General features: G+C 65.5%; 53 protein-coding genes and 1 pseudogene (1 of these 54 cut by a window edge). 25 read left to right on the plus strand and 29 right to left on the minus strand.

What is annotated here, in order from left to right:
* The first annotated feature begins 270 nt into the window (after window positions 1-270).
* The gene (locus RMP10_RS19400) at window positions 271-723 is read left to right on the plus strand and encodes a nuclear transport factor 2 family protein (RefSeq protein WP_310571748.1); all 453 of its coding nucleotides are present in this window, start codon (window positions 271-273) and stop codon (window positions 721-723) included.
* A gap of 153 nt (window positions 724-876) precedes the next feature.
* Window positions 877-1,317, plus strand: a complete 441-nt coding sequence (locus RMP10_RS19405) for a hypothetical protein (RefSeq protein WP_310571749.1) — start codon at window positions 877-879, stop codon at window positions 1,315-1,317.
* A 721-nt stretch (window positions 1,318-2,038) separates the two neighbouring features.
* Here RMP10_RS19405 and RMP10_RS19410 read toward each other — a convergent pair.
* A complete protein-coding gene (locus RMP10_RS19410) occupies window positions 2,039-3,268 on the minus strand; it encodes a porin (protein ID WP_310571750.1) in 1,230 nt (409 codons plus the stop codon).
* A 17-nt stretch (window positions 3,269-3,285) separates the two neighbouring features.
* The gene (locus RMP10_RS19415) at window positions 3,286-4,068 is read right to left on the minus strand and encodes a hypothetical protein (RefSeq protein WP_310571751.1); all 783 of its coding nucleotides are present in this window, start codon (window positions 4,066-4,068) and stop codon (window positions 3,286-3,288) included.
* A gap of 742 nt (window positions 4,069-4,810) precedes the next feature.
* On the opposite strand from RMP10_RS19415, the gene RMP10_RS19420 reads away from it, so the two are divergent.
* From RMP10_RS19420 to RMP10_RS19430, 4 genes and pseudogenes are all read left to right on the plus strand, one after another.
* Window positions 4,811-4,951: a hypothetical protein gene (locus RMP10_RS19420; protein WP_310571752.1), complete on the plus strand. Its 141-nt coding sequence runs from the start codon at window positions 4,811-4,813 to the stop codon at window positions 4,949-4,951.
* A gap of 12 nt (window positions 4,952-4,963) precedes the next feature.
* Window positions 4,964-5,128: pseudogene (locus RMP10_RS23470) on the plus strand (helix-turn-helix domain-containing protein); the annotation flags it as partial.
* A gap of 619 nt (window positions 5,129-5,747) precedes the next feature.
* On the plus strand, window positions 5,748-6,023 hold the full coding sequence (locus tag RMP10_RS19425) for an Ada metal-binding domain-containing protein (protein ID WP_310571753.1): 276 nt from the start codon (window positions 5,748-5,750) through the stop codon (window positions 6,021-6,023).
* A 643-nt stretch (window positions 6,024-6,666) separates the two neighbouring features.
* Window positions 6,667-7,158: a hypothetical protein gene (locus tag RMP10_RS19430; RefSeq protein ID WP_310571754.1), complete on the plus strand. Its 492-nt coding sequence runs from the start codon at window positions 6,667-6,669 to the stop codon at window positions 7,156-7,158.
* A gap of 47 nt (window positions 7,159-7,205) precedes the next feature.
* Here RMP10_RS19430 and RMP10_RS19435 read toward each other — a convergent pair whose 3' ends face one another.
* From RMP10_RS19435 to RMP10_RS19510, 16 genes are all read right to left on the minus strand, one after another.
* Window positions 7,206-8,285, minus strand: a complete 1,080-nt coding sequence (locus tag RMP10_RS19435; RefSeq protein ID WP_310571755.1) for a hypothetical protein — start codon at window positions 8,283-8,285, stop codon at window positions 7,206-7,208.
* Window positions 8,286-8,379: 94 nt separating this feature from the next.
* Entirely contained in the window at window positions 8,380-9,990 is a 1,611-nt protein-coding gene (locus RMP10_RS19440; RefSeq protein ID WP_309669872.1) for a S41 family peptidase, read from the minus strand.
* Between the two features lie 83 nt (window positions 9,991-10,073).
* Entirely contained in the window at window positions 10,074-10,931 is an 858-nt protein-coding gene (locus tag RMP10_RS19445; RefSeq protein WP_309669873.1) for a replication initiator protein A, read from the minus strand.
* 40 nt (window positions 10,932-10,971) lie between these two features.
* Window positions 10,972-11,706 (minus strand): SDR family oxidoreductase, encoded by a 735-nt coding sequence (locus RMP10_RS19450; protein WP_310571756.1) that lies wholly within the window; start codon window positions 11,704-11,706, stop codon window positions 10,972-10,974.
* A 195-nt stretch (window positions 11,707-11,901) separates the two neighbouring features.
* Window positions 11,902-13,002: an alanine--glyoxylate aminotransferase family protein gene (locus RMP10_RS19455; RefSeq protein WP_310571757.1), complete on the minus strand. Its 1,101-nt coding sequence runs from the start codon at window positions 13,000-13,002 to the stop codon at window positions 11,902-11,904.
* A 6-nt stretch (window positions 13,003-13,008) separates the two neighbouring features.
* Window positions 13,009-13,707 (minus strand): HAD-IB family phosphatase, encoded by a 699-nt coding sequence (locus RMP10_RS19460; protein ID WP_310571758.1) that lies wholly within the window; start codon window positions 13,705-13,707, stop codon window positions 13,009-13,011.
* Entirely contained in the window at window positions 13,704-15,095 is a 1,392-nt protein-coding gene (locus tag RMP10_RS19465; RefSeq protein ID WP_310571759.1) for an FAD-binding oxidoreductase, read from the minus strand. The genes RMP10_RS19460 and RMP10_RS19465 overlap by 4 nt, the downstream gene beginning before the upstream one ends.
* A gap of 12 nt (window positions 15,096-15,107) precedes the next feature.
* Entirely contained in the window at window positions 15,108-16,715 is a 1,608-nt protein-coding gene (serA, locus tag RMP10_RS19470) for a phosphoglycerate dehydrogenase (protein ID WP_309669879.1), read from the minus strand.
* Between the two features lie 116 nt (window positions 16,716-16,831).
* Window positions 16,832-17,377, minus strand: coding sequence for a MerR family transcriptional regulator (locus RMP10_RS19475; RefSeq protein WP_310571760.1), 546 nt, complete (start codon window positions 17,375-17,377; stop codon window positions 16,832-16,834).
* Window positions 17,378-17,582: 205 nt separating this feature from the next.
* Window positions 17,583-17,996 carry a response regulator gene (locus RMP10_RS19480; protein ID WP_310571761.1) on the minus strand — a complete coding sequence of 138 codons (414 nt, stop codon included), beginning with the start codon at window positions 17,994-17,996 and terminating at the stop codon, window positions 17,583-17,585.
* Window positions 17,997-18,148: 152 nt separating this feature from the next.
* Window positions 18,149-19,465 carry a sigma-54 dependent transcriptional regulator gene (locus RMP10_RS19485; RefSeq protein WP_310571762.1) on the minus strand — a complete coding sequence of 439 codons (1,317 nt, stop codon included), beginning with the start codon at window positions 19,463-19,465 and terminating at the stop codon, window positions 18,149-18,151.
* Complete coding sequence (locus RMP10_RS19490) at window positions 19,462-20,976, minus strand: ATP-binding protein (RefSeq protein ID WP_309669915.1); 1,515 nt, start codon at window positions 20,974-20,976, stop codon at window positions 19,462-19,464. The genes RMP10_RS19485 and RMP10_RS19490 overlap by 4 nt, the downstream gene beginning before the upstream one ends.
* Window positions 20,976-21,905 carry a hypothetical protein gene (locus tag RMP10_RS19495; protein WP_310571763.1) on the minus strand — a complete coding sequence of 310 codons (930 nt, stop codon included), beginning with the start codon at window positions 21,903-21,905 and terminating at the stop codon, window positions 20,976-20,978. Before RMP10_RS19495 ends, RMP10_RS19490 begins: the two co-directional genes overlap by 1 nt.
* Window positions 21,906-22,060: 155 nt before the next feature.
* Entirely contained in the window at window positions 22,061-23,173 is a 1,113-nt protein-coding gene (locus RMP10_RS19500) for an HD domain-containing phosphohydrolase (RefSeq protein WP_310571764.1), read from the minus strand.
* Window positions 23,170-26,253: a GAF domain-containing protein gene (locus RMP10_RS19505; protein WP_310571765.1), complete on the minus strand. Its 3,084-nt coding sequence runs from the start codon at window positions 26,251-26,253 to the stop codon at window positions 23,170-23,172. The genes RMP10_RS19500 and RMP10_RS19505 overlap by 4 nt, the downstream gene beginning before the upstream one ends.
* A 164-nt stretch (window positions 26,254-26,417) precedes the next feature.
* A complete protein-coding gene (locus RMP10_RS19510; RefSeq protein ID WP_310571766.1) occupies window positions 26,418-27,203 on the minus strand; it encodes a zinc-ribbon domain-containing protein in 786 nt (261 codons plus the stop codon).
* Between the two features lie 57 nt (window positions 27,204-27,260).
* Here RMP10_RS19510 and glnA point away from each other — a divergent pair, with 57 nt between their 5' ends.
* Together glnA and RMP10_RS19520 are read left to right on the plus strand one after the other, a co-directional pair.
* Entirely contained in the window at window positions 27,261-28,628 is a 1,368-nt protein-coding gene (gene glnA / locus RMP10_RS19515) for a type I glutamate--ammonia ligase (RefSeq protein WP_309669887.1), read from the plus strand.
* Window positions 28,629-28,662: 34 nt separating this feature from the next.
* Entirely contained in the window at window positions 28,663-29,325 is a 663-nt protein-coding gene (locus RMP10_RS19520) for a superoxide dismutase (protein ID WP_310571767.1), read from the plus strand.
* An 87-nt stretch (window positions 29,326-29,412) separates the two neighbouring features.
* Here RMP10_RS19520 and RMP10_RS19525 read toward each other — a convergent pair whose 3' ends face one another.
* Window positions 29,413-30,801 (minus strand): hypothetical protein, encoded by a 1,389-nt coding sequence (locus tag RMP10_RS19525; protein ID WP_310571768.1) that lies wholly within the window; start codon window positions 30,799-30,801, stop codon window positions 29,413-29,415.
* Between the two features lie 172 nt (window positions 30,802-30,973).
* On the opposite strand from RMP10_RS19525, the gene RMP10_RS19530 reads away from it, so the two are divergent.
* Together RMP10_RS19530 and RMP10_RS19535 are read left to right on the plus strand one after the other, a co-directional pair.
* A complete protein-coding gene (locus RMP10_RS19530) occupies window positions 30,974-31,609 on the plus strand; it encodes a GNAT family protein (RefSeq protein WP_310571769.1) in 636 nt (211 codons plus the stop codon).
* A 222-nt stretch (window positions 31,610-31,831) separates the two neighbouring features.
* Complete coding sequence (locus RMP10_RS19535) at window positions 31,832-33,259, plus strand: M24 family metallopeptidase (RefSeq protein WP_310571770.1); 1,428 nt, start codon at window positions 31,832-31,834, stop codon at window positions 33,257-33,259.
* Here RMP10_RS19535 and RMP10_RS19540 read toward each other — a convergent pair.
* Entirely contained in the window at window positions 33,237-34,589 is a 1,353-nt protein-coding gene (locus tag RMP10_RS19540) for a hypothetical protein (protein ID WP_310571771.1), read from the minus strand. The genes RMP10_RS19535 and RMP10_RS19540 overlap by 23 nt on opposite strands.
* Before the next feature lie 152 nt (window positions 34,590-34,741).
* Between RMP10_RS19540 and RMP10_RS19545 the strand changes: the two genes are divergently transcribed.
* A complete protein-coding gene (locus tag RMP10_RS19545; RefSeq protein WP_310571772.1) occupies window positions 34,742-35,704 on the plus strand; it encodes an MBL fold metallo-hydrolase in 963 nt (320 codons plus the stop codon).
* A gap of 102 nt (window positions 35,705-35,806) precedes the next feature.
* A complete protein-coding gene (locus RMP10_RS19550) occupies window positions 35,807-37,333 on the plus strand; it encodes a L,D-transpeptidase family protein (RefSeq protein WP_310571773.1) in 1,527 nt (508 codons plus the stop codon).
* A gap of 4 nt (window positions 37,334-37,337) precedes the next feature.
* On the opposite strand, the gene RMP10_RS19555 is transcribed toward RMP10_RS19550, so the two are convergent.
* Window positions 37,338-38,807, minus strand: coding sequence for an aminopeptidase P N-terminal domain-containing protein (locus tag RMP10_RS19555; RefSeq protein ID WP_310571774.1), 1,470 nt, complete (start codon window positions 38,805-38,807; stop codon window positions 37,338-37,340).
* A 108-nt stretch (window positions 38,808-38,915) separates the two neighbouring features.
* Between RMP10_RS19555 and RMP10_RS19560 the strand changes: the two genes are divergently transcribed.
* A complete protein-coding gene (locus tag RMP10_RS19560) occupies window positions 38,916-39,143 on the plus strand; it encodes a hypothetical protein (protein ID WP_171226054.1) in 228 nt (75 codons plus the stop codon).
* An 18-nt stretch (window positions 39,144-39,161) separates the two neighbouring features.
* Window positions 39,162-39,725, plus strand: a complete 564-nt coding sequence (locus tag RMP10_RS19565) for a histidine phosphatase family protein (RefSeq protein WP_310571775.1) — start codon at window positions 39,162-39,164, stop codon at window positions 39,723-39,725.
* A gap of 63 nt (window positions 39,726-39,788) precedes the next feature.
* On the opposite strand, the gene RMP10_RS19570 is transcribed toward RMP10_RS19565, so the two are convergent.
* From RMP10_RS19570 to RMP10_RS19580, 3 genes are read right to left on the minus strand one after another with little or no spacing between them, the layout of a single operon-like run.
* Window positions 39,789-40,487, minus strand: a complete 699-nt coding sequence (locus tag RMP10_RS19570; protein ID WP_310571776.1) for a LytTR family DNA-binding domain-containing protein — start codon at window positions 40,485-40,487, stop codon at window positions 39,789-39,791.
* On the minus strand, window positions 40,484-41,590 hold the full coding sequence (locus RMP10_RS19575; RefSeq protein WP_310571777.1) for a histidine kinase: 1,107 nt from the start codon (window positions 41,588-41,590) through the stop codon (window positions 40,484-40,486). The genes RMP10_RS19570 and RMP10_RS19575 overlap by 4 nt, the downstream gene beginning before the upstream one ends.
* A 33-nt stretch (window positions 41,591-41,623) precedes the next feature.
* On the minus strand, window positions 41,624-42,376 hold the full coding sequence (locus RMP10_RS19580) for a hypothetical protein (RefSeq protein ID WP_310571778.1): 753 nt from the start codon (window positions 42,374-42,376) through the stop codon (window positions 41,624-41,626).
* Window positions 42,377-42,623: 247 nt separating this feature from the next.
* Here RMP10_RS19580 and RMP10_RS19585 point away from each other — a divergent pair, with 247 nt between their 5' ends.
* The 9 genes from RMP10_RS19585 to RMP10_RS19625 all read left to right on the plus strand — a co-directional run bounded on the left by RMP10_RS19585 (window position 42,624) and on the right by RMP10_RS19625 (window position 48,978).
* On the plus strand, window positions 42,624-42,980 hold the full coding sequence (locus tag RMP10_RS19585; RefSeq protein WP_310571779.1) for a GxxExxY protein: 357 nt from the start codon (window positions 42,624-42,626) through the stop codon (window positions 42,978-42,980).
* A gap of 80 nt (window positions 42,981-43,060) precedes the next feature.
* On the plus strand, window positions 43,061-43,594 hold the full coding sequence (gene mog / locus RMP10_RS19590) for a molybdopterin adenylyltransferase (RefSeq protein ID WP_310571847.1): 534 nt from the start codon (window positions 43,061-43,063) through the stop codon (window positions 43,592-43,594).
* Window positions 43,595-43,609: 15 nt separating this feature from the next.
* On the plus strand, window positions 43,610-43,807 hold the full coding sequence (locus tag RMP10_RS19595) for a Trm112 family protein (RefSeq protein ID WP_309669902.1): 198 nt from the start codon (window positions 43,610-43,612) through the stop codon (window positions 43,805-43,807).
* Window positions 43,804-44,946 carry a cystathionine gamma-lyase gene (locus RMP10_RS19600; RefSeq protein WP_310571780.1) on the plus strand — a complete coding sequence of 381 codons (1,143 nt, stop codon included), beginning with the start codon at window positions 43,804-43,806 and terminating at the stop codon, window positions 44,944-44,946. The genes RMP10_RS19595 and RMP10_RS19600 overlap by 4 nt, the downstream gene beginning before the upstream one ends.
* Window positions 44,947-44,956: 10 nt before the next feature.
* The gene (locus RMP10_RS19605) at window positions 44,957-46,624 is read left to right on the plus strand and encodes an amidase (RefSeq protein WP_310571781.1); all 1,668 of its coding nucleotides are present in this window, start codon (window positions 44,957-44,959) and stop codon (window positions 46,622-46,624) included.
* A 29-nt stretch (window positions 46,625-46,653) separates the two neighbouring features.
* Entirely contained in the window at window positions 46,654-46,983 is a 330-nt protein-coding gene (locus RMP10_RS19610) for a hypothetical protein (protein WP_310571782.1), read from the plus strand.
* 10 nt (window positions 46,984-46,993) lie between these two features.
* Window positions 46,994-48,184 (plus strand): dipeptidase, encoded by a 1,191-nt coding sequence (locus tag RMP10_RS19615; RefSeq protein WP_310571783.1) that lies wholly within the window; start codon window positions 46,994-46,996, stop codon window positions 48,182-48,184.
* 30 nt (window positions 48,185-48,214) lie between these two features.
* A complete protein-coding gene (gene sugE, locus RMP10_RS19620; protein WP_345785830.1) occupies window positions 48,215-48,523 on the plus strand; it encodes a quaternary ammonium compound efflux SMR transporter SugE in 309 nt (102 codons plus the stop codon).
* A 47-nt stretch (window positions 48,524-48,570) separates the two neighbouring features.
* The gene (locus RMP10_RS19625) at window positions 48,571-48,978 is read left to right on the plus strand and encodes a VOC family protein (RefSeq protein WP_309669908.1); all 408 of its coding nucleotides are present in this window, start codon (window positions 48,571-48,573) and stop codon (window positions 48,976-48,978) included.
* On the opposite strand, the gene RMP10_RS19630 is transcribed toward RMP10_RS19625, so the two are convergent.
* From RMP10_RS19630 to RMP10_RS19640, 3 genes are read right to left on the minus strand one after another with little or no spacing between them, the layout of a single operon-like run.
* Entirely contained in the window at window positions 48,975-50,435 is a 1,461-nt protein-coding gene (locus RMP10_RS19630; RefSeq protein WP_310571784.1) for a sodium:solute symporter family protein, read from the minus strand. The two genes, RMP10_RS19625 and RMP10_RS19630, sit on opposite strands and share 4 nt — an antisense overlap.
* A complete protein-coding gene (locus RMP10_RS19635; protein ID WP_310571785.1) occupies window positions 50,432-50,620 on the minus strand; it encodes a DUF3311 domain-containing protein in 189 nt (62 codons plus the stop codon). Before RMP10_RS19635 ends, RMP10_RS19630 begins: the two co-directional genes overlap by 4 nt.
* Complete coding sequence (locus RMP10_RS19640; RefSeq protein WP_310571786.1) at window positions 50,617-51,825, minus strand: amidohydrolase; 1,209 nt, start codon at window positions 51,823-51,825, stop codon at window positions 50,617-50,619. Before RMP10_RS19640 ends, RMP10_RS19635 begins: the two co-directional genes overlap by 4 nt.
* Before the next feature lie 80 nt (window positions 51,826-51,905).
* Between RMP10_RS19640 and RMP10_RS19645 the strand changes: the two genes are divergently transcribed.
* Complete coding sequence (locus RMP10_RS19645) at window positions 51,906-52,571, plus strand: hypothetical protein (RefSeq protein WP_310571787.1); 666 nt, start codon at window positions 51,906-51,908, stop codon at window positions 52,569-52,571.
* A 29-nt stretch (window positions 52,572-52,600) separates the two neighbouring features.
* Here RMP10_RS19645 and RMP10_RS19650 read toward each other — a convergent pair whose 3' ends face one another.
* On the minus strand, window positions 52,601-52,996 hold the full coding sequence (locus tag RMP10_RS19650) for a luciferase family protein (protein WP_310571788.1): 396 nt from the start codon (window positions 52,994-52,996) through the stop codon (window positions 52,601-52,603).
* A gap of 154 nt (window positions 52,997-53,150) precedes the next feature.
* Here RMP10_RS19650 and ada point away from each other — a divergent pair, with 154 nt between their 5' ends.
* Complete coding sequence (ada, locus tag RMP10_RS19655) at window positions 53,151-54,218, plus strand: bifunctional DNA-binding transcriptional regulator/O6-methylguanine-DNA methyltransferase Ada (protein WP_310571789.1); 1,068 nt, start codon at window positions 53,151-53,153, stop codon at window positions 54,216-54,218.
* A 119-nt stretch (window positions 54,219-54,337) separates the two neighbouring features.
* Here ada and RMP10_RS19660 read toward each other — a convergent pair whose 3' ends face one another.
* Window positions 54,338-56,527, minus strand: partial view of a glutamine synthetase III gene (locus RMP10_RS19660; RefSeq protein ID WP_310571791.1) — the 3' portion only. Its footprint extends 33 nt past the window's final position; the window shows 2,190 of its 2,223 coding nt (coding positions 34-2,223); its start codon lies off the right edge, out of view; it ends in the stop codon at window positions 54,338-54,340.

The raw sequence follows: 56,527 nt of genomic DNA on the forward strand, positions 1-56,527 counted from the left end.
TCAGAAACTGCGGATTCGTATCGACCACTTTGTAGCGGGCCATGGCAGGATCTCGACAGCGAGGCGAACCGACACCACATTCGATGCAGGACCAACCCGTTGCGTGCTAGCAAGTTCCGTTTCCACATTGGCATGCTTCGGGACTTTTCCTACAGCTTCGTTATGTAGGATTCCGGCATGTGCAGTCACACATTCAGCGGGAAGAGCAGACCTATGAACAGAGCGAGCGCCACGCGTAGCACGTGGTTCCCTGGTTGTGTAGCCGCCGTCATGGTTGCGACGCTCATTGCCTGCAGTAAGGAGGAGAAGCCGGTGGTGTCTGAGAATCGCACGAGCTTTGCCACTCGCTACGCGGCCGCTTGGAGCGGAAAGGATCCGGTCGCTTTCGGTACGTTCTATGATGAGGCGGGGTCGCTCATCGTGAACGGATCGGCGTCCGCTGGGCGGGCCGCCATCGTCGAGACGGCTCGCTCCTACATGGCCGCCTTCCCGGATATGGTCGTTCGGATGGACTCACTTCGCGAGGAGTCGGGAGCGACCGTGTTCCACTGGACGTGGACCGGGACCAATACGGGACCGGGTGGTACCGGGAAGGCGGTGAACCTCACCGGATACGAGCGGTGGACGTTCAGTGCCGATGGGCTGATCCTCAAGTCTGATGGTCACTTTGACAATGACGAGTATCAGCGACAACTCAAGGGTGAGTCGCCCACTAGCCACTAGTTTCGATTGCCGTCGTGGTACTGACGGCCGTGCGATGCCGCGCATAACGATGCTTGCTGCAGACGGGCGTATTCGGAAGCTCGCTGCGCTCGCATTTTGTTGGATCGCCCGCTGCAGAAGCCGGCGTTATGCAGATCACTACCGGAATAGCGCATGAGAATCTTCAAGCATCCAGTGAGCACGCGGCGTCTTCTCCAGCTCGGCCTGGTTGTCACGGGTGCGGTTGCCGGTGCTGTATTCGGCGTGGTCCTCACGCGGCTCGGCAAGCTGGCCACCGGTGCGCCGCCGGCGACGATCGCAAACTATGTGTGGAACGCCGCGGTCTTTGGCGCGTTGGCAGCGGTCGTGAGTCCGCTCGTCACGTGGTCTGAGCTGCGTCGAGCATCGCTCTGGCGCACCGTCACTGAGCCGCTCGTCACCGCAGTCGCCGGCGGCTGTGTCGCCGTCGTCCTCGGCGTTCCGGTGCTGATCCTCGTGTTGCCGCCGCTTGGCCTCGGGCTCGGTTTTGCGAATCTCCGACGACGGTATCCTGAAACGTTCGAGGCGGGCAGGTTGGCGCCTATTCCAGACATGTCTCGCGTGACGGAGTCGTAGGACTGCCATCCTGAGCATCGCTCAGCCCTGCATAACGTTTCGCTGCTGCCGACAGCGACGGTGCGGCCGACTACACGGTAGTGCCGGTGCCGATGATGCTCGACGCCCTGATTGGCGGTATTCGTGAGGCTCGCCGACAGCGCCAGCGTGTCGCCGGCGCCGACGCTGGTGGGCGGTTGACGTGACGGATCCGCCGTACTGGTCGCCGAAACGGTGTAGCTGCCGCCCGCGACCGGTGCCGTCCAGGTCGCCGTGCTGCCGCCGCCGGCGATGCTTCCGCCCGACGCCGTCCACGTCACGGCGGTCGTCGTGGCGTTGGTGACGCTCGCGGAGTACTCGACCGTGTTACCAGGATTCGCGGTAGTGGTCGAGGGTGACCAGCAGGATGAATCGCGACATGTGTGCGCTCCGGGTAGGTGAGACCGTGTGACAGATGCTCGGCCCTATCCGGGAGTGCGCAGGAACGAGGGAACAGGGCTCACCCGCGACGGGCCGCGCCTATGGAATGGCATGCCGTCTCTGCGCGGCAGGCGGGCGTCGACTACTGATCAGCGCGGTGCGATTCCGCCGGAGTGAATTCGCGGGATCGAGGGGTATGCATTGCCGGAAACGGTTCCGCTCCAGGTCGATCGCTCGTCATCGGACGGTTGCGGATCGATCGTGATCTGGACGTGTTACGGCGTTGGACGCCCGACCGATGATCGTCGGGCCTTGACGCCGATCAAAAGCTCTGTTGAACGCGCAGGAGCAGGAAGTGCTCGCGAACCGCTCGATCCGGCCGAGTCAGCGTGATGTCGTACGCGAGAGACAGGCGGGTGAGCGCCGTCGGCACCCACCCAACGGCGACGCCGCCACTGAAGGCGTGTGTCACGGAACGACGCGTGATGCGCGTGGAGAGGGCGTCACCCCACGCACTCAGACTTCCTGCCCGAACGCCAATATCCGTCGCCCCCCGCGGACCCGTGGGAACGATCTCTTGTGTCGGGCGGCGCGTCCCCCCGAGCACGTAGGCCGCCCGCCACGCCAGTGCCGCCGCCGTCATCGGGCGCGGTGCGCTACGGGGGTCGCCGAGTCTCGCCTCTTGCGTGAGCACGGCACCTTCAACCGACGTGACCACGCGACGATCCCCGATTAACGCTCCGATCAGCGCACGTCGTCGCATCCCATCGGCGACGGCGGTTCCGTCCGCGGTTCCATCAGCGCGGAACGAGAGGAGCGGCTGTTGGCCCACGGTGAGCAGACGGGCGAGTCCCGTCGCGTCCACTTCGCCTTCCTCATGGCCGGCGAGCAGGGCGATCTGGGCCTGCCGGTACTGATGCCCATGGCGCGAATCCCAGGCCAGACGCAGGAGTCCGTCGTATCCGGCACCGTCCACGGCGTCGAGATCGCCGTCGGTGTCGATCGTTGGCGCGCCGGTGTTGATGGCGGTGTGGAAGCCGCCCAGCGTCATCGTGAGCGCCCCCCGTTGCACACTGGCCTGTGCCCCAAAGCTGCGGCTCGGCATCAACGAATTGGCGAGTGAGCGCTCGCCGTGCAACAGCGTGGCCGACGACTGTGAGCGCTCCACGCCGAAGGCCGGTCGAAAGCGACCGATGCGCAGCGATGCGTTCGACCGGTCATAGCCGATGAACGCATCCTGAACGACGACACGTCCCTGCCCGAAGTCCGGCTGGAGGCGCATGTGCACGCCGTTGGCCATTCGCGCGTCAAAAATCAGCCGGGCACGGCGGAGGATCAGGCCGTCGGAGGATGAGGCAACCGCTCCCGATAGCAACCGCCCGTCAACTTGCAGATACCCACCCAGCGTGAGCGTCACGTCGCTGTTGCTGGCCAGGCGCAACGTGCTGCGCTCATCGCCGACAGGCAGAGTCGGCGGCGGCGGTGCGGCGGACTGCGCGGTCAGCACCGTGCTGCACGCGCATGTCCCGGCGACGGCCAGCCATCGACTCACGTGCCGCACGTTGCCGTTCACCGCGGCGTCGCCGGCGTGCGCGACGGCTTCGCCTCTTCGACGATCAGCTCGTCGATGTAGCCCGCGCCGAGGTCCCGGTTCGTGCGTACGGTGCCGGTGATGGTCACCGTGTCGCCGACGGCTGCTTCATCGAGCGTGGTGACCGCGAGATCCTGCGTCCCGCGCGCGGCGTCGCCGCTGCCGTCTTGCAGGTGAATCCAGTTCTTCACCATCACACCGGGGTTGTACTTCACCACGACCCCGCGGATCGACACCGAGTTGCCGGCAAGATGACGCTTCCGTGTCCACAGCTCACCGATCGTGCGCGCGTCGCGGTTGCTCGCCCGCGCGATCCGGCTAACCTTGGCGTCTTCGGCGGGCGGGGGCCCTGCCGAGGGGGCGGGCGCGTCGGTTGCGGTGCCAGAGACCGGCTCCCGCCCTGGTACCAGTGTCAACGAGCCGAAGTAGATCTGCGCGAACGTCCGGTTGCGGGTTTGGGATGCGAACTGCTCCATCAGCAGCGGGTTGTACACCGTGACCGGCGATCCGACGGTGAGCGGTGCCTGAAGCACGGCCGCCCAGATCTCGCCCTGGTCGGTCTCGAGGCGCACGTAGGCATACGGGTCGACGGGGATCTGCTCGCGCACGGTGCCTGTGATCGTACCGCCCGGCGCGACCGATGGCGTCGCGGTGGCTGTGGCACTCGGCGGCTGCCCGGCCTGCCGACTGTCGGCCTGCCGATTTTCCGAACAATCAGCGGTAAGCAGCACAGCACAACCCAATGCGACAGCGCAACGCATGATGAACTCGAGAGTTGAAGGCAAGCCAGGGGCCTGTGACAGGATAGCTTCCCAGTTGCCATTCGCACACCTCCGGCAACGTGCCGTTCGTGTCTGGCCATCCGGAGATCTCGTGGAACACCTCGACGTTCGGGATAGGAATTTCAATCGGGGTCGGTCGACTATTCGTCGAGCATTGCCGCGCGAGCGCTGACCTCGCCAGCGCCGCGTGCCGGGCGGCGGGGTGCTCTCCGTCTCGCTCGTGCGCCTTGCGTGCGGTGAGGACGGCGGGCACCGTGGGGGGCGATGCCGACCACGACGACGGTGTATCTGAGTGATGCCCGTTCCGCGACCGCGGAGGTCGTCAACGGATGGAAATTCATACGACAACTATTTTGACACTCACCGCGGTGGCTGGCGCCGACTACGCCAATGGCTCGTAGTTCCGCATGCGCTTCATTGAGTCGCCAGTCTTCACCACCAGTCTCCGACGGCACCTTGATGATGAGCAGTATCGCGCGATGCAGGCCGCGTTGAGTCTGCGCCCAGAGTAGGGGGCGCTCATACCAGGCGGTGCCGGCTTGCGGAAGTTGCGCTGGGGCGCTGAGGGGCGCGGGAAGCGCGGCGGCGTTCGTACGATCTATTATCGCGCCATCGATGACGACCTGTGCTAGCTGGCGTAGATGTACGCGAAGAATGAGCAAGGCGATTTGTCGCCGACACAGATCCGCGCGTTGGCTCGCGTGGTACGCGAGGAGTTCACGTGAAAGCAGAAGCCTTCGAAGCGTTGTTGACGAGCGTTCGCCAGCTCGGTGAAATCCGCCGTGGCGAGTGCAAGCCGTCACGTGCACGCTCGTTCAAGTCGACCGATGTGAAAGCGGTGCGCGCCGATCTCGGCCAGTAGCAATCGGAATTCGCGCTCATGATCGGCGTCAGCGTGGCGACGCTCAGAAATTGGGAGCAGGGGCGTCGGATGCCCGACGGTCCCGCGCTCGCGCTTTTGCAGGTGGGCGCCCACAATCCGGCGGTTGTCGTCGAAAGGTTGCATCGTCCTTGTCCGCGTCGGCGCGGCGCCGCATAACGATGCTTGCTGCTGGCGAGGGCTCTTGCACCAGTTTCGTATACACTTCCACCTAACGAGGATGGGAGTCACGCGTGCCACGATCGGGACCACGCAAGCTGTACACGTACACCGACGAGTTTTAGCCGGCGACTGTTCGTCTCACTCATTAGCCCCGCATGCAGGTCAAGACGGTCGCCGCCGCGTGAGAGATTCATCTCGTCATGCTGTCGAAGTGGCGAAAGGACGTCTGCGACGGAGTCATTCGCGGGCGGGCGGTGAAGGCGCCGCCACCTGGCCCAGCGCGTGAGATCGCGCAGCTGCAGGCGCTCGAGCAGCGGTATGCTGAGCTGCAAGAGGAGCACGAGCTCCTAAAAAACCATTCGCTTCTGTTTCATCGACGCGCACTGCACGCAGTTCCGCGTGATCCGCTACTGCAACGCACGCGATTGAATTCTCAGCCTCAACTACACGTCGCGTATCGCCGTCGAGCGTTGCGCAGCATAATCCACAAGTGTCCACGAAAGTGGTGCAAGATGCCAAACGAGTTACGAAAGCTCGCTCCGCTCGCATCTTCCGTCGCTAGCGCGGCGTCGGTGAAGCGATAGACACCGAGCGAACACCGTTTCATCTTTAGGCCATGACCGAAAAACAATTCACGCTGATCGGCGCAGACGGACAGGAAATGCTGAGTGCGGTACCCGGCACACTTGGCGGAAACCGCCGGCGGAAGATCTATGGGCGCCTCGACTGCCGGAGCGCGGTCGGCTCGCTACCCACGGGATATGCGAAGCATCGGGTCTTCTTTGCAGATGAGGCGACCGCGATCGCGGCCGGCTACCGACCGTGTGGCACATGCATGCAGGCGGAGTACGGCACCTGGGTTGAGGAAGCCATGCGCTCGGGGCGCCTGTAGCGTGGCACGATGGCCATGTTCTGCGCGTCCGTGACCTTCGATCTTCGCATCGTCCACTCCGGTCAGAGCCCACCGAAGTCAATCGTCACATTGTTCGATCGCGCTCGCTCCTTCTCCTTGCGACTCATGGGTGAACGCGAGACGTTGACCTGCGCTGGCCGATTGTGATCGGCGATGTAGCGAAGCTGAGGCACTCGATGCAGTGCGTCTATGTGACAACCGTGCGCGATGCCTGCCGCTTGTACGTGACGGCCTCGTTCATCGTTCACTACTGCACGCTTGCACGACGATACGAGCCAGGTGTCGTCGTGACGGGAAAGGCCGAAGTGGCTCCGCACGCGCTGATCCAGATTCCACGGTGGCATGTGGTCACCGATCCACGGTTGATCGGGATCGGTCGCCAACTTCGAAGTGCATTCGTAGCATCCCGCGTCGAGCATCGCTCGTTCGCTGCGATAGTGCCGACGGCTCACCGGCACGATCACACCGCCACTCGGCTCGACACGCGCTAGAGCCGGGATGCGACTAAGTTTCATCGGGGGATTCTGCCGCGGCGCTTCGGTCGGCGTCTCTCGCTTGTCCGTGTTCTGCGCACTCGGAATTCGTCGTCACATCATTGTCCCTCTCATTGCCAACAACGATCATGCGAATTCTCTCTGTGTTGTTTACGGTGCTTCTCTGTATCGCGGTGCCATTCCCGGTCGCCGCCCAGGTTACGCTCGATCCCGAGCAGCAAGCCGCCATGCAGGCCACCGCGATGCAACAGAGCCGGCCCGCCGAGTTTGTGCTGACACATCGCACGGAGCTCGGTCTCACGGCACCTCAAGTCGCGACACTCGAAACGCTGGTCGTAGCGCAGCGAGACTCGGCCCGCGCGCGACAGATGCGCGCCATGGAACGGATACGGACCTATGCCGCGAATCCCGCACTTGCGGCGGCGGTCAGTTGGAGCGGGCCTGTAGATGCGGCGGCCCTTCGCGACGCCATGTGTCAGCAGACGACCTCTCAGGTGGAGGTCGTGCTCGGAATCGCGTCGGACCGTCGGGTAGTCGCCAGCGTGCTCACTCCGGCTCAGGTTGCGCAGTTACCGCGCATGCAGTCGGAAGACATGCAGAAGGCAATGCGGCGACCGTAGCGTGTCTGAGTGCGGCCCAGAGCAGCGCGCCAGTCGCCTGCTCACCCTCAGTTCTTCCAGTCCGCGAGGAACAGGTTCGTTTCGCCCGGCTTCGCATCGTGTCGATTCGATGCCCAGATCAACGACTTGCCGTCGGGGCTGAACATCGGGAATCCGTCGAAATCTTCGTGCGTGGTGAGACGCTCGAGACCTGTACCATCAACGTTCACGAGAAACAGATCGAAGTTGCGGCTGCGCGGATTGCGATGATTCGACGAGAAGATGATGCGCTTGCCGTCCGGTGTCCACGACGGACCGAAGTTGGCCCCGCCGAGCTTGGTGATCTGCTTCTGGTCGGAGCCGTCGGCGTTCATCACGAAGAGCTCCATGCGATTCGGACGGATCATGCGCTTGCCGAGCAGGTCCTGGTAGGCCTTGAGCTCGGCCGCGTCGGTGTAATGCCACGCGCGGTATACGATCTTCTTACCGTCGGGCGACCACCACGGACCACCGTCATATCCCGGCGTCGTGGTCAGCCGCTTCACGTTGGTGCCGTCGACATTCATCGTGTAGATGTCGAGGTCACCGTCCTTGAGCGACGTGAACACGATGGACTTCCCGTCGGGTGAGAGCACACCCTCGGCGGTATACACGCCGTAGTTCGTGAGGCGCTTGAGGTTCTTGCCATCGCGGCCCACGGTGTAGATGTCGAACCGATCGATGCCCCACACGTAGCCCTGCGACGGATCCGGCTTCACGGGGCAGGCGCTGTCGGCAGCATGCGTGGAGGCGAAGAACAGGCGCTGGCTGCCCGGCAGGAACCAGCCGCAGGTGGTCTTGCCACCGACCGACACCTTGGTGAGGCCGGAGCCGTCGCGGCGCATCACGTACTGCTGATCGCAGGTGCGACCGTCACGCGTGGACTGGAAGGTGATCCACTGGCCGTCGGCGCTGAAATACGCCTCGGCATTCTCGCCGCCGTTCGTGAGCTGTCGGATGTTCGAGATGTGGGATTCGCCGCTGTCGGGGGCGATGACGTCACCCATCGGCGCCGCGGTGGCGGTCGCGCTGGAGCGGGTCGACGAGGTGCAGGCCGCCGCGAGACTGGCGACCGCAACGAGGATCGGGAGGGGGGTAAAAATACGCATGGGCTGAACCGTAGAGAGGTTCAGCCCATGCGGCAATGCAGTAGAGATACGTACCGTTAGGAGTGCACCGGCGAGCAGCGCCGTGAGTTCCTGATCAGTTTCCGCTTCGGCGGGCCACACCGGCCTTGGTCACGGCCGGTGCGGCGCCGGCGGCCGTGAAGACGTCCTTCTGCACGACGGCTTTCTTGAGCAGGTCAATTGCGGCGCGCAGCTGATTGTCGTCCTTCAGGCTCCGGCGACGGACCAACGTATCGCCAAAGGCGATCTTGGCCACGCGATCTTCAATGGCGCGGTCGATGTCGGGTGCCCCGCCGTCCCAGACGGCTTTGTCGATCTTGACCGTATCGGCGACCAGCTTCTGATAGAGCTCATCGCGCCACGCCGGGTTGACCGTGAAGTCGGGCTTCACTTTGCCCTTCTGGCCTTCGGCGATCACGGCGATCTGGTTGAAGTATTTCTGGAAGCTCGGGGCAATGGCGCGACGGAAGGCCTGTTCGGCGCCGGAGAGCGTATCAGGGGCCACGATCACGTCGGGCGTGATCGCACCGCCGCCGTACAGCGTTCGGCCGCTGGCCGATTTGTACGTCGGACGCGCCTTCCGCACGGAGTCCGTCTCCATGGAGTCGGGGAGTACCTCGAGGAACTGCCCGTCGGCGTTCAGCTTGCGCTCCTTCTGGATGGAGCGACCCGACGGCGTATACCACTTGCCGGTCGTGATCTTGAGCGCGTACCCGCCATCGAGGTTGTACACCGACTGCACGAGGCCCTTGCCGAAGGACGTGGTGCCCAGCACCAGCGCGCGGTCGTAGTCCTGCAGGGCGCCGGCGACGATCTCAGACGCGGAGGCCGATCCACCGTCGACCAGAACGACGAGCGGAACCTCGGGGGCAAGCGGGTCACGTTCGGCCACGAACTTCTGGAATTCGCCACGACCGCGCACCGATAGCAGTTCCTTGCCTTTTGGCAGGAACAGGTTCGACATGGCGAAGGCCTCGTCGAGAATGCCGCCGGGATTGCCGCGCAGATCGATGATGATGCTCTTCGCACCGCGCTTGCTCAGCGCGATGACCGAGTTGGCAATGTCTTCAGTGGTCTGCTCCGAGAATCGCTGTAGCGGAACGTAGCCGACTTTGTCTTCGATCATCATGGTGTACGGCACGGCCGGCACGGTAATCTGCGCACGCTTGAAGCTCATCTTGATCGGCTGAAGCGCGCCGATCCGTCCAAAGGTCACGTTGACCGGCGAGCCAATCGGGCCGAGCAGCTTGTTCTGGACCTGCTGCGTGTTGAAGCCACGCGCATTGGTCGTGTCGATAATCATGATCTTGTCGCCTTCCTGCACACCACCGCCCTCGGCGGGAGAGTTCGGGAAGACTTTGTTCACGGTCACGTAATCACCGACCTTCGAGATCTCCATGCCGATGCCGGCATAGCGACCATTGGTGTTCCGCGAGAACTCTTCGAGCTGCTTAGGTGTGAAGAGTTCGGTGTAGGGGTCGTTGAGTTCCTTCACCAAGCCGCGCGCGGCCTTCTCGTACAGCTGCTGCGCGTCGAGCGTGTCCACGTAACGCAGGGCGACGAACGTCAGCACCTGGTCGAGGAGCTGAGCTCCGCCACGCGTGGACCGCGCCTGCAGGGCAAAGCCCCCGGCGAGCACGGGGAGGAGAATCAGACTGGCCAGGGCGGCCTTACGGGTGCGTGTCATGCGGCTGCTCTCAAAGGAGGGACCGGGAAGAACTCTCTAGAATACGTACGCCTGCCGACAGCCGCTGTTCCGGTACGCGACGGTCAGGTCTCTTCGCGGGGACGGGAGCCGAGGACGTAATCCACGCTCCAGATCCGATCGTACTGCCGAACGGCGATATCCCTCACCAATCCGGCACTCAGCAGCATTTCATGCGCTGGTTGTAGGACGCGCTGGAGGTGCGAAGGGTATCGCTGGGTGAGCGGGAGCTGCTCAGCCAGTCGCTCCAGGGACACGCGCCAGGAAAGGCGTCCGTCGGAGCGGGCCACCTCGAGAATCCGGTACAGGCGACGGGCCACTGGCGACGACAGGGCGTGGTACCGGGCCGCCGAAAGGGTGATGGTGTGGCGGGCTGCCAGATTCGCGCGCACGGTGGCCGACAGGGTGACGCGGGCGTCGCCGGGCTCGCCCGCGGCCAGATTGCCGAACAGATGCAGCTGCTCGCGATCGGCCACCCGTCGGCGTTGCACCGACACGGTACTGAGCACGGTGAAGCTGATGTCCTCGTGGCCCGACTGCGCCGACCAGTAGGCGCCGACCGATTCGAGGGTGGTGCGTTCAAGGCGAGACAGCGCGGCTCGTAGCTGCTCGTAGGTGCGGCCATCGGCGCGCCGGCCCATGGAGCGCAGGAACGCATGCAGCGTGAAGGTGACGGCACCGTCGGCAGGGGAGCCGCCCTCGTTATAGCGGTGCAGCAGCTCGACGTACACATCCTGATCGAACGTGCCGGGCAGGCGATCGCCGGGCGCGGGGATGACACGCCACCGCCCACCGTTCTCGGTCGAGAACGACACGGGTGTATCGTCGGCGGAATCGCTGAGGCGAAAGAGCGGGAGTTCCTCGAGGGAACGATCGAGGATCACCCCGCGCACAGCCGGGCGCTTGCGTGCAGCGAGTGTCATCGGAGGAGTAAGCTGTCCGCCCGACGGTACGGGCGCCAGTCTAGGCGAGCGTTATGACCTGCCCGGACACGTTTCGTGCCAGCTCGCTGGCAAGAAAGGCGATGACGTCGGCGACCGACTCGCGATCGACGTAATCCGTCTTGTCGCCCATGTCGGCGAGGTTCGCCGCGGTGCGGACGGCGGTTGGGGCCACAGCATTGGCTCGCACCCCGTAGGGCTTCTCCTCGGCGGCCACCGCCCGCATGAGGGTGAGCACGCCACTCTTGGCTGCGGCATAGGCGGCCATGCCCTTGGGCGAACCACCGGGAAGCGCGGCGACCGAGCCGAAGTACACGAAGCTACCCTTGGCCGCACGCACCGCCGGCAAAAACGCGCGCGTGGCGCCGAAGGCGGTTTCGAGATTGATCATGAACTGCTTGCTCCACGCGGCCGGGTCAGCATCACTGATCGGGCCAGTGATGCCAAAACCGCCAGCCGCGCAGATCACGGCGTGCACCTGTCCACCGAACTGCGCCTGGGTTTGTTGAACGACTTGATCGGCGGCAGCCTTAGCCGCATTCGCGTCGGCGAGGTTGGCCACATGCGCCGTGGCGGTGAATCCCTGCGCGGTGAGCCACGCGGCGCGTGCTTCGACTTCGGCGGGTTGTACATCCAACAGGGCCAATGTCGCGCCGCGATGCGCAAAGGCGAGTGCAACCGCTTCGCCGACCTGACCGGCCCGACCAACACCGGTGATCACGATGAGCTTGCCGCTGAAGTCGAGTGCGTCGGTCATTGGTGATCTCGTGGAAGGCACCGTGCAAACAGCCAACTGCAACAGCGGGAACACGGAATGAACGGATAACACAAATCACACAGATAAGCGAAATCGCGCTGTTGATCTTATCGGTGTAATCTGCAAAATCCGTCCTCTCCGTGTTCCCGCTGTTGCGTTTGCTGTTGCGTTTGCTGTTGCGGCTGCAGTAAGGAACTACCTCGCCAGCAACTCGCGAATGGTATCCGCCGTCGCCTCAAGGCAGAGCGCCAGGCGATCCGGAGTGTGGTCGCCCATGTGGCCAATGCGGAACGTGCTGCTCTTGAGTTTGCCGTAGCCACCGCCTATCACGAAGCCGCGCTTGGCGACGCCCTTTACGATGTCGTCGCCTTTCAGTGAGGTGGGTAACGCGACGGCGGTGACGGTGCCGCTGCGCGCGTGCTCGGGCGCGTACACGCAGAACGCTTCGCCGGTTTCTTCGCGCAGAGCGTGCACCCAGGCGTGCGTCATCGATGCCATCTCCGTGTGGCGCGCCCAGCGCGCTTCGATGGTTTCGCGGGCGATGTGCTCACCTTGCACCGCGGTGGCATACAGCAACGAGATCGCCGGTGTGCTGGGCGTCTGGTTCTTGTGCACGAACTCTTCGAATTCCACCATGTCGAAGTAGAGGCCGCGCGCCGTCGCCTGACTGGCTTGATCGATATAGCGTTTCGACGCTACGCCGAAGGCCAGACCGGGCGGCAGTGCGAGGGCCTTCTGTGAGCCGGTGAGCACGAAGTCGAGATCCCAGGCATCGGTATCGACTTTCACGCCACCGAGTCCCGTGACGGAGTCGACGAGCACCGCCGTGCCGTACTGATGCGCGAGGGCGGCGAGTTCCGGCAGGGACGTGAGCGTGCCCGTGCTCGTTTCCGAGTGCACGACAGTGATGGCCGAGAAGCGCCGCTCGCGGAGCGCGCTCTCGACGACGTCGAGCGGAACCGCCTGATGCCAGTCGCCACCGACGACGCGCGTTTCGCGCCCGCACGCGAGCGCGATGTTGGCGAAGCGCTCACTGAAGGCGCCGTTCACCATGGAGAGAATTGGACCCGGCGCCGCACAGCGGATCGCCGCTTCCATCAGTCCGGTGGCGGATGAACTCGACACATACACCGGCCGCGTGGTCCGGAATATCGGACGCAGGCCATCCTGAATGCGCGCGAACAACGCTTCGAACACGGCACCACGATGCGGCAGCATCGGCGCCAGCATTGCCTCGAGCACGTCGCGCCGTACCTCGGTGGGGCCGGGAAGAAAGAACGTACCGAAGTCGGACATGGCGCCTTATCTCGAGGAGACGGGATGAAAGAGCAAGGGGTACAAGGCGGCGAAGCTGTCGGCTTCCGCGTCGGCGACGGCCACCACATTCTCGCGGCGCGCGACGCCGGTGTACGCGATGAACTCCGTCACGACCCCGCGTACGGCGGCATCGGTAGAGCCGTCGCCGATCATCACGGTGGGCGTGGCCAAGGCGAGCCGCTGCACGATGAGCGGCTTGCCACGCTGCGTGGAGAGCGGCTGATCGCCATCGAGCAGGCTCATGGTGCCATCGGTATCGCGCGCAAGCGACACGGCGTGCACGCGATCGGTGGGCACGCCCAACTGCAACGCAATCGGCACGATGGCGATACGCAATCCGCCGCTGAGCAAGTGCACCTGCGTGCCGGCGCGCTGCAGCAACGTGATGAGTTCCTGTGCGCCGGGCTGCAACGACTCGCGATACGCCTCAGCCAGCGAGATCAACTCACCGGCCGTCGGACGGATGCGTTGCAGCCGTCGCGTGTACACCGCCTCGATCGGCATCACACCGGCCATGGCCTGCGCCGTGAGCACTTCACTTTCGCGGGCAATCTCCGGGTCCCGTCGCGCGGCCAGCCAGTCGATGCCCTCGATTGCGCACACCGTCGAGTCGACGTCGAAGATCACCGTCTTGAAGCGCGGACGTCGGAGGTCGACCGACGCGGCCGTTGTCGTGATCGTCACAGTACGTTGCCTTGCGCCAGCAGGCCGAAGGGGTCGAACTCACGCTTGATGGCGTGCATCACGCGGAGCTGCGCGGGGCTGGCCTGCATCGGCAGCCACCGGCGCTTGAGTTTGCCGATACCATGTTCGGCCGCCACCGTCCCGCCCATCGCGATCACTTCGCGCAAGGTCGCTTCGACCACGCGTTCAATGCGATGCAACTCCTCCGCATCCTGCGCGATGAAGTTCTGATGCGGATGGCCGTTGCCGGCGTGTCCGTACGCGATCCCTGATGTCACACCGGCGTCGGCGGCGAAGCGTCGCGCGAGGTGCAGTGCTTCGGCCAGTCGAGGATACGGTACGGCCCAGTCCGTGCTGACCTTGCGGCCGCCGAACGGTCGTCGCGCCGCACCACGCTCATTCATCGTGGCCGGTACGGCGTGGCGCAGATGTCGCGCGTCACGCAGGGCCGTGGCCGAATCGTACACGCGGATGTCGGCACTCAGCGCGGCGTGCGCGTCGGCCAGCTCGAGCCACGCCTCGAGCGGTAGGTCATCGTCGGGCCGTGATTCGTCGGCGCCAGTTTCCTCGACATACACCATCGCGGTCGCGTTCGTGGCCCAGCCGGTGCTGCCCTCCGCCGCGCGCGCGATGTCCATGGCGCCCTGATCGAAGAACTCGAGACAACGCGGATGCACCGCGGTGGAGCGCCGCGCCGACACGACAAACGCCAGCGCATCGTCTTCGCGCTCGAACGGCACCATGAGGCCGAGCACCTGCGGCGGCAGCGCGTGGAGCGAGAGTTCCGCTTCGACGACGACGCCGAGCGTGCCTTCACTGCCCACAAACCAATCGACCGGATCGTGGGCGATGGGATAGCCGACGGTGTTCTTCTCGAGTTGTGGGCGGCGCAGGTCGAGGCGCTCGCCACTGGCCAGCAGCACGGTGATCGCCCGCACGTGGGGCCGGGTGGCACCATAGCGCAGCGAGCGGGCGCCGGACGCGTTGCAGGCGATGGCGCCACCGATGGTGGATTCTTCTTCGCTGGTGGGATCGGGCGTAAAAAGCAGGCCGGCCGCTTCTGCGGCCCGGCGTACATCCGCCACTATCGCGCCGGGCCCCACGCGAATGCTTCGTGCGGCGGTGTCCACCTCGCCGATCGTACCCAGTCCGCGCAACGACAGCAGGAGCCCGTGATCGGTGATCGACGCGCCGGTCGTACTCGACTGCCAGCCGGCCGGCGTCACGGCCGTGCGCGCGGCGGTGGCCTCGCGCAGCAGCTCCGTGACTTCCTCGATGCTGGTAGGACGTGCCACGGCATCGGGCGTCATCTCGAGTCCCGACGCATCGCGCGCGAACGCCCGACGGATGTCGACATCGACGGTCGTCACGTCGCTGGTGATAGTCATCAGGGCGCTCGCCTACTCGGCGCCGAAGTGCGCGACGCTCGCCGTGAGTACGTCGGGGAGTTCCAGCAGCGCCTTGCGGGTCTCTTCGCTGACGGTGCCGTCCACCGAGATCGCCGCCAGCGCATCGCCGCCCTGGGCCAGCCGGGCCTGATGATACTCGGCGATGTTGACCTTGCGTTCGCCCAGCAACGTGCCGACGCGACCGATGACGCCGGGCACGTCGTGATTGGTGAGAATGAGCAGCGTCTGACGCGGATTTACATCGACATGGAACTGTCCGATGCGCGTGAGCCGCGGCTTGCTGTCTTCGGGCGCCACACCGGCCACGGCCAGCTGCTGCATGCCGCCGGCGAGTGCGACTTCGATGGCGCGCGGGTGTCCGAGCTCGCTGGACTCACCGACCGAGAGCTCAAGGCCGCGCGCTTCGGCGAGACTGCGAGCGTTGATGAGATTGAGACGATCGGTTTCGATGACGCCTTCCAGGACACCAGCGGCCGCCGCGGCCAACAGTGGGCCCGCCCCGTGCGCGAGGTCGGGACCGATGCGGAGCGCCAGTCGCCGCACCGCGCGCATGCCCTGGTCGGCCAGCACGGCACGCGCCACGGCGGCGGCGCGACGCGCCACGAGCATGGCGGGCTGCAGGTCTCCCCACTCGCCCGACCCGCCGGCCACGTTGATCGACTTCGAGAGATCGTTGTGCAGCAGCGCATCACGGACCGCGAGACAGACATCGCGCGACACGTTGCGCTGCGCTTCGACCGTGTTGGCGCCCAAGTGCGGCGTGAGCAGCAGATTCGGGGCGGTGCGCAGCGGGGAATCGGCGACGAGCGGCTCGGCGGTGAACACGTCGAGTACCGCGCCGCGCAGCTGATCGGCTTGCAGTGCGGCCAACAGCGCCGCTTCGTCGACGATGCCGCCACGCGCCATGTTGACCACGATCGAACGGGCCGGGAGTCGTCCCAGTTCGCGCTTGCCGATCATGCCGCGCGTTTCGTCGTTGAGCGGCACGTGCATTGTCAGGATGTTGCTCTCGCCGACCAGTGCATCGAGCGACACCGCGCGCCGAACGCGCAGCGCGGTGAAGCGTTCGTCGGCGATGTATGGATCGAAGGCCACGACCGTCATGCCGAAGGCGTGCGCACGCATGGCGACTTCACTGCCGATACGCCCGAGGCCGACGATGCCGAGCGTCTTTCCCTTGAGCTCGCGGCCCATAAGCTTGGAGCGATCCCACACGCCGTTCTGCATCGAGAGTGCGGCGGCGGGCAGCTGCCGCAGCAGGCCGATCACCGTACCGAAGAACAGCTCGGCCACGGCGACCGTGTTGCCGGCGGGCGCGTTGATGATCGCCACCCCCAATTCGGTAGCGACATCGAGGGCGATGTTGTCGACACCGACACCAGCGCGGCCGACGACGCGCAGCTTCTTCGCGGCACGCAGCAGTTCGGCGGAGATCTTGGTGGCACTGCGTCCGACGATGGCGTCGTACTCGCCGATGCGCTGCAGCAGTTCATCCTTGGGCAGCGTGGGGACTTCATCCACGAGCAGTTCGGTCTCGGCCGCGAGCAGGGCGAGTCCTTCCGGATCGACATCGTCAGTGACGAGAACGCGATATGCCATGAGTGCACACGAAAGGAGACGCCGCGCCGTGCACTGCCCGGTGCAGGCATGACGCGACGCGGTGAAGAGGCAACGGTCTTGGAACCAGCGGAGGGATCAACAACCCGAGCGGCAGATCAGGTCCCGAAGTCGTTCCGGCCAAGCGTGGTACGCAGCATCTCGCGCAGCGCAACCAGCAGGTCGTCGCGGGCGGCCGGCGAGTCGTCTCGTACATGCAACTCCACGCCGTCGGCAATGGGCACGTGTCGCCAGCTCGCGACGCCATTGTGCTTGGGCGCACTGGAGTCCATCTGCAGCGTGAGGGCCGGCGCGAGTGACGCGGCCACGCGCCGTTCGAGCGCATCGCCGGTGACTTCCCGCATTTCCTTCTTGATCGCGTCGAGCGTCTGTCCTTCGCGCTGGCGGATCTTGATCGCGAGGAGTTGCAGAAGATGCCGATAGCCGTAGGTCGCGGCGGTGCCAGCGCCTTCCGGTCGATCGAGCAGCCCGTTCGCTACATAGAAGCGCACGGCGCGCGCACTGGGCATAGCCCGCGCTGACGCGTTCGTGGGCTTCATGCCGGCAGAATCCACCAGTGCAGCGGCGTGGGCCGCGAGCCCGCGGGCATTCCACGGGGCATTTCGCGCGTGAGCGCGGAGAAGTGGGACGGGAGACTCGGCCATGGGGAGGGCAATATACGCTGGATCGTGGCCGTGTGCTGACATCACTTGTGTGGCTCGACATTTGTCGCTCGACAACGATCATGCGACTGCGCCGACTCGCCAGGCCGCCCGTGTGACACTCCCCAGTATCACCCACCACCCACCAGGACGACCTGACGATTGTGTCGGCGCAGTCGCGCGACCGAACCTGCTGTACCGATGCGCGTTACTCGCGGACCGCCGGTGCAAAGGCGGATCGGACGCCAACGGTCGTGGCGTACTGCGCGATCGTGGCGAGGTCGACCGGCTTCTCCAGGAAGTGCAGCGCGCCCAGGCGGAACGACGCTTGTCGGTTGGAATCGTCTGGATACGCCGTGAGCACCAACACCATCGCGTCGGGCGAAAGCATCCCGGCCAACGCCATCACCTGCAATCCACCATCGCGCTTGCCGCCGAGCCGAAGGTCGGTAACGACGAGGTCGAAGCGCTGCGTGCGGAGACGCTCGAGCGCCTCGGGCAGCAGCTCCGCCGAACTGACGACGTTGCCTTCCACGTCGAACAGCTCAACGAGGATGTCGCGAATAGACTGCTCGTCTTCAACGATGAGGACGGACTTGATGGCATCGTTCGAGTTGTTCATGCGCCGTACAGAAGGCGAGAAGCGGGCCGAAGTCCGTGCGGTGATGACAACCCGTTATTCAGAAACGTGTTAGGAATTTGTGATATCACAAGGTTGCTCTCAGACGCTGTCGAAATTCCGGTCGAATGACCGACGCGACGTCCGAAAATCGGTCACGCGCCGTCGGTCGGATAGCGTTTGAGCTTCTCGAGCAGGGTGGAACGGGCAATCCCCAGAAGGCGGGCCGCATGGGTCCGATTGCCGCCACTCGCCGCCAGCGCTTCGCGGATGGCCTGATGCTCGGCTTGCTCCAGCGTGCGCGGATCGTTCGGTACCACGCGCACCGGGTTCGTCGGCGTCGGGGGCACGGGCAAGCCGAGGTGCGAGGGCTCGATGGGTCGGCCTTCGGCAAGGATGGCGGCGCGCCAGATCGTGTTTTTGAGCTCCCGAATGTTACCGGGCCAGCGATAGGTGGCTAACGCATCCTCTGCTTCGTTCGTGAGCGAACTGCCTTTGGGGAGCATCGCCATGGCCATCGTCAGAATTTCGTCCTGCCGCTCGCGCAATGGTGGGAGCGTGATCGTCAACACCTGCAACCGGTAGTACAGGTCGGCGCGAAACCGCTTCTCGGCCACGGCGTCGGCCAGCGACTGGTGCGTGGCAACGACGACCCTGGCGGACGACCGCAGCATCGTCGTGCCCCCGAGTCGTCGGAACGTGCGTTCCTCCAACACCTTGAGGAGTCGGGGCTGCACCTCTGCACTCAGCTCGGCGATCTCATCGAGAAAAACGGTGCCTTCGCCAGCCACTTCAAGGAGGCCGCGCTTGGCCTGACGTGCATCGGTAAACGCCCCTCGTTCATGGCCGAACAATTCACTTTCGAAGAACGTCGCGGAAAGGGAGGCGCAGTTGACCTCGACGAACGGTGAAAGGTTCCGCACCGAACGATCATGAATCTGCCGCGCGATGTACCCCTTGCCGGTACCCGTTTCGCCCTGCAGGAGGATAGGGGCGTCGGGGTTCCTGGCGGCGAGATCGATGAGATCGGAGACCGTGGGGGCCATCGCCGGTGGCGTCGCCTGTGTGCGCCCCTGCGCGCGAAGTACGGCCACTTCCTGCCGAAGCCGACCCCGTTCGGCGGCGCGGGTGACGGCGGCAGCAAGCAGTTCGAGATCGACTGGCTTCTCGAGGAGATCCGCCGCGCCGTGCTGCATGGCGGCGACGGCGGTGCGCACGTCGGCGTATCCGGTGAGCACGATGACGGCCAAGTCGGGGTCGTCGGCTCGGAGCGCCTCAAGGGCGCGAACGCCGTCGGCATCGGGGAGGCGCAGATCGAGCAGCACCACATCGGGCGCGTGCTCGGCAGCCAGACGTCGGCCTTCGGTGGCGGTAGACGCCCCGCGCGCCGTGAAGCCAAACGTCTCGAAGAATTCGACCAGGGTCGAGCGCACCGTTTCGTCGTCGTCGATCACGAGCAAGGACAACGTCACGTGGCCGCCGTGGGGGGAAGCGTAAGGGTGAGCGTGGTACCGGCTTCGGGGACGCTATCGATGCTGATCGTGCCGCCGTGCTCGTCCATGATGCGCTGGCAGAGCGCCAGCCCGATGCCGGTGCCGCCGGCTTTGGTGGAGTAGAAGAACTCGAACACATGCGGCAGGACATCGGGTGGGATGGCCGGACCGCCATTCGCCAGGCGGCAGCGCCAGCCGCCCACCGGCGATACCTGCGAGATGAGCACGAGTTCCGATCCTTCTGGAGCCGCGTCGCAGGCGTTCACGAGGATATTGCGGCAGACCTGTCCCAGCTGCTCGAGGTCGATCAGACTGCGTACGGGATGCTCCGGCCGCACCCGGCGAATCGAGAGCTGGCGAGCCTCGAGGCGGGCGCGTTCGCCGTCGAGAATGTCGTCCCACACCGATTCCGGATCGGCGGGCACGAGATGCGCCGCGTTCGGGCGGCCGAACTCGAGGAGCGACGTCACCATGCGGTTGAGTCGTTCGACTTCGCGCAGGATGCGGCCGACGTTCTTCTCGACCACGGGGTCTTCCTTCGCGCGGAACTGGAGCAGCTGGGCGGCGGAGGAGATACCGAACAGCGGATTTCGCAGTTCATGGGCAACGCCTGCGGCCACCTCGCCGATCGCTTCGAGCCGACGCTTCGACTCCACGCGTCGCACCAACCAGGCGCGCTCGATGGCCACGGCCGTCTGCGCCGCGATCACGGCCAGCACGCGTTCCGCCTCTTCGAGCGCCTGTTCGGACTCGATCGGCTCGGCATAGAGGGTGATCGCGCCGAGGACACCTTCGGCGGTAATCAGCGGGGCGGTGATCTCGAGACCGACGTTCGTGGACTGTCGGGCCACGTTGCCGGTGGCGAGCGCGTCGAGCCAGGTGCGAAGCAGGCGGACTTCGAGCTGCCTGCTGGTATGCGCGTCGTAGCCTTGCCGGTGGGTGATACGGAACTCGGCGGTGTCATCGTCGGCGAGGGCGATGACGAAACCGGTGGAGGGGACGGCGCGGAGCAGCTGGTGCGCGACTTCTTCGTAGACACGATCGAGCGAGATCGCTTCGGCGAGAGCGATGCCGGTATTGATCAGCGCTTCCCGCGAGCGGTGACTCGGCGTGATGTCCACCGTTGAGAAGACGAATCCGGACACCTGTTGGCCGTCGTCGATGGCGGTGACCTGCATGAGGAACACGCGTTCCTCGTTCGGCGAGCTGCAGGGGAACTCCCAGCGGACAACCGGCACGCGCCGTTCACGCAGGAGCGCCATGGCGCGCTCGATCTGCTCGCGCGAGGGGTCGTCGGAGACGCTGTCGAACACAGAGCGCCCGAGCACCGCCGCTTCCGTGGCAATGCCGGGCGCTCCGTTGTCTCTTGCGAACGTCGACCATGCGCTATTCGCCGCCGTGATGCGTCCGTCGAGATCGACGGACCACACGGTGAGCGGCAGCGCGTCGAGCAGCCGCCGCGCGAACGGCGGCTGCTCGTCGGGCGGCATCACCGGCGCTTCGCGCCCTTCTTGGCGGGCTTTGCGGCTTTCTTGACGGCCTTTGCCGGCGCCTTCTTGGCCGCCTTCTTCGGTGCCGCCTTGACTGGCGCTTTCTTGACCGACTTGGCCGGCGCCTTCTTCGCCGGTGCCTTCTTGGCCGGTGCCTTGTTGGCGGCCTTCGCGGGCGCCTTCTTGGCCGGAGCCTTCTTCGCCGGGGACTTCTTCGCTACGGCCTTCTTGGCGGCCTTGGCGGGCGCCTTTTGGGCCGGTGCCTTGGCCGCCGGTGCCTTGGCCGCTGGTGCCTTGGCCGCTGGTGCCTTGGCCGCTGGTGCCTTGGCCGCTGGTGCCTTGGCCGCTGGTGCCTTCGTGGTCGGCGCCTTCACCGCGGCCTTCTTGGCCGGAGCCTGCTCGACTTTCGTGGCCGGAGCCTTGGGAGCCGGCTTGGCCGCCGGCACCTCGGCCGCTGGCGCCTTGGGTGCCTTGGGTGCCTTGGGTGCCTTCACCGGCACGGGAGCTTTGGCGATCGGTTCGGACTCGTCGTCCTCGATCTCCAGGATCTCATCGATGTCCTCGATCTCGTCGATGATGACCGGCACTTCGACCTTGGGCTCCGCCTTGGGTGCCTTCGGCTTCGGGGCCGGCTTGGGCGCACCAGGATTCTTGGGCGGACGACCGGGGCCACGACGCACGGGGCGACTGAAGATGTCGTCTTCGTCGTCCTCGTCCTCGATCAGCTCGTCCTCGAAGCTGTCGCCCTCGTCGTCATCGTCGTCGTCCTCCTCGTCGTCGTCGGCACTGTCCCAGAGGGAATCGCCGCCTTCGGAGGGGAGGCCGTAGCCATCCTCCTCGTCTTCGTCGTACGACGAGCGGCCGTAGCCCACATCATCCATGTCGTCATCCATCAGATGGAGCTTCCCAATCTCGTCGCCACGCGGCATGACGCCTCCTCTCCTCGGAAAAGTTCGAACGCGGTCGTCGACCGCACCGGCTCGTAGACCGGCCGCAGCAACGCGGCTCGTGATACCCAGACTTCGTGTGCTACTGAATAGCACGACCAAGTACATACAAAAAGCGCGGGAGTCAAGCGCTGGGCTTACTTCACGCGCGGAATTCCTTCCACGGTTCCGCCGCGAACGACGGCATTGAGCGCGTCGTAGATGCGCGGCTCGAGCAGACGCCCCGCCTGCGTGCGCAGGTAATCGAGGGTCGTGTCGGCGGTCATCGGCTCCCGATAGGCACGTTGCGAGGTGAGGGCGTCGAACGCGTCGGCCGCCGTGAGAATCCGCCCGCCGATCGTGATGTCGTCGGCGGCGCGCCCAAACGGGTAGCCACTGCCATCCCAGTGCTCGTGGTGGTCGCGGATGAACAGGAGCGCGTCGCCAAGGTGGTGGAGCGGCGAGAGGATGTCGAGACCGATCCGTACATGATCCTTGACGTGCGCGAACTCCTCATGCGTGAGGGGGCCCGGCTTGTTGAGGACCACTTCACGGATCCCGATCTTGCCCACGTCGTGCAGCCGCCCGGCGGTGTGGATGCCGTCCACGGTGGCTGTTTCGAGCTCGAGGTGCGTGGCGATGGCGGCGGCGATCTCCGCCACCCGCTGCGAGTGCCCGCGCAAGTAGACGTCCTTCGCTTCCATCGCGTTGATGAGTGTCTCGGCCACGCTCACGGTCATCAGGCGGAGTGCCCCCTTCTCGCGCTCGAGCTGCACGGTGCGCAGGGCCACCTCCTCGCGAATGAGCCGGTCGACTGCGCGTCGTTCGACAGTGCGCACCCGGCGCATCATGGCCCGCTCCACGGCGGCCTGTAGGTCGGGGAGTTCGACGGGCTTGGTGAGGTAGTCGAACGCCCCGCTGGAGAGCGCCTCGGTGGCGCTGGCGGCATCATTGACCGCGGTCAGCATGATGATGCCGAGATCCTCGTCGATCGAGAGGGCGCGCGGTACGACGTCGAGGCCGGTGATGCCGGGCATCCGAAGATCGCAGAGCATCAACGAGAAGCGGTGCTGGCCGAGCATCTCGAGCGCCGCCGCTCCGGAGTCGGCCACTTCCACTTCGAACCCGCGCGTGCGCAGAAAACGACTCAGCGCCAGCCGGATCGTGGACTCGTCGTCGACGACCAGAATGCGGCGCAGGGAATCCTGTGCCAGCGCGGCACCGGCGGCTTCGATCGCTACGATCGGATCGTGTCCCGGAAGGCTGGTCATGGTCGCTCGGAAGGCACGGCGGGGAGAGTGATGGTGACGGTCGATCCCACGTCGGGCTCGGACTCGACGCCGATCGTTCCGCCGTGTGCGTGAATGATACCGTAGCTGACGCTGAGGCCGAGCCCCGTGCCGACGCCGGCCGGTTTGGTGGTGTAGAACGGCTCGAAGATGCGTCGGCGCACATCGGCTGTCATGCCGACACCCGTGTCGACCGCGGTAATGGTGACGTGGTCGCCGTCGTGCGTGGTCCGGATGACCAGCCGTCGCTCGTCCCGCCCGGCCATCGCATGTTCGGCGTTGCCGATCAGGTTGAGGAGGACTTGCTGCAGCTTCTGCGAGTCGCCTCCGATGCGTGGCGCGGTGGGATCGAGCTGCAGATCAACCTTCACGCCGGCGCTGCGCAGCGGGTATGCCCGGAGCCGGACGGTCTGCTCGATCACCTCGTTGATATCCACCGGACCCGCCCCACGCTCGGTCTTGCGGGCGAACAGCAGCAGATCCTTGATCACAGTTTTGGCGCGGTCACTTTCCTGCTTGATCAGTTGCACCGATTCCCGTTGGTCGTCCCCAAGCTCTTCCTCGAGCAGGATCTGCGCGAAGGCGGAAATCCCCGTGAGCGGATTGTTGATCTCGTGCGCGACGCCAGCCACGAGTTCGCCTAGGGCGACCATCTTTTCGGTATGTCGCAGCTGCTCTTCGAGACGTCGGTCCTGACTGACGTTGCGTACGCTGACCACCTGTCCGAGCAGCTCGCCGTCGTGTCCGGTGAGCGGGCTGATCGTGACGGCGGCGGGAAATTCACTGCCATCGCGTCGGCGGTGCACGTCGTGCGACAGGCGCACGCCTGATTCAAGCAAGCCATCGGCCTCGCGCATGCCTTCGCGGGCATCTTGTCCGGAAACGAGTTGCTCGAACTGCATTTCCATGAGCTCCACCTGCGTCCACTCGTATTCGCGTGCGGCGGCTGGGTTGGCATAGCGCACACCCACGCGATCGAGAATGAAAATCGGGTGGTCGATCGTGGTGATCGCGGTGGCGAGCAGATGCTCGCGCTCGCGGGCGAGGCGCTCTTCCTCGTCGAGCAGCAGGGCGTCGAGGGCGAGAGCGAGCGAGGCGGACAGCCGTTCCAGGGTGATGCGATCGCGCTGTCGAAGCGGCGCGGAACGCGGGGCCGTCACCAGCAACACGCCGAGGCTGCGTTCGCGCGAGGCGAGCGGCACCGCCAGCGCCCATTCGTCGGGAAGGGAGTCGGCCACGCTAGCGGGGGCGACGTCGCGAAGGCTGGCCAGTTCGGCGGGACGGCCATCAGGTGCCACGTCCTGTACGCCCCGCGAGCCAGCCGGCCGTTGTCCCTTGAAGACGTCCAGCGTGCCACTGGTCGCGATGTATTCGATGTGTCCATCTCGCGCGCGGGCCACGCCGATCGCCTTGCCGATCGAGGGGACAAAGCGGTCGAGCACCTGCAGCAATTCCGTTGCGCCGTCGGCCAGCGAGACGGCCTGCAGCGTGACTCTCGCCAACTCCGCAGCGCCTTCGGCGCGTTGGCGCTGGAAATCCTGCAGCGCGAACAGCCGTGCGGTTTCGACGGCGGTCCCGGCGTGACGCGCCATGATGGTCAGCAGGTCGAGATCCTGCAGCACAAAGGCGTCGCGTTTGGCGCCGAGCAACCGGATTACGCCGGCGCTGCGCTGACCGAAGCGAACGGCGGCGCAGAGTTCCATCGTACTGCGCGCGACATCGGCGCCCGCTGTGAGATGTGACGCAACGCGCGGGATGCCGGTCAGTGCTGTTGACGTGGCGAGTTGAGCATCCGTGAGGGTGACCGGGTCGGTGGAAATGACCCGGCCAGCCTCCATGTGCAGCACGCGCTGCAGCCCTTCGGCGCCGAAGGCGAGGACATCGATCACGTCACACGGTATCACGAGATGCACGGCTTCGGCGATCTCTTTTGGTAGACTTTCTTCGCTTGTGAGCTGGGTAAGCTGCTGCTGGGCGCGCGCCAGCAGTGCGAAGCGGTCGGCGCGTCGTTCGAGCTCGCCCAACTGCAGCGTGTTGCGGAACGCGAGCGAGACCTGCGTGGCCAGGTTGGACAGCAGCTCGCGCTCATCGTCGTCAAAATGTCGCGTGCCGAGATAGCGGATGGCGAGCACGCCCTGAGCCCGCTCTTCGAGCACCAAGGGCAGCAGGGCGAGGGAATAGACGCCCGCTTCGACGAGGGCCTGACCGATGTCGTCGAGGTTGGACTCGGCTCTCAAGTCCTCGACGAATATCGGGGTGGAGTTGAGCACCACGTCGCCCAGTCGGGTGCGCCAGAAGGCGGATTCGAGACGGGTGCGCGGGAAGCTGGCGACACCCCACTGGTGCTCGAAGCGCGCCGTCCTGAGCTGTGGATCGGCCGCATAGACCGCGAAGCCGTGGGCGCGCAGTTCCCCGCCAAGGATTTCGGCCAGTCCGCGATAGAGCGCGTCGGGCGTGGTGGCATCGGCGAGCGAGCGGGCCGTCTTGACGAGAACGGCATTCCCGCGGGCGGCGCGGGCGGCGTCCTCGGCGCGAGCGCGGGCATCGCTGGCCGCCGCCTCGGCCTGTCGCACCAGCGCGCTGCTTCGCATGACCATCGCGCCGTGGGCTGCCACGTGCTCGAGCAACGCGAGGTCGGCGTCGTTGAATGCGCCGTGGCGGGTGTCGATGCAGGCGAGCAGGCCGACGACGTGACCCGAGAGGAGGATCGGTGCGAGCGCCAGCTGCTGGACGTCGAGCGGATGCCGCGGGTGCGGGTCGACTCGGAGATCGCTCTGCCGGTCGCTGGTGGACTGGGGACGCTTCGTCTCAACGACGTCCCGGAAGACCGAGGGGGCCTCGGCGATCGGAAAGGTCGCCCCGCTGGAGAGCTCGGTAGCACCCGTGGGGGCCGTGACGCAGAAGCTTTCGCCGGCGATCTCGAGTACGCAGGCACCGGACGCTTCGACGAGTTCGCGAGCGGTTTCGGCCAGGCGCACATACAGCTCAGGGGTGCTCAGCGCGCTGTTGGCGAGGTCGTGCACGAGCTGCGTAAGCCGCTCGGGAATACGTTGTGGCGCCATGTCACGTGGCAGCGCGGGCGGCGAGAACGGTGGGGGAGTCCACAGCGGGCATACGCCATCGTATGCGCCAGCGCGTCGGTCTACACCACAGCGTACCACGAATCTTCGGCGTCGGCAATCAGCAGATCACGAACGACGCCGAAGCGTTCTCCCTCACCTTTGACTCAGATGGGACGACGGGCGTCCGCGGCGGCGCGGTCGATCTCGGCGCGGTGCATGTCGTAGTCGGGCAGCCGGGTGGCGAGTTCCGGCTCGAGGGCCTTGAGCAAGCGCTGTTCGAACGCCTTGGCGGCTGCGTTGTCACCGGTCATCCGGGCCGCGCGGGCGGCGAGGAGCAGGCCGAGCAGGTTGTTGGGCGTGGCCTTGAGGATGGTATCGGCCTGCGCCGTGGCGACGACGGGCGCGTTGGTTACTTCGGCAATGCGGCCGAAGTGATAGCGCTCGTCGGTGGTGGGCCCTTCGAGCATTTCGTGCGACGCCATGGCCATCGGTGCAAAGAAAGAGACCGAGTCGACCTTGCCGCCCTCGGCGTACTCCATGATGCGCGTGTACAGCCGGTTGGCGCGTTCGCTGGGCGAGAGGTTGGCGATGTTCGGTGGCGCGCCGCCACCACCTCCCTGAGCGAAGGGTGCGGCACTGGCGCCGTCAACTGCCTGTGTCGGCAGCGAGTTGGCCGACCCGTCGATGCCCGAACCCTTGGCGGCGCCGAAGTTCTTGCCCGCGACCATGGCGACGAGGGCCAGCAGGGCCACAAACGCAACACCCCAGGGCAGGATCGACGCGGCTCCACCGGAGGCGGCCGGCGTGCGGGTGAGGGGCATTCCCTGGCCGAACGGGGTGCCACAGCGATGACAAAAGCGCGCGCCGGCGGAGAGCGCCGCGCCACAGGCCGAGCAGAAACCCGAGCCGGCGGAAGGGGCCGAGCCCCCGGAAGGATTCGATGAGGTCATGAGCCTTGAAAAATACTACAATACGGCACGCCTGTACTCCTCCTTTCTTGCCGAATTGTGCCGATTCAGAGTCGTTCTCTCGTTCCGCCTGCCCTGACGGGCGCCACCGCCACCGATATCCTCGAGTTGGCGGAGGCGCACCAAGTGCGCTTTCTGCGGCTGCAATTCACGGATATCCTGGGCGTCATCAAAAACGTCGAGATTCCGTCGTCGCAGTTCAGGAAGGCGCTGCAGGGCGACATCATGTTCGACGGATCGAGCATCGAAGGTTTCGTGCGGGTCGAGGAGTCGGACATGCTGCTCGCTCCCGATCTCACCACCTTTCAGATCTTTCCGTGGGGAGATCCGGCGGCGCGGGTAGGCCGCGTGATCTGCGATGTGAACCGACCGGACGGCACCGCGTTCGAAGGCGATCCGCGCTGGGTGCTGAAGCGCCAGGTGGCGCGGGCGGCCGAGCTGGGCTTCGTGATGAACGCCGGCATGGAGGCGGAGTTCTTCTTGTTCAAGCCCACGGCTGATGGCCGACCGGCGACTGACACGCACGATGTGGGCGGGTACTTCGATCTGGCACCGATGGATCTCGGTGAAGATGCGCGTCGCGCGATCGTGGATGCGCTGGAGCAGATGGGTTTCGAGGTGGAAGCGGCGCATCATGAAGTCGCGCACGGGCAACATGAGATCGATTTCCGGTACGCCGACGCGCTGCGCACGGCCGACAACATCGCCACGTTCCGCTTCGTGGTGAAGCAGGTGGCGCGTCAGTTCGGCTTGATTGCGTCGTTCATGCCGAAGCCGGTGTTCGGACAGAACGGCAGCGGCATGCACACGCACCAGTCACTGTTTACCGCGGGCCAGAATGCGTTCTGGGATCCGCAGCGCGAGTGGGCATTGAGCCTGACGGCGCTGCACTACATCGGCGGGCTGCTGAAGCATGCGCGCGCGTTGTGCGCGGTGACGAATCCGCTGGTGAACTCCTATAAGCGCCTCGTCCCGGGTTTCGAAGCGCCGGTGAACGTGGCGTGGAGCATGCGCAATCGCTCGCCGATGATTCGCGTACCGGAACGACGTGGCATGGGCACGCGACTGGAGCTGCGGACTCCGGATCCGAGTGCCAACCCGTATCTTGCCCTCACGGCGATGCTGGCCGCCGGCTTGGACGGTATCGAGACGCGCGCGGACTGGCGCGAGCCGGTGAACACGAACATCTGGGAGATGTCGTTCCGCGAGCGTCGTCGGCTGCGCGTGGACGATCTCCCGCAGGATCTCAGTGAAGCGTGCGATGAGTTGGAGAAGAACGACGTCATGCGGGAAGCGCTGGGCGAGCACATCACGGAGCAGTTCCTGGCCGCGAAGCGTTCCGAGTGGCGCGAATACAATCAGCAGGTGAGCGCGTGGGAGCTCGAACGCTACCTCGCGAAGTACTGAGCGATGGACTGATGTTTTCTTTCGGGAGAGGTTGATGAGTGTTCGTTCGTTGTTCGCGCGGGCCGATGAGGTGCTGGCGCAGCGGTATCCGTTCGTGCTGCCGGCGCTGGGTTACGCGGCGAAGGCGCTCGAGCCGGCGATCGATGCGCAGACCATGACGATTCACCACGATCGTCATCATGCGGCGTACGTGACGAATCTGAACAAGGCACTGGACGCGTTTCCCGACTTGCATCAGTACACGCTGGGCGAGCTGCTGATGGGAATGCGCAAGTGGCCGGCGGCGGCGCAGGCGGCGATCCGCAACAACGGTGGCGGCCATGCCAATCACGCGTTGTACTGGGGCTTGCTGGCGCCCGGCAGCGCCACCTCGACGGCGCCGAGCGGTCCGTTGGGCGAGATGCTCGCGCGCGATTTCGCGACGCTCGATGCGTGCAAGGCGGCGCTCAAGGCCGCCGGACTCGCGCAGTTCGGCTCGGGGTGGGCGTGGCTGGTGAAGACGGCCACGAGCCGGCTCGCGGTGCGGGGGCTGCCGAACCAGGACTCACCGTTGCTGGACGGCGAGCTGCCGATCGTCGGTCTCGACGTGTGGGAGCACGCGTACTACTTGAAGTATCAGAACCGTCGGGCCGACTATCTCGATGCGGTGCTGGCGCGCATCAACTGGGATGTGGCGGGGGCGCAGTTGCAGCGATAACCCCCGTTCCTCGAGACTTTTACTCAAGACCCGAAGCTCACGTGAGTGTCGGGTTTTGAGTTCAAGTCTCGAGTTTTGCGTAACGGATCAGCCGCCGCCGAAACCGAACCGCCGGCCACTTTCGCCGAGCGTGCCGAAGCGCTGATTGACGACCGTGTTGTAGATCGAGCCGAAGGTGTAACCGACACCGACGAACATGTTGTAGCGGAAGTTCGTCTGCAGCTGCTGGCGCTGCGTCAGAATATCACGCTCCGATCGTGCGTTGCCGGCGATGTAAATCTGATCGCGTACACGCGACGCCGATCCACGGAAGTTCAGCGAGAAGCCGCGGCCGAGTCGCAGGTCGACGAAACCGGACAGGGTGAGCAGGTTGCGTTGCGGATCGTGGAGATAGTGTGACCCCTCGAGCGAGAGATTCGTGTTGCCCCACTTCTGACGCTGGGTGGTCGCGATCAGCAGCGACTGATTGCCGCGCGTTTCACGATCCTGACCAAACACCGTGGTGTTGTAATACTGATAGTGGTTGAGTCCCAGCGTGTAGAGGAGCGTGAGCTGACGTCTCGTTGCCTCGGTCCACGGAAAGATGTTGTACTCGATGGCGGGAGCGAGCCGCATGGAAACCTTCTGATTCAGCACCTCGCTGAAGCCGCCGGAGATCTTGAGGCCGGCGGTGAGATGACCGGTCAGCGTCTTGCCGATGAGCGCATTCGTGGACGCGGCACGCTGCAGCACAATGACCGACACGGTGTCGCGAAGATCAGGATTGTCGGTGTCGGTCACGAACACCTTGAAATCCCGCTCGTTGTAACTACCACTCGCGCCCAAGTTGATCTTCCAGTCGGCCGTCGTGCGAGCCGCCGACAGCGAGGTCGAGAGGTTGGTGGAGCGCACGAGCTGCTCGCCGTTGGCGGAGAGATTCCCGTCGATGCGGTAGAGCCAGAAATTCCAGCGATCCTTCACGTTTCGCGGATTGATCTGCTGCGGCGCCGATCCGCTGGCGAGCGACAGGCGCAGTCGGCTGGCGATCGGGGTGCGGGCGATAAACGGCGCGAGCCCGAGCTGGAAGGTGCGTACCAGTTCGCGGCGAACGCGATCGTCGGCGTCATTGGGCAAGGTGTTGACGACGAGGGTGTCGACCTTGCCGCTGAACGCCTTCTGGCCGAGGAAGTTGATGGTCAGCTCACGTCCCCCGTTGCCGGCGTTCAGACTCGTGATGAGCAGATGTACGTCGCTGTCGAAGCGGTCGCGCACCCAATTCACGAAGCCGAGTTCCTGAACGAAGAAGTCCCGGTCGCATCCGCGAACGCCGCCTTGGCAGTCGAGATAGACGCGGAGCGACGACTTGAGGATCGTGTCGGCCTGGGCGGCAGTCGACGGCGCGGTTGCGGCGGGGCGCGTCGGCGTCTGGGCGGCGACCGTAACAGGGGCGATGGAGGCGCCGAGGGCGAGGAGCCAGTATATCGAGAAGGAACGCATTGAAGGGCGACGTCAGGGACGAAAGGGAGTACAGAAACGGGGCGGCGTCGCGATGCGACGTCGCCCCGTGCTATAGACGCGAACGCGATACAAAAGGTTGAACGCAGTCGAGAGGTTGGCGTTCCAACGAGTGGGAACCTTGGAGGTTCTTACTAGGCTACAATTGTAACATGTGGATTTTTCGACGTTTTGCGTGCCGGTGATGTTCAATCCGCAGCCGGTGGTGCTTGCTGGGCGGGTCGTGCGGCTCGAACCCCTTGGACCAGAGCATGCGTCTGGACTACTGCTGGCGGGGCATCACGAGGAGTTGTGGCGGGTCACGGTGCAGCCGCCGCTGGTGTCGACGGACGCGGTCGCGCACTACCTGGCGCAGGCGGCCGAGCAGGCCGTGCGAGGCGACGAGGTGCCGTTCGCCATTGTGTCGTGCGAGACGGGCGCGGTGATCGGGTCGACGCGCTGGATGGATATCTCCCGTGCGCATCGGCGCGTGGAAATAGGCGGCACCTGGTTGGCGCCGGCCGCGCAGCGCACGCTGGCGAACACGGAGGCGAAGTACCTGCAGCTGGTGCAGCTATTCGAGGTGCTGGGCGCGGTGCGCGTGCAGTTCAAGACCGACCTGCGGAACACCCAATCGCAGCGGGCACTCGAGAAGCTCGGCGCGATCCGAGAAGGCGTGCTGCGGCGGCACATGGTGCTGCGCGACGGCTACGTGCGCGACAGTGTGTACTACGGCATCACGGACGTGGACTGGCTGGACGTGAAGCGGCGGCTCCTCGAGCGGCTGGCGGCGGGCGAACGGCGATGGTGAAGCGGATGGCGACAAGCAACAGCGGGAACACGGAGCTGACGGATATCACAGAGGTCGCAGATGAGCCAACCGCGCTGTTTGTTTATCTGTGATGTCAGCGGAATCCGTCAGCTCCGTGTTCCCGCTGTTCCCTTTCGCTGGTGCTGTTGAAGTTGCTGTCGAATTTGTAGCTGCCGTCGCCTTGGTGTCCGTGTGTCACTGTCACTCTCTCGCGTACGCGTCATGAAACGAACGATTATTGCAACATTTGCGGCTGCTCTGCTAGCGATCGCCGTTCCTTCCATGGTGCGGGGGCAGGTCCCTCGCGCGTTTGCCGTGCCGGAGGCGGCGGCATTGCTGCCGTGGTCGCAGCAGATCGCGATTCGCGAAGACTGGCTGACCAAGCGGCATGCGCTGCTGTTGCCGATGATGCGGCGCCACAAGATCGGGATGTGGATCGTGGTGAACGAGGAATTCCACGATGATCCGCTGTCGCAGTACGTCGCCCCGCCGCGCCCCTACACGGGCAATCGCGACTTCTTCGTATTCGTCGACGGCGGCGAGCAGAGGCTCAAGAAGTTCGCGATCACGGCGTACACCGAGGAGAATTTGGCGCGTTTCTTCGATGCGCCGTTCACCGAGCCACGCCCGCCGGCCACCACGCTCCGCGATCTGTATCAGCAATACAAGCCGGCCACGGTGGGACTTGGCATTCGCGGACGGCGCGGGCAGACGCGTTCGCTCGGTTACGACGCGTATCGCTTCCTGGCCGAAACGCTTGGCGAGGACGCCGAGAAGACCTTCGTGAGCGCCAGTGACCTGATCGAGGAGTATCTCGACACGCGGCTGCCGGAGGAGACGGAGCACTACCGCACGGCGGTGTCCGTGACGGAAGCGATCGTGAAGCGGGCGCTGTCGAATGCGGTGATCACGCCGAATCGCACCACGGTGGGCGACGTGCGTCGCGCCCTGTTCGACATGCTCGGAGCGGCCGGTGTACGCACGTGGTTCCAGCCCGACCTGCGTGTGCAGCGGACGGGCGACGACATCGCGACCTCGCGGGGATTCCTGGCCGTCGCGCCCGAAAGCACGGTGATCCGACACGGCGACGTCGTGCACGTGGACTTCGGCATCAGCTACATGGGATTCGATACCGACTGGCAGAAGATGGCGTACGTGCTGCAGCCGGGCGAGCGTGATGTGCCGGAGAGCTTCAAGCGGGCGATGGCGAACACGAACACGCTGCAGGATGCCGTCATGTTGCGTCACGCGCGGCCAGGCGCCACGGGCGGATCGGTGTTCACGAACACGATGGCGGAAATGAAACAGCGCGGCATCGAAGCCATGGTGTACTCACATCCCATCGGCACGCAGGGGCATGGGCTCGGGGCGTCGATCGACTTCCGCAGTCCGCTGCGCAGCGATACCACGGCACAGAATTCTCGGTTGCGATTGGGCTCGTACATCTCCATTGAACTCAACACCGCGACGCCGATTCCTGAGTGGGGCGGTAAAAAGCTGTTCGTGATGATGGAGGACGACGCCTTCCTGACGGAGCAGGGCTTTCGCTTCTTCCGGCCGCGCCAGGAGTCTTACTATCTTAACAAGGCGTGGGCCAGCGCGATGTCGCGCGCCCCGACAACGATCCTCAATAGGCGTAGCCGAAGATGATATTCATCTCGTCGCTGGAGAGCAGGCCGAAGCCGATGGTGCGGTCGGTGACGTTGTTGAAGGTGACCACCGAAATGAGCGCATCGCCGGGCTGTAGCACGATCGGCGTGTCGAAATTCGTGAATGCCGGATGCTCCCAATCGGTGTTCACATACACCGCGGTTTCGGTGGCGTCGGCCCGGCGCACGCGAATTTCGTAGCGCTCGCCCATCGAGTGCATGTGCGACGTCAGGCCCAGCACGGTCGTGCGCACCGACATCGGAAAGACGGTGCGAACGGTCGTGCGCTGCTTCGGTGGCAGCGAGAAGCTGGTGTTGGCGAGATTGAGCGTGCGGGCCACGGTCTGTACTTGCGACCGATCGGCCGTGTAGAGATTGGCGAACGCCTCGCCCGGCAGATCGATCGGCGCGCGATTTACGTAGTGCACGTTGAAGTCGAGCGACGTGTTCGCCGGCAAGCGCAGCGCCACACCGGGCGGAAAGCGGTAATCGAACTCCTGTGTCATCGCGCCCGCGAAGTACACGTGACACGCCATCGGCAGCATGTTGACGATGTTCATCGATCCGTCGGTATTGCGGATGTCACGTACCGCGTCGGCCGACGGCCGCAAATTGCAGGGGAACGACGTGCGGCTTTCGTCGAACGTATAGAGCAGGAGATGATGGCTGCCCGGGCGCATCCGTGACTGGATCCGTGTCACGTAGAGGTCGCTGGTGTTGCCGACGCGGCGGTACACGAACAGCTCGCGCTCCGAGCCGGGGGACACGGCGAAGCTGTCCACCTTGAGCTGGAGCCCTGCCGCCGTCGGGGCACCGAGCGGGGTGAAGCTCGCCGACTGCAATCGAACGTCGGCGAGCACCGCCGTGTCGACCACGTGTCCGCTTCGCGGCGCGCCGACCTCGATCCACCGACGTACGTATTCGAGCTGTCCGGCGGTGACGCCCTTGGTGGTGCCCATCGGCATTAGCTGGCCGTAGTCACGGCTATGGTGGCCGGGAATCCAGGACAGCTTGTGATACAGCAGCGAACTATCGGCCCGAAACGGCTTGACGCGGGCAACGCCGTCGGCCCGTGCGATCTGTTGGATCGCGCCAACGCCAACCAGTTGCTGGTACGCGGAATCGCTCGTGAGCACGAGCTGGGACTGCCGCGCGTTCGCATCGCCGGTGCGATGACAGGAGACGCATGATTTATCGAGAATGTCGCGCTGGATCCTGGAAAACGTGCCGTCTGCCGCCGCGCTGGCGGTGGACTCGTTCGACGCCGCGTCTCCTCCGCATGCGCCGACAACGCCCAATAGCATCGAGAGCGCGACGCGACGAAGTGGCACCAGCAGCTTACGAGATCTTTCGGGCTTCATCGTTCTCCGTGTGCCGAGCGGCGAGCCAATCGGTGAGCACCGACAACGTAGGTGGATGGGAGGCTGGTGGCTAGCGCGCGGTGGGCCGTGTCCGGTCCTCGAGGAATGTGCTAACATCCGCCATGACCTCACGTCGCGATTTTCTGCGGGTTTCGGGTGGTTGCGTGGCCCACGTGCTGCTTTCGTCGGCCTGTGCGTCGTCGCGCACCCGCCAGCGTTGGACTGCACCGCAGCAACCGGTGGTCGTTACCACGCCTTTCGCGCATCTCGACGCGATTGGGCCCGATACGTGGGCCGTGATCTCCACCCCGCTCGGCGGCGATCGCACCACGTTCGGCAATGGCGGCATCATCGCCGGGCGCGCCGGGGTGATCGCGGTGGAAGGCTTCTATCGGCCCGCCGGTGCTACGTGGCTGGCCGAGCGGGCGCGGGAGCTCACGGGGCGATGGCCCACGCACGTGGTACTCACGCACTATCATCTCGATCATGCCGGCGGCGTGCAGGGATACGCCCGCGACGGCAGCGCGGCGCCGGTGCTGCGATCGACGGGCACGACGCGCACCCTCGCGCTTGGTGGCGGCCCGGTCGCACCGTCAAAGGATGCGGCGCTCGAGCGGGCGTTCGCCGACGTCGTCATCGTGGATGCCACGCGCACGAGCCGGATCGATCTCGGCAATCGCGTGGTGGAGTTGGTGCCGATGCGCGGACACACCGCGAGTGATTTGGCACTTGTCGATGAGGACGCCGGAATCACGTTCGCCGGCGATCTGCTGTGGAATGGCATGTTCCCGAACTTCGTAGACGCGACGCCGTCTCAGCTGATCGCGTCGATGACGCGGCTGTCCTCGCGGTCCACGCGTGCCTTCGTGCCGGGCCACGGCGGTATGGCCAATCGCGTGAGTGTGATGCGCTATCTGGATTTACTGGGTGACCTCGGCGCGCACGCCGGCCGTGAGCGCGCGGCAGGTCGGACGGCGGTCGAGGCGGCAGCGAGTTACCGCGTGCCCGCGTCGCTTGGCGAATGGATGGCGAGCAAGGCGGGGCTGGAGCGGGCGATGACCGCCTGGTGGCGCGACCCAAGCTGAGCACGCTCCAGGGCGGAGCGGCTGCTCGGTGCGGGCGACTATGCGGTACCGTCGGGAATTCCACTACAGCTACGCTGCACTCCGTAGCCAAGTTTCTAACCTGTGATCCAGGGTCTCGTTCGCCTCGTGCTCGTCGCGTTACTGGTGACGCGCGGATTGGTACAGCCGTGCCGCCTCGACGCACAACTCGCTCCCTCGACGCCGTTCGGCGAAGCGTTGCGGCGCATCGTGGCGTCGAATCGGCACGCCGCCCAGCGCTGGCCGCAGCTGAGCGACGTGACGGTCGATCTCCGCACCGCGTACACGGCCAACGGCTGGACGCCACTGTGGACTCAAGGCGGACGTCCGACATCGTCGGCGCTTGCGACGATCGCCCAGTTGAATCGGATCGATGCGCGCGGGCTCGACCCGTCCGACTACGATGTCGAACGGCTGAGCGAGCTGGTGCGCACGCTCGTCGCTGGCGCGGCATTTTCAACCGAAGCGGCGGCGGTCGAGTTCGACGTGATGGTGAGCACGGCGGCTCTGCGTTCGTTGCGCTCCCTGCAGTACGGTCGGGTGTCGGCGCGCGTCGCGCATGCCGACCTGCGGTTTGCGCACGAGCCCTGGGATGCTGTTGCGGCCTTGCGTGAATTGGCCACCTCGGCCGACGCGGCCCAACAGTTCGCCGCGGCTGAGCCACCGTATCAGCACTATCGGCTGCTGGTGGACGCGCTCGCGCGCTATCGCGCCCTGGCCACCGACACGGTACAGCTGCGGCTCGCGCTGCAGGACACGATGCGCAAGCGGGGCTCACCGGAGAGTATGAGCACGCTGCAGCGACGACTCGAGGCGCGCGTCGTGCAGATCACGACGACACTGGAACGCTGGCGATGGCTGCCGCACCGATTCGCGGTGCCGCCGATCATCGTCAACATTCCGGCCTTCGAACTGTTCGCCTTCCGTTCCGCCAACGAGCGCGATGTGTTGCGCATGAACGTGGTGGTCGGCAAGGCGTACAATCACAAGACGCCCGTATTCAGCGGCGCCGTGCAGTATCTGATCTTCTCTCCCTACTGGGATGTACCGCCGAGCATCACCCGCAAGGAAGTGCTACCGAAGGCGAGGAAGAACATCGACTACCTCACTCGCAACGAGTTCGAAATTGTCGGTTCGAATGAACAGGTAATGGCGACGACGTATGCGGCACTCGACGCGGTGTCGGCAGGCCGCGCGCGCATTCGTCAGCGTCCGGGTGCGCAGAATGCTCTGGGCGGCGTGAAGTTCATTTTTCCGAACGAATTCAACGTGTACATGCACGACACGCCGGCGCAGGCGTTGTTCGGCGAGGTGCGGCGCGACTTCAGCCACGGCTGCATCCGGCTCTCGCGACCGGCCGAGCTGGCAGCGCTGCTCCTGCGCGACCAGGCGGGGTGGGATTCGACGCACATTGCAGCGGACATGCATCGCACGACACCACTGCAGGTCCGGCTCACGGCACCGGTTCCGGTGCACATGGTCTACGCCACGGTCGTCGCCCGGGACGATGGTTCGGTGGCCTTTCACAATGACATCTACGGACACGACCGGCGACTGCGATCGTTGCTCAAGGACGGCTATCCGTATCCGGCACCGGATCGCCGCCCCTGAGTCGTCACGGTTGGATCTTTGCGCGTCGCTTCATCAACGCTTCGATCTCATCCATCTCACGCGGCACCAGCGAAATGCGCTCGAGTCCTTTGCCGGTAATGATGTAGTCGTCTTCGATACGCACGCCGGTGTTCTGATACTTGAGCACCGTATTGCGCACCTTCGCAATGAAGGCACGGTTCTTCGGCGTGTCGGGCAATACGTCGAGCGCCTTGGTACTCACGTAGATGCCGGGCTCGATGGTGAACGCATCACCGACAGCAAACTTCGCGTCGGGTCCGTTCTCCTGCATGGGATCGTGCACGGCCAGTCCGATGCCGTGCGTGATGCCGTGAATCATCCACAGGTTAGACTGTCGGCACTGCGCCGGACTCGTCGCGCAGTTCACGTTCCAAGGCGGATCGAACAGCGCGTCGACACTCTCCACGAGTCCGAGCGCGGCCAGGCCACGAGCGCGCAGGGCCACCGAAGAATCCGCAGCGGCGCGCACACTCATGCCGGGCTTGGAGAATCGCTCGGCCACGTCCTGCGCATCGCGCACCAGCTTGTACAACTGGCGCTGCTCAGGGGTGTAGGTGCCACTCACCGGAATCGTGCGGGTGATGTCTGCTGCGTAGCCGCGATACTCGGCCGCGGCGTCCATGACCACGAGGTCGCCGGGTTTCGCCGGGTCGCCGGCTTTCATGTAGTGCAGCGTGGTCCCATTGATGCCGGCGCCGACGATCGATCCGTAGGCCGGACGCTCGGCTCCGCGTCGGGTGAATTCATACTCGAGCGCGGCGCGCAGCTCGTATTCCCGCGTCGGATTCGCCGTGAGCATCGCGGCACGATGTCCTTCGGCGCTGATCTCGGCGGCCTGTCGAATGAGCGCCATCTCGGCGTCAGACTTCTTGGCGCGCACTTGGAGCACGAACGGCATGCCGTTCCGCACCGCCAGGGCGGGGAAGCGCTTGGCGAGTCCCTTCAGGGCTTCCTGGCCACGTGTGAGGGTGTCGTTGCGCGCGAAGTCCATCGTTTCCACATCAGGGACGTGGTAGAACGGCATTCCGGTAGCGGCGAGCGAATCGAGATACGCCGGCAGCGCTGCGGACGAGCGACCCGGCATGCCGTAGGTCGCCATGCTGCTGGTGGAATCGACCCGCACGCCGTAGTAGAACGCGGTGCGGGCGTCGAGCGGCGTGAGAAACAGCGTGCTCTGCGGGCGCTTGTTGCGCACCACCATGACGAGCGCGGCGTCGGGCTCGTTGAGCTCGGTGAGATACCGGAAGGCCGGCAGCTGATAAAACGTGCTGAAGTCGTGGACCAGCGCGCGTCCGCCGAAGGCGATCAGGACGCCGCTGTCGATTCGGGCGGCGACGGCGTCACGCCGGGCCGCGGTCTCCTGCGGAGTAATCGCGGCGTTCGGCTGGGCGAACAGGGTGGCCGGCGTGAGCGCGACGAGCGCGGCGGCCAACTGGCTGAGGGGAGTACGCATGGCTTGAAAAGGCCGACGATGGCTCTGGCCGTCAAGGCGTGGGCCCAGCCCTAACCGTACGGCACGACCTCTGCAGTAGAGATGGCCATACCTTTCAAGGGAGCTCCTATGCGTGCCACACTCGTGCTCGGCATTCTGTTGGTTCTGGCCGGCGGATACATTCTCGTCCAAGGGTTCAGCGTCACGACCAATCGTGAAGTGCTGGACGTAGGTCCGCTACAGGCATCGGTGAGCGAGAAGAAGGCGGTGCCGACGTGGGTTGGTGGTGTCGGTGTGGCGGCTGGACTCGTGCTGATCATTGCCGGAGCCGGAGCGGGAAAGAAACTGCGCGCCTAGGGCGCATCGAGGAGCCAAATGCAAACGAGATCGTCGTGGAGCCGTGTTACGGTCGGTATGCTGGGCTTCCTGCTCGCGACGGCCTCGTTCGCGCCGCGCGATCTCGCGGCGCAGCCATCGTTGGTCGTGCTGGTGCGCCACGGTGAGAAGTCGACCGAGGGTGGCAGCGATCCGTCGCTGAGTGAGGCCGGGAAGGCGCGCGCGCAGGCGCTGGCTGACGCCATGGCCATGACCACGCCGAACGCGATCATCGTGACGTCGCTCAAGCGCACGGCGGAAACGGCGGCCGTAGTCTCCGCGAAGACGGGCGTCGCCCTCACAGTCATCACCATCAGCGGCGGCGCCAAGCACATCGCCGACGTGGCGGCCGCGGTGCGCAAGGCGACCGGCGTGGTGCTCGTGGTCGGTCACAGCAACACAGTGCCGGCGATCGTGACCGCGCTCGGTGGGCCCAAGCTGCCGGATCTTTGCGACTCGAGCTATGCCTCGATGTTCGTGCTCACGCCCGGCACTGACGGAAAGTCGGCGCAGGTCGTGCTGTCGCAATACGGCGCCGCGGATGCGAACGGCGGATGCCGATAGGGAAGCTGTTGGTGGGGAATGTGTGTGGGGCGGGGGGAAGCGGGGCTTCCGGATGGGCGGGGGTTAGAGGGCGTTGCGGATGTCGCCTAAGCGGTCGCGGGCGGCCTTCACTTTGACGCCCGACCGTAAGACGACCGTGGGGTCGTTGGGCTCGGCTTGCTCGATGGATTGAATGGCGCTGAGGCGCACGAGGGCCGAGCGGTGCACGCGTAGGAAGCCGGCGGATTGCAGGCGTGCCTCCATGCGGTGCATGCGCTCGCGGATCAGCCAGGCCCGCTTGGTGGTGTGGAGCCAGAGGTTGTAGCCGTCGGCTTGCACCCATTCGATCTCACGAATCGGCACGACGTGTACGCTGCCATGCTCGGGGACGAGGATGCGATCGTCGTGGTCGGTCGCGCCGATGGCGCGACGGACGCGATCAACGGCATCGGCGAGTCGGGCGCGGCGCACCGGCTTGAGCACGAAGTCGACCACATCGGCGCCGTAGGCCTCGAGCGCGAAGTGTGGGTGCGCGCTCACGAACACCACACGAACGCCCGGGGCGGCTTCGCGAAGCGCGCGGGCCACGGCGAGGCCGTCACGCTCGGGCATGGCGACATCGGTGAAGCAGGCATCGGGTTGTAAGGCGGCGCAGCGCGCGATGGCGCTCTCGCCATTCGTGCAGATGGCGACCACGTCGCAGTCGAGTCGCTGCAACTCGGCGGCGAGTGAGGCGGCGGCGATGGGCTCGTCGTCGGCAACGACGATACGGAGCGCCCTCATGTCACGTCGGCGTGCACGGCGATCGGCAGCCTGAGTTCGACGCGCGTGCCTCCCGGTCGTTCGGTCATGGTCAGCATGGCGCGGTCGCCGTACAACAGCGCGAGTCGCCGGCGCAGCGTCGAAAGTCCAATCCCGAGTCCGCCGAACGGTTCAGGCGTGGGCGCCGATGTGTGGTCCGAACCATCGGCGTCGACGACCAATGTGAGGGCCTGCGCGGTGCGCGATGCGGACAGGGTCAGTGTGCCGGGCGCGACGCGCTGCGCGATGCCGTGACGAATGGCGTTCTCGACGAGCGGTTGCCATGTCAGCGCCGGCAACTGCGTGGTACGCGCGTCAGGCTGAATCTGCCATGCAATGCGGAGTCGTGCGCCGAGCCGAACTTGTTCGATGGCAAGGTACCGCTCCACGATCTCTCGCTCGGCGTCGAACGACACGGTGTCACCGGATTCGGTGAGCGCGAAGCGCAGCAGCTCGCCGAGATCGGCGGCGACATCGGCGGCGCGTTCGCCGTTGCCTGATCGCGCGAGACCGGTCACGGTATTCAGTGCGTTCAACAGAAAGTGCGGCTGCAGTCGCGTGCGCAACGCATCGAGCTCAGCGCGCACGGCATGCGCGGCAAGCACGGCTTCACGATCGGCCGCGCGCTCGCGTTGGCGTCGCGCGCTTGTCCAGCTGCCCACCAACGACATGAGTCCGGCAGTGACGGCGTGCGTGGGCAACACGCCGAGGGCGACGATGATCCAGTTCGAGGTGCTGCTGTAGGGCGTGCTGGGATGCAGCAGCAGGATCGCAATCGTCGCGTGCGTCGCAGTGGCAACGATCGTGAGCAGTCCGAGTCCGCCGAGTGCGCCCGCCTCGGAGTCGGTGAGTGACCACCGATTCGCGATACGCGGACCGATGACCACCCACACGAGTACCGTTGCCGCTTGCCACTGGAGGGCGATGCCGCCCGGTGTGCTGATGCCGAGGAGTTCGAGCGCCTGCGCGAACGGCGTGAGTCCGCCGATGCCGCAGAGTACGGCGGTCAGCCACAGCCAGCGGCGCGACGGGCGCGCGCTGACGGCAGGGCCGGATGCGGTGTCACCGGAATGCGCGGAGTGCATTGGCGAAAGCTGTGGTGCGGCGCGTACGATGCGCTACTTCACCGGTGCCTTGACAAGCTGAACATCGAATGGCGTGCCGACAGATGTCATGCGCAGGATCCGGTACGGCGTGGCGCGCGTGATGTGCAGCAACAGGCTGGATGAGCCGGTGGTCAGTTCGGCGCGCCAACTGTCGAAGGTGCCGGCGGGAACGGTGACCGTGTCGGCGCCCAGCACACGAACGCGATACGTCACGACGGTTGCCTTGCCGCTGGTGAAAACTGGAAACCGAATGTCGAGCGCCTCGCGCCACCGCAGCGCGGTCAGCAGCGGTGTCACGGCGTTGTCGTCGACGACCGCGGGTGCCACCTCGGTATCGATGGCCAGCGCGCCTGCGGGGCCATTGCTCGGCGTGTCAGCGGTGCCGCGCACGCGTCCATTGGCAAAGTCGAGCGCGATGGTCATGGGTCGGCCGGACATCACACCACGCTGTCGCAAGGTGGTCTCCTCGAGCGCCGCGTTGAGGACGATGCTCGATGATTGCTGCACCATGGTGCCGATCGCGATGGCGTCCTGCAGTTCCCAGCCGGTCGCGGTGGGCCGCATGCCGATGCGCTGCCCACCACGCGGGGTGCCCTGGATGAGGACCACGAAGGAGTCGGACTGCGCGCGGAGCTGGGCACGGTCAATGTGGTCGCGCAGGGCGGACACGGGCGGGGCCGCGGGCGCCGCGGGCGGTGTGGATTGGCCGGTCGCGGTGACCGGGATCGCGGCCAGCAGGGCAATGACGTGATGGATGCGGCGCATGGGGACTCGGGGAGCTCGGGATGGCGTGGGGGCTCGGATGCACGCAGCGTACGCCGAGAGGGCCTCCGGGTGTGGGGGAATGCAACGAAAAACCGGACCACGGCAGCGAACGGGGGATTCCGATATGGAAGTTGTTGGTGGCGAATGTGTGTGGGGCGGGGGGAAGCGGGGCTTCCGGATGGGCGGGGGGTGACGGGCGGATGACGGTGCGCGGCGATGGTTCCGTAGGGGACTACTGCATGGCGACGTGACGGCGGGGATTCTTCGGGTGTTTCGGGAGGTGCATGACGAGCTGCGTCATGGGCATCCGGAGGTGATTTACCAGCGGGCGATGGTGATTGCGTTGGGCGACGCGGGGTATGCGGTGGCGCGTGAGGTGGACGTCGCTTTGAATTTCCGCGAGCGGGTGATTGGGCGCGGGCGGCTGGATCTCGTGGTGAACGACCTCGTCGTCCTCGAGTGCAAGGTGGCCCGGTCGGTCGAGCCGGATGCGGTGGGGCAGCTCCTCGGCTACCTGAAGGCGACGAAATACGAGGTCGGCCTCGTCCTCACCTTCGGTCGTCGCCCTGATCAAAAACGTGTAGTCTTCACCAAGACTCCATAGCCCGCCGCAACCGCCGCTTCCCACGCCCCCACACGTTCGCCCCCACATTGCTTCCCTCATCGCACGCACCATTGCCAACCGTGGTCCCGGCCGTCGTCGGTGTCCTCACCATCTCCGACCGCGCCTCGACGGGGGTGTACGAAGACAAATCCGGTCCGGCGATCCAGTCGGTGCTGACGCGCTGGATCGCGTCGCCGTGGCGAGCTGAGTGCCGGCTGGTAGCCGACGAGCAGCCGCTGATCGAGGCGGCGCTCCGCGAACTGGCCGACGAGTTTCATTGCGCGTTGATCGTGACGACCGGTGGTACGGGTCCGTCGCCGCGCGACGTGACGCCCGAAGCCACGGTGGCCGTGTGTGACCGGATGCTGCCAGGGTTTGGGGAGCAGATGCGGGCGGTGTCGGCGCGCACCGTGCCCACGGCGATCCTGTCGCGTCAGGTGGCGGGTACCCGCGGGAGCTCCCTGATCATCAATCTCCCGGGAAAGCCGGCGGCGATCGAGGAATGCCTCGGCGCGGTCTGGGCGGCGGTCCCATATTGCATTGATCTCATCGGAGGGCCGCGGCTGCTGTTCAGCGCCGAGGCCCCCGCCCCGTTCCGCCCCACCAGCGCGTAAGCGCGAGCCCGTGCCATGAGCCTGTCTCCCGAGCTGCTGAAGATCCTTGTCTGCCCCAAAAGCAAGGCGCCGCTGGAGTATTACGCGGGTCCGCCTGAGGTGCTTGTGTGCCGTGAAAGCCGCCTGGTGTATTCGGTGCAGGACGGCATTCCCGTGATGCTGATCGACGAAGCACAGCCGCTGGACGACGCGAAGTACCCGCCCACGGCGTGAGCACCGCGCCGAACCCCGAGTGGCGCGACGGCACGCGGGTCGTGCGCGCCGGCCTGCCCGACGCCTCGCCCGGGACGCCGTACCTGGCGGGTCCGGTGTTCGCGGCGCCGTATCATGCACCGGGCGATCCGACCGCGTCGCCGTTCACGTACGGCCGCTTCTCCAATCCCACCTGGGTGGCATACGAGCAGGCGCTCGAGGCGCTCGAAGGAGGGCCGTGCCTGCTCTTTCCGAGCGGCATGGCGGCGTCCGCCGCGGTGCTGGCCACGATGGTGCCGCCCGGCGGCAAGCTGGTGATGCCGGCCGAGAGCTACTACACGACGCGGGTGATCGCGACGCAGCAGTTTCCCGGTGCGTGGTTCGCCGCGCAGGGCATTGAGGTGGTCATGGCACCGACCGTGGGCGACGGGTGGCGTAACGCGCTCGACGGTGCCGCGATGCTGTGGCTCGAATCGCCGACCAATCCGGCGCTCGATGTGTGCGACATCGCGGCGCTCGCACAGGCGGCGCATGCGGCCGGCGCACTGGTGGTCGTCGACAACACGACCGCCACGCCGTTGCTGCAGCAGCCGCTCGCCCTCGGCGCGGACTTCGCCGTGGTCTCCGATACGAAAGCGATGACCGGGCATGCCGACTTGGTGCTCGGTCACGTGGCGTGTCGCGACATCGCGCAGGCGGAAACGATTCGCACCTGGCGCACGCGCATGGGGGTGATCGCCGGACCGATGGAAGCGTGGCTGGCGCATCGTTCGTTGGCGACGCTCGACGTACGCCTCACGCGTCAGTGCGACACCGCGATGCAGATCGCCACGATGCTGGCGGCGCATCCAAAGGTGCATGGTGTGCGCTATCCCGGCTTGCCGAACGATCCGTCGTACGCGATCGCCTCGAAGCAAATGAAGCGGTTCGGCGGCGTGATCAGCTTCGCACTCGATGATGCCGCGGCGGTGACGCGCTTCTTCGCGGCTTCTTCGCTGGTGTACGAGGCGACGAGCTTTGGTGGTGTCCATACCAGCGCCGAGCGTCGCGCCCGCTGGGGCGGCGACGCGGTGTCAGAAGGATTCGTGCGACTGAGCATCGGGCTCGAGGACGTGCGCGATCTGTTGAACGATTTCGAGCGCGCTCTCGGCGCGGTCTAGAGGAAGAGGCATGACGAAGCGGATCGATCGACGCGATTTTGTCGCGTCGACGCTGGCCACGGCAGCAGCGGCCACCGTTGGGACGATGGCGACACTCGTGCCGATGCAGACGGCGCAGGCGGCCGGTGAGAAGCATGACGGCGTACAGCCCGATGCGTTTCCATACGCCGAGCTGAGTGTGTTGGAGCTGCAGTCGCGGATGGCGAAAGGGACCCTCACGTCACGCACGCTCACGGCGGCGTATCTGACACGCATCGCGGCGGTGGATCGCAGCGGTCCGACGCTGAATTCGGTGATCGAGACGAATCCTGATGCGCTCGCGATTGCGGCGGAACGTGACGCCGAGCGTCGTGCAGGCAAGGTGCGTGGTCCGCTGCACGGTATTCCGGTGCTGATCAAGGACAACATCGACAGCGCCGATCGCATGCAGACCACGGCCGGGTCACTGGCCTTGGTGGGCAAGCCGGCACCGCGCGATGCGTTCATCGTGCAGCGACTGCGCGAGGCCGGCGCCGTGCTGCTGGGCAAGACCAATCTGAGCGAGTGGGCGAACTTCCGATCGACACGATCCACGAGTGGTTGGAGCGGACGCGGCGGACAAACGCGCCATCCGTTCGTGCTCGACCGCAATCCGTGCGGCTCGAGCTCGGGCACTGGTACCGCGATCTCGGCGAACCTGGCCGCCGTGGGCATCGGCACGGAAACCGACGGCTCGATCATCTGTCCGTCGTCGATTTGCGGACTGGTGGGTATCAAACCGACGGTCGGGTTGTGGAGCCGCAGCGGCATCATTCCAATTTCGTCGTCGCAGGACACGGCGGGCCCGATGGCGCGCACCGTCGCCGATGCGGCGGCGCTGCTGGGTGCCCTGACCGGCGTGGACGGGCGCGACCGCGCCACGACGGAGAGCGCGGGCAAGAGCGCGGCGGACTACACCACGTTTCTAGATGCGAAGTCGCTGCAGGGCGCGCGGATCGGCGTGGCGCGCAACATGGCCGGCTTTCATCCGATGACCGATGCGGCGTTCGAGCGTGCCATCGACGCACTGCGCAAAGCGGGTGCCGTGATCGTGGATCCGGCCAACGTGCCAACGGTGGGCAAGTACGATGAAGCGGAACTCGACGTGCTGCTGTACGAGTTCAAGGCGGGCGTGAACGCCTATCTCGCGGAGCGCGGTAGCACGGTGTCGGTGCGCACCATGGACGACGTGATCGCGTTCAATCGTGCGAATTCCAGCGTCGAGATGCCGTACTTCGGACAGGAGCAGATGGAGCGCTCGCAGAGCATGGGTTCGCTCGACGACGCGAAGTATCGCGACGCCGTGGCCGCGTGTCGTCGATTGTCGCGTGACGAGGGGATCGACGCCATCATGGCGCAGCACTCACTCGATGCCATCATAGCACCGTCGAACGGACCGTCGTGGCCGACCGACTTGATCAACGGCGATCGCTACAGCGGCGGCAACTCCAGTGTGGCGGCGGTGGCCGGCTATCCCAGCATTACGGTGCCGATGGGATTCGCCGATGCGTTGCCGCTCGGTGTGTCGTTCATTGGTCGGGCGTGGAGTGAAGGCCGGTTGATCGGCCTCGCCTATGCCTTCGAGCAGGCGACGGAGGCGCGTCGGGCACCGCGCTTTTTGCCGACGGTGCCAATCGCGCCACCAAAGCGGGGGTCGTAGTGGCGCCGGAAGAAACGCGAACGGCGGGCATGTCCCGCTTGATTGCCGTCGGCAGTTTGGTCGGCGCCCTCGCGCTTGGTGCGTGGGCCTGGCAGTTCCTGAATCGCGCCGCGGACTCCGGATTGGAGCGGCTGTCGCGCATCGATGCCATGCGCGCATTGTGCACCGCCGAAAGGGTGAAGGCGCGCACCGACGTCGACTCGATGCGGGTGGATCGACTGTCGTTGCCGGATACGGTCGACCAAGGTTCCGAACAGGCGATCGACCGCTGTGGTGACCTGCGCGGTGAGAGCGTCCCGAATTCGCTGCCGAATGCGCGCGAAATGTCGGGAGATCCGATGCCGCGCGGGCTGCGCTGAGGAAGCGAACATGAAGCGTATCCTGATCGGACTGCTGGTGCTGGTGGTGCTCGGGGCAGTCGGTTTCGTCACCGTCGGCCCGCGCATTGCCGACAGTCGGATGAACACCGTCGTGAGCACGTCCCTGCCGATCGTATCGCCGGTGGCTTCGGCGTTGCATCGTCGGTTGTTCGTGGCCGACATGCACGCCGACCAGCTGTTGTGGGGACGCGATCCACTGGAGCGCGTGGCCCGAGGACACGTGGATGTGCCGCGCTTGCAGGAAGGCCACGTGGCGCTGCAGGTGTTCTCGGTCGTCACGAAGACACCGCGCGGCATGAACTACGATCACAACACCGGCGACACGGACAACGTGCTGTTGTTGGCGATCGCGGAGCGCTGGCCGCGCGCCACATGGACGAGTCTGCGTGCGCGCGCGATGTATCAGGCTGACAAGCTGCGCGACGCGACGCTGCGCTCGGCGAATACGCTCACGCTGATCACGACGCGCGAGGAGATGGCGCAGTTCGTGGAGCGCCGCGCCGGTGATCCGGCACAGGTCTCGACGTTGCTCGCGATCGAAGGGCTGCATGCGCTCGACGGAAAGCTGGAGAGCGTGGACACCCTCTACGCCGCCGGCTTCCGCATGATGGGACTGACGCACTTCTTCGACAACGAAGTTGCGGCCAGCGCGCACGGCGTCACGCACGCGGGGCTCACGCCGCTCGGTCGTCAGGTCATCGCGCGCATGGAAGCGCTCGGCATCATTGTCGATCTCGCGCATTCCTCGCAACAGACGGTGCAGGAGGTGCTCGGCATGGCCACGCGGCCAGTCGTGGTATCGCACACCGGCGTAGCGGCCACGTGCCCGGGGCCGCGCAACCTCACGGACGATCAGCTGCGGGCGATCGCGGCCAACGGTGGACTCGTCGGCATTGGCTACTGGGATGGTGCGGTGTGCGAGCCCACCGTCGCCAATATCGTGAAGGCGATCCAGCATGCGGTACAGGTGGCCGGTGCCGCGCACGTCGCGCTAGGCTCCGACTTCGATGGTGCCACGCGCACTCCGTTCGATACGCGCGGCATGGCGGCGATCACCGATGGCCTCCTTACGGCCGGCATGGATCAGGGCACGATCGCGCAGGTGATGGGTGGCAACACACGGGACTTCCTGCTGGCGCAGCTGCCCTCGACGTCGCCGACCCTTCGGGCGGGCCGCTAACGTGACGTCCCGGTGACGCGCGCCTGGTGGATGCTGGTGGTGGCCGGAGTGCTGGAAGTCGTCTGGGCCATCGGCCTCAAGTACTCCGACGGCTTCCGGAAGCCCATGCCGTCGGCGATCACCGTGAGCGCCATGATCGCGAGCTTCTACTACCTCGCGCAGGCGCTCAAGACCCTGCCGGTCGGTACTGGCTATGCGGTTTGGACCGGCATCGGCGCGGTGGGTACCGCCATCGTCGGCGTCCTCGTGTTCGGTGAGTCGCGCGATCTGGGACGGATCCTGTCGGTCGCGCTGATCGTGTGCGGCATCATCGGCCTCAAGCTGACCTCGCCGAGCTAGCACCGCCGGGACTGGCACTTCTCGTCGCGATGACGCATTCAATCGGTATGATCCGATTTGCCGCCGTTGTCCCCGTCCTGCGCGTCGCTGATGTCGAACGCTGTATGACGTGGTATCGCGAGATCCTCGGCTTCGCCGTCGATCCATTTCCCGACGTCGCCCCGTTCGAGTTCTGCATTCTCCGCCGCGACGCCGCCGAGCTGATGCTTCGCCGCGCGAAAACACCAATCGTGCGCACGCCGGCCTCCCACGACTGGGATGTCTACCTGCGGCTGGACGGCGGTGAGTTGACCGCGCTGCTCGATCATGCGCGTCGTCGTACGCCGCTGGTGCGGGGTCCGGAACTGATGCCGTACGGTCAGATCGAGTTCGAACTCGAGGATCCCGAAGGGCACCGCATCTGCGTGGCCGAAGTGCTCGACGACGTGACGGGCTTCCCGCCGGCGGTCGACTAGGCCCTAGCGGGGAGAGCCTTGGGACTCGACAGGCGACTGACGAGCACCATGGTCAGGACATTCAGGACCAGCGCCAGAAAGCCGGCATTGATGTCGGTGATGCTATGCGACCATCCCGGGAAGAGGGTCGACATCGACACGCCACCGAGCGCGGTGGCCGCGACGGCGGTTTCGCCGACCACGATGCCGGTGAAGGCACCGACGGCGGTGATGCGCGCCGTCGGGAGCAGCGACGCAAGCAGTGCGGGGAAGAGCTGTGTCACCATGCTGTACGCCATGAGTAACAGCGTGACGAGTGTGCTGCCGCCGCGGAAGGTGAAGAACAGCGCGATGCCAGCCAGCAGTGGCACGAGCAACCGCGCGAAGGTGGCGGAGTCGGCGGCCTGTCCTTCACGCGGTGGCCGGACGATGCGCGCGAGCGTCGTCGCAATGCTCATGAGGATGAGAGAACCCGGCACCAGTGCGGTGAGCAGACCCGCCGCGCCGACCAGCCCCACGATCCACGGGTCGAAGGTGTCGCGCGTGACACGCAGCAACGCGAGGTCGACATCGGCGCCTTTGAGCCCGGGTACCGAGAGCAGCGCCGCGAAGCCGATGAAGAAGACGAACAACAGCACGAGCTGATAGAGCGGCATCAGGGCGGCATTGCGGCGAAATACCGACGCATCGCGGGCGGTGAATACCGAGCCGAACGTGTGCGGCCACATGTAGAACCCCAGCACCGTGAGCAGTACTGTGCTGGCGAACCAGCTGGGCGACATACCACGCGATGGCAACGTGAGAAAATCGGGACGTTCAGCGGCGATCCGCGCGAACATCGGGCCGATGCCGCCGTGCAGCTTGACCGGCAATACGATGCCAAGACCGACCACGCAGAGCAGAACCATGGCGTCCTTCAGTGCGGCCGTCATGGCCGATCCCTTCACGCCGGACAGCACCACGTAAATGACCGTGGCCGTGGTGCCGATCCAGATGGCGGCATTGGCGCTGATTGCCCCGTACGATGACTCCGATACGATGATGCCAAGGCCTTTTAGCTGCAGCACGAGATACGGCATGAGCGCGGCGATACTCACCACGGCCACCAGATTTCCCAGCGCGGGGCTGCCGTAGGCCCGCGTGAAGTACTCCGACTGCGAGAGCACCTTCCACGTCGTGGCGCGACTCCAGATCGCCGGCAGTAGCCAGTACGACATGATGTACGCCACTGCGCCGTAGCCGATGATGTAGAACGCCGGTGCGCCGCGTCCATACGCCCAGCCGCTGCCACCGAGGAAGGTGAACGTCGTGTAGATCTCGCCGGCGAGCAGCATGAACACGAGCATCGTGCCGAATCCGCGATTGCCGACGCTCCACTGCTCCAGGCTGGCGGTGCCACCCGTGCTTCGTGCGCCGCGCACGCTGAGGAGGAGCGCCAGCAAGAGCGTGGCGGACAGGATGCCGAGCGAAATCGTCATGGCTCGCGACTATCGAGGGCACCGATGATCGCCATGACGACGGACGTCATGAGCACCCAGAACACAATCCATCCGAGCAGAAACGGCATACCGAGAATGCGCGGCTCGACGCGGTTGGCAAACCACGGCGCGCCGACGAGGGCGACTGCAGGGACCAGCGCCAGCAGTCGATACGGCTTGGTCATGCCGTGGCGAGCAGATCAAGGGTGGCGGCGGTGAGATATCGCAGGCCGATGTCCAGCGAGCGTTCGTCGATCTGGAAGCGCGGGTGATGATGCGGAAAGTCGATGCCGACCTCGACATTCCCCGCACCGATGAACGCGAACACACCCGGCGCACGCTGTTGGTACGCCGAGAAGTCCTCGCCGCCCATCGTGGGGCGCATGTCGATGAGGGTGTCCGCACCGAATGTGTTGGCCACGACGTTGGTCAGTCGCGCAGTGAGTGCCGGATCGTTGATCACCGGACGGTAGCCGGGCTCATACCGGAACTCGTAGGTGGCGCCGAACGCGCTGGTCACGCCCTTGATGATGCGCTCGATCGTGACGGGCACGGTGGTGCGCAGCATGGGATCGAAGGTGCGCACGGTACCGGCGAGATAGGCCGTGCTGGGGATCACGTTGAACGTGGTGCCGGCAACGAACTGCGTGACCGACAGGACGACGGGGTCGAGCGGATCGACGGTGCGCGACACGACGTGCTGCAGTGCCGAGATGACCTGCGCGCCGATGGCGATCGGGTCGATCGTGCCTTGCGGGATGGCGGCATGTCCGCCCTTGCCGATGATCGTACACTCGAAGGTGTCGGGCGCGGCCATCGCCGGTCCTGCAATGAGTCCGATGCGCCCAACCGGCATGGCCGACCAGACATGGAGGCCGATGACGTAGTCGACCCCATTCATCACGCCCTGACGCACCATCTCTTCGGCGCCGCCGGGTGAGAGCTCCTCGGCATGCTGAAACAGGAAGCGCACCTCGCCGCGCAGCTGGTCGCGATGACGCGCCAGCAGGGTCACGAGACCAAGGGCGATCGAGGTGTGTCCGTCGTGCCCGCAGGCGTGCATCGCCCCGTCCGTCTGCGACCGGTACTCGACGTCGTTCTCCTCGTGGATGGGGAGGGCGTCGATGTCGGCGCGCACGGCGAGCACCGGTCCCTGCCGACCCGTGAGAAGCCGCGCCATCACGCTCGTCTCGGTGGGACGCGAGATCTCGAGATCGCCAATCTGCTCCAGCACCTGCTGGATGAACCGGGCGGTTTCGTGTTCCTGGAACGCGACTTCGGGGTGCCGGTGCAGCGCGCGGCGCCAGTCGATCACCTGCGGCGCCAGCTGTTGCGCCTCGTGGAGCAAGGCGGCGGCGTCGAGGGTCGGCGTATGAGTGGCAGTCGTCATGGTCACGGATCAGGCACGGGTGAACGTGGACGCTTCCCTAGTGATGTAACCGCTCGGCCCTTCTTTGCGTAGGTTTGAGCATGGTCTTCCAGCAACCCGCATCCATCTCGGCGCCCCCAGCTCCGCCCGCCGCCCCGCAGGTACCAATTGGCGTCACGACGGGTCTCGACGCGGCTCCGCTCAGCCTCAAGCCGCTCACGGCGGCTGATGTGGAGGCACTGAAGGCCAAGCGTAGTGAGCTGTCCCGGCAGCTGACCTCGGTGCAGGGGCGCCGTGACGATGTTTCCAAGGAACTACTGCGTACGAGTGGTCCGGGCGCGAAGGGACTTGAGCAGCGCTTGGCGGTCATGGACGAACGCATCGTACAATTGGAGCGCGATATCGCCGCCAACGGCCGCGAACTAGCTCGGGCACCGGGTGAGCTCGTGTCTGAAGAGGCGGCGACGCAGCGGTACGGTCCGTTCAGCTCCGGACAGTTGACGGCGATTTCGATCGTGTCGATTGTGATGATATGGGGACCGTTGGCGTGGGCCGCGGCGCGCCTCATGATCAAGCGCTCGAATCAGCCGAAGCCGAGTGCGCAGTTGCTGGAAGGCACGGCCCGCCTGGAGCGAATCGAGCAGGCGGTTGATGCCATGTCGATCGAAATCGAGCGCATCTCGGAAGGTCAGCGCTTCGTCACGCAGCTGATGTCGAGCAAGGCGCCAGCACCGGCGCTGGTCGAACGCACCGAGTCGCCGGCGTAATCCAGCGACCTCGGTACGAGACGAGATGCCTACGCCGGCATATCGTCGGCGCTGCGGTCGGCGAGCATGGTGGGATTGGTCACCACCGACGTGACCGAGCGGGGACGCACCATGCCACGCAGCCGCTCATAGTTGAGCCGGAAGAGTTCCACCGCGGCTGGTACGTCGTGCTCGCTGCGCATGCGGAAGCTGATCCACCCTGAGTGTGGCTGCGTGCGGTGTGGCTCCGCGCGGCCGGCGGCCACGAGGTCGCGCCGCAATCGCACCGGCATGAGCAGGTCGGCCACGCCGCTCACGTGCACGTGTCCCATCTCGCGACGGTCCACGCGAAACTCGACGCCGCCAAACCGATACGGCAGGACCTCGACGCCATCCCAGTGCTTGACGATTCCGGCGACCAGTGCGCCGAGGTCGATGGTGCCCATGTGCATCACCAAGGCAAGACGTGAACCGAATGGAGTGATGCCTGAGCATGCACCGGGTTTTCGTGAAAGGCGAGCAATCGGCACGGTCCGGGTTTGCGGAGACGAATCGTGTCGCGGCCCGGAAGCGCATAGCGTATCGTCTGTCATGGCTTCGATGAACTCTGTTCCTGATGCAACGATCGATCCGCGCTGGCGGGCCGTTGTCGAGCGCGACCGCCAGTGGGATGGCAGTTTCGTGTTTGCGGTAACGTCGACCAAAATCTTCTGCCGTCCGTCCTGTCCGTCGCGTCGGCCTCGGCAGGACCGCGTGCGTTTCTATGAGAGCGGCCTCGACGCGCGTGCGGCCGGCTTCCGGGCCTGCAAACGCTGCGTGCCGGAGTCGGCCTTGGCCGGTGGCACCGATGCCTTGCACACGCCGCTGGTCGTGCGCGCGATCAGCCTGCTGGAGGATGATGCGATGACGGTCACGCAGCTCGCTGATGCGCTCGATGTCAGTCGTGCCCATCTGCAGCGGGTGTTCACGCGCCTGGTGGGTTGCACACCTGCCGAATGGCAACGGGCCCAACGCAGCGAGCGGTTGCGCACCGCGCTGCCTGCGAGTGCATCGGTGTCGAGCGCGGCCTTCGACGCGGGCTTCGACTCTTTGCCCAGTGCCTACGCGGCGGCGTCGGCGCACCTTGGCATGTCTCCCGGTGCGCTGCGTCGCGGCGCGGCCGGCGAGACGGTGTTCTACACGATCGTGCCGTGTGCACTTGGCTTCGTGATGGTGGCGATGACATCGCGTGGCGTACATCGCGTGGTGCTGGGCGACGACGCCGCGGCGCTCGAGACAACATTGCGCGAGTCATTGCACGCCGCGGACCTCGTGCGGGATGATGCAGCGCTCGGCGACATCAGCGCGAGCGTGGTGGCGCTGGCGAGTGGCGCGGCGCTGTCGCACGCGCTGCCGCTCGATCTGCGTGGCACGGCGTTTCAGCAGCGCGTGTGGCGCGAGTTGCAGCGGATCCCACGCGGCGAAACGATCACCTATGCGGAGCTCGCGGCGCGCATCGGTGCCCCGAAGGCGGTGCGCGCCGTGGGCACGGCCTGCGGCGCGAATCCGGTGGCGATGGTGGTGCCGTGTCATCGCGTGGTGCGCGCTGACGGCAGCCTAGGCGGCTACGCGTGGGGGTTAGAGAGGAAGGCAAACTTGCTGCGGGTTGAGCAACTGAAAACTCCCTAGTAAGCAGGAAGGAGGGTATCAGGGGGCAGGAAGCAGGTGAACCGCGCGTGGTTCCTGCCTCCTCCAGCCTGATACCCTCCTTCCTGCTTACTCGGGAGTTGGCAGTTACAGGTTCCCGATCAAACCGGGAACAGCATCTCCCGGTACCGCGGCAGCGGCCAGTACTCGTCGCCGATCGCGAGTTCGAGCGCGTCGGCCGCGTCGCGCACTTCGCCCATCGTGTCGCAGCCGGTGGTGGTGAGATAACCGGCCTGTCCGCCGAGATCATCGTGCATGTGCTCGGCCTTGGTGATCACCTTGGCGAGTTCAGCGCGCTTCTTCTGCAGCGTGGTCACCAGCTTCGACACCGAGTTCGCGGCGTCGACGATCGGCTGCATGTTGATGCCAGCGACGGCACCCTGACCCGCCGATGTCGCCAGCGTGCCGAGATACGCGTACGCCGCCGGGAGCACCTGCGTGTCGATCATCTGCTGGATCGTGTGCAGCTCGATCAGGATGTCCTTCACGTAGCGCTCGAGACGCACATGGTAGCGGCTCTCGAGTTCGACTTCGGTAAGAATGTGCGTGTTCTTGAACAGCGCCACGGCGGCATCGGTGCGTAGCTGGGCCAACGCTTCCGGCGTACGACGCAGGTTGAGCAGACCACGCTTCTTGGCCTCAACCACCCATTCGTCGGAGTAGTTGTTGCCTTCGAAGCGTACGGCGGCCGATTCCTTGAAGGCCTTGGCGGCCACCATGAGTGCGGCGTCGTCGGTGCTCTTGCCCGTCTTGATCTCGGCCTTGAGCTGCTCGATGATCTCGCCCAGCGCTTCAGCGACCGCGGCCTGCAGCAGCATGACGGGGAACGCGATGCTCTGCGACGCGCCCACTGCGCGGAACTCGAACTTCGCGCCAGTGAACGCGAACGGCGACGTACGGTTGCGGTCGGTGTTGTCCTGTTCGACGTCCGGCAGCTTCGCCACGCCAAGCTTCAGCATGGCCTGCTCGGCGTTCTTCGGCGACGTCTTGCCAGCGGCGATGTCTTCCACCACCTGCGTGAGGCCCGTGCCGAGGAAGGCCGAGATGATCGCCGGCGGCGCTTCATTCGCCCCGAGACGATGTTCGTTGCCGCTCACGGCGATACCGGCACGCAGCAGACCGGCGTGCTTGTGCACGCCCTTGAGCACCGCCGCCAGGAACACGAGGAAGCGGATGTTCTGGTGTGGCGTCTTGCCCGGCTTGAGCAGGTTGGTGCCGTCGAGCTGGTTGTCCGAGGTGATCGAGAGCGACCAGTTGCAATGCTTGCCCGAGCCGTTGATGCCGGCGAAGGGCTTCTCGTGCACGATGGCCTGCAGCCCGTGACGCAGCGCGATCTTGCGCAGCACGCTCATCACGAGATGGTTGTGATCGACGGCGATGTCGGTGTCTTCGAAGATCGGCGCCATTTCGAACTGCGACGGCGCGACTTCGTTGTGCCGCGTGACGATCGGCACGCCGAGCTTGTAGAGCTCATGCTCGACTTCGCTGATGCACGCCTGCACGCGCTCGGGGATGCCACCGAAGTAGTGGTCTTCGAGCTGCTGTCCACGCGGCGGCGGCGCACCCACGAGCGAGCGCGCGGCCATGACGAGGTCGGGGCGCAGGGCGAAGTGCGAGCGGTCGATAATGAAGAATTCCTGCTCGACGCCGAGCGTGGTGTTCACGCGCAACACACCGCTGTCGCCGATGAGCTCGAGCAGTTCCATGGCGCGATGCGACAACACGTCGGAGCTGCGCAGCAACGGCGTCATCTCGTCGAGCGCTTCTCCGTTGTAGCCGATGAACACCGACGGGATGCAGAGATACTTCACGCCACCGGTTTCACTGATGAACACGGGCGACGCCGGATTCCACGCGGTGTAGCCGCGGGCTTCCCACGTGGCGCGCAGTCCACCTGATGGGAAGCTCGACGCATCGGGCTCCGACTGAATGAGCTGCTCACCGGTGAACGTCTCGATGGGGAGCTTGTTCTCGTCGAAGTTCAGAAACGCGTCATGCTTCTCGGCCGTGAGGCCGGTTTGCGGCTGGAACCAGTGCGTGAAGTGCGTGACGCCGCGCGACATCGCCCATTCCTTGATGACCTGCGCAACGACGGGCGCGATCTCAGAATCGAGCTTTTTGCCGAGGCGAATGGAGGCTGCGAGCTTCTTGTAGATGTCCTTGGGCAACTTGGCGCGCATCTGGCGCAGCCCGAAAGTGTTCATGCCGAACCAGGCGCTGGTCGGCTGCAGAATGCCGTTCTCTTCCGGGCGGACGGTAATGCGAACCGGGCGCTGCGTAACTTCGCGCAT

This window comes from Gemmatimonas sp. (assembly GCF_031426495.1).
Taxonomy (GTDB): Bacteria; Gemmatimonadota; Gemmatimonadetes; order Gemmatimonadales; family Gemmatimonadaceae; genus Gemmatimonas.

Excerpts from the sequence above, each read along its gene's own strand:
- RMP10_RS19545 (WP_310571772.1), top strand. The coding sequence starts at position 34,742 with ATGACCTCACGTCGCGATTTTCTGCGGGTTTCGGGTGGTTGCGTGGCC.
- RMP10_RS19405 (WP_310571749.1), top strand. The coding sequence starts at position 877 with ATGAGAATCTTCAAGCATCCAGTGAGCACGCGGCGTCTTCTCCAGCTC.
- RMP10_RS19605 (WP_310571781.1), top strand. The coding sequence starts at position 44,957 with ATGACGAAGCGGATCGATCGACGCGATTTTGTCGCGTCGACGCTGGCC.
- RMP10_RS19645 (WP_310571787.1), top strand. The coding sequence starts at position 51,906 with ATGGTCTTCCAGCAACCCGCATCCATCTCGGCGCCCCCAGCTCCGCCC.
- RMP10_RS19560 (WP_171226054.1), top strand. The coding sequence starts at position 38,916 with ATGCGTGCCACACTCGTGCTCGGCATTCTGTTGGTTCTGGCCGGCGGA.
- RMP10_RS19425 (WP_310571753.1), top strand. The coding sequence starts at position 5,748 with ATGACCGAAAAACAATTCACGCTGATCGGCGCAGACGGACAGGAAATG.
- RMP10_RS19635 (WP_310571785.1), bottom strand. The coding sequence starts at position 50,620 with ATGACCAAGCCGTATCGACTGCTGGCGCTGGTCCCTGCAGTCGCCCTC.
- RMP10_RS19440 (WP_309669872.1), bottom strand. The coding sequence starts at position 9,990 with ATGACACGCACCCGTAAGGCCGCCCTGGCCAGTCTGATTCTCCTCCCC.
- RMP10_RS19525 (WP_310571768.1), bottom strand. The coding sequence starts at position 30,801 with ATGCGTTCCTTCTCGATATACTGGCTCCTCGCCCTCGGCGCCTCCATC.
- sugE (WP_345785830.1), top strand. The coding sequence starts at position 48,215 with ATGCTGGTGGTGGCCGGAGTGCTGGAAGTCGTCTGGGCCATCGGCCTC.
- RMP10_RS19480 (WP_310571761.1), bottom strand. The coding sequence starts at position 17,996 with ATGAACAACTCGAACGATGCCATCAAGTCCGTCCTCATCGTTGAAGAC.
- RMP10_RS19615 (WP_310571783.1), top strand. The coding sequence starts at position 46,994 with ATGAAGCGTATCCTGATCGGACTGCTGGTGCTGGTGGTGCTCGGGGCA.
- RMP10_RS19575 (WP_310571777.1), bottom strand. The coding sequence starts at position 41,590 with ATGCACTCCGCGCATTCCGGTGACACCGCATCCGGCCCTGCCGTCAGC.
- RMP10_RS19455 (WP_310571757.1), bottom strand. The coding sequence starts at position 13,002 with ATGTCCGACTTCGGTACGTTCTTTCTTCCCGGCCCCACCGAGGTACGG.
- RMP10_RS19500 (WP_310571764.1), bottom strand. The coding sequence starts at position 23,173 with ATGACCAGCCTTCCGGGACACGATCCGATCGTAGCGATCGAAGCCGCC.
- RMP10_RS19450 (WP_310571756.1), bottom strand. The coding sequence starts at position 11,706 with ATGACCGACGCACTCGACTTCAGCGGCAAGCTCATCGTGATCACCGGT.
- RMP10_RS19520 (WP_310571767.1), top strand. The coding sequence starts at position 28,663 with ATGAGTGTTCGTTCGTTGTTCGCGCGGGCCGATGAGGTGCTGGCGCAG.
- RMP10_RS19495 (WP_310571763.1), bottom strand. The coding sequence starts at position 21,905 with ATGCCGCGTGGCGACGAGATTGGGAAGCTCCATCTGATGGATGACGAC.
- RMP10_RS19415 (WP_310571751.1), bottom strand. The coding sequence starts at position 4,068 with ATGCGTTGCGCTGTCGCATTGGGTTGTGCTGTGCTGCTTACCGCTGAT.
- RMP10_RS19625 (WP_309669908.1), top strand. The coding sequence starts at position 48,571 with ATGATCCGATTTGCCGCCGTTGTCCCCGTCCTGCGCGTCGCTGATGTC.
- RMP10_RS19445 (WP_309669873.1), bottom strand. The coding sequence starts at position 10,931 with ATGACACTCGCTGCACGCAAGCGCCCGGCTGTGCGCGGGGTGATCCTC.
- RMP10_RS19640 (WP_310571786.1), bottom strand. The coding sequence starts at position 51,825 with ATGACGACTGCCACTCATACGCCGACCCTCGACGCCGCCGCCTTGCTC.
- serA (WP_309669879.1), bottom strand. The coding sequence starts at position 16,715 with ATGGCATATCGCGTTCTCGTCACTGACGATGTCGATCCGGAAGGACTC.
- RMP10_RS19490 (WP_309669915.1), bottom strand. The coding sequence starts at position 20,976 with ATGCCGCCCGACGAGCAGCCGCCGTTCGCGCGGCGGCTGCTCGACGCG.
- RMP10_RS19535 (WP_310571770.1), top strand. The coding sequence starts at position 31,832 with ATGAAACGAACGATTATTGCAACATTTGCGGCTGCTCTGCTAGCGATC.
- RMP10_RS19565 (WP_310571775.1), top strand. The coding sequence starts at position 39,162 with ATGCAAACGAGATCGTCGTGGAGCCGTGTTACGGTCGGTATGCTGGGC.
- RMP10_RS19610 (WP_310571782.1), top strand. The coding sequence starts at position 46,654 with ATGTCCCGCTTGATTGCCGTCGGCAGTTTGGTCGGCGCCCTCGCGCTT.
- RMP10_RS19435 (WP_310571755.1), bottom strand. The coding sequence starts at position 8,285 with ATGCGTATTTTTACCCCCCTCCCGATCCTCGTTGCGGTCGCCAGTCTC.
- RMP10_RS19475 (WP_310571760.1), bottom strand. The coding sequence starts at position 17,377 with ATGGCCGAGTCTCCCGTCCCACTTCTCCGCGCTCACGCGCGAAATGCC.
- RMP10_RS19505 (WP_310571765.1), bottom strand. The coding sequence starts at position 26,253 with ATGGCGCCACAACGTATTCCCGAGCGGCTTACGCAGCTCGTGCACGAC.
- RMP10_RS19510 (WP_310571766.1), bottom strand. The coding sequence starts at position 27,203 with ATGACCTCATCGAATCCTTCCGGGGGCTCGGCCCCTTCCGCCGGCTCG.
- RMP10_RS19580 (WP_310571778.1), bottom strand. The coding sequence starts at position 42,376 with ATGCGCCGCATCCATCACGTCATTGCCCTGCTGGCCGCGATCCCGGTC.
- RMP10_RS19555 (WP_310571774.1), bottom strand. The coding sequence starts at position 38,807 with ATGCGTACTCCCCTCAGCCAGTTGGCCGCCGCGCTCGTCGCGCTCACG.
- RMP10_RS19650 (WP_310571788.1), bottom strand. The coding sequence starts at position 52,996 with ATGGGCACCATCGACCTCGGCGCACTGGTCGCCGGAATCGTCAAGCAC.
- RMP10_RS19430 (WP_310571754.1), top strand. The coding sequence starts at position 6,667 with ATGCGAATTCTCTCTGTGTTGTTTACGGTGCTTCTCTGTATCGCGGTG.
- RMP10_RS19465 (WP_310571759.1), bottom strand. The coding sequence starts at position 15,095 with ATGACTATCACCAGCGACGTGACGACCGTCGATGTCGACATCCGTCGG.
- RMP10_RS19595 (WP_309669902.1), top strand. The coding sequence starts at position 43,610 with ATGAGCCTGTCTCCCGAGCTGCTGAAGATCCTTGTCTGCCCCAAAAGC.
- RMP10_RS19630 (WP_310571784.1), bottom strand. The coding sequence starts at position 50,435 with ATGACGATTTCGCTCGGCATCCTGTCCGCCACGCTCTTGCTGGCGCTC.
- RMP10_RS19570 (WP_310571776.1), bottom strand. The coding sequence starts at position 40,487 with ATGAGGGCGCTCCGTATCGTCGTTGCCGACGACGAGCCCATCGCCGCC.
- RMP10_RS19400 (WP_310571748.1), top strand. The coding sequence starts at position 271 with ATGGTTGCGACGCTCATTGCCTGCAGTAAGGAGGAGAAGCCGGTGGTG.
- ada (WP_310571789.1), top strand. The coding sequence starts at position 53,151 with ATGAACTCTGTTCCTGATGCAACGATCGATCCGCGCTGGCGGGCCGTT.